53 protein-coding genes and 1 tRNA gene (2 of these 54 cut by a window edge) are annotated in these 54,868 nt (G+C 66.4%); 24 read left to right on the top strand and 30 right to left on the bottom strand.

The window, feature by feature from the left end; genetic code table 11:
- On the top strand, window positions 1-33 hold the 3' portion of the coding sequence (locus tag ACY34H_RS21395) for a uracil-DNA glycosylase (protein WP_464979474.1). The gene continues 630 nt to the left of window position 1, outside the view; 33 of the gene's 663 nt are visible here — the last part of the coding sequence; its start codon lies beyond the left edge, outside the window; the stop codon is at window positions 31-33.
- Window positions 34-39: 6 nt separating this feature from the next.
- Here ACY34H_RS21395 and ACY34H_RS21390 read toward each other — a convergent pair whose 3' ends face one another.
- Window positions 40-474, bottom strand: a complete 435-nt coding sequence (locus ACY34H_RS21390) for a lysozyme inhibitor LprI family protein (RefSeq protein WP_464979473.1) — start codon at window positions 472-474, stop codon at window positions 40-42.
- 89 nt (window positions 475-563) lie between these two features.
- Between ACY34H_RS21390 and ACY34H_RS21385 the strand changes: the two genes are divergently transcribed.
- On the top strand, window positions 564-1,091 hold the full coding sequence (locus ACY34H_RS21385) for a cytochrome P450 (RefSeq protein WP_464979472.1): 528 nt from the start codon (window positions 564-566) through the stop codon (window positions 1,089-1,091).
- Window positions 1,092-1,112: 21 nt separating this feature from the next.
- On the opposite strand, the gene ACY34H_RS21380 is transcribed toward ACY34H_RS21385, so the two are convergent.
- From ACY34H_RS21380 to ACY34H_RS21365, 4 genes are all read right to left on the bottom strand, one after another.
- On the bottom strand, window positions 1,113-1,595 hold the full coding sequence (locus ACY34H_RS21380) for a nucleoside deaminase (protein ID WP_464979471.1): 483 nt from the start codon (window positions 1,593-1,595) through the stop codon (window positions 1,113-1,115).
- Between the two features lie 53 nt (window positions 1,596-1,648).
- Window positions 1,649-2,731, bottom strand: coding sequence for a BMP family ABC transporter substrate-binding protein (locus tag ACY34H_RS21375; protein WP_464979470.1), 1,083 nt, complete (start codon window positions 2,729-2,731; stop codon window positions 1,649-1,651).
- A 21-nt stretch (window positions 2,732-2,752) separates the two neighbouring features.
- The gene (locus tag ACY34H_RS21370) at window positions 2,753-3,601 is read right to left on the bottom strand and encodes an outer envelope protein (RefSeq protein WP_464979469.1); all 849 of its coding nucleotides are present in this window, start codon (window positions 3,599-3,601) and stop codon (window positions 2,753-2,755) included.
- A 222-nt stretch (window positions 3,602-3,823) separates the two neighbouring features.
- Window positions 3,824-4,720, bottom strand: coding sequence for a GntR family transcriptional regulator (locus ACY34H_RS21365; RefSeq protein ID WP_464979468.1), 897 nt, complete (start codon window positions 4,718-4,720; stop codon window positions 3,824-3,826).
- 265 nt (window positions 4,721-4,985) lie between these two features.
- On the opposite strand from ACY34H_RS21365, the gene ACY34H_RS21360 reads away from it, so the two are divergent.
- From ACY34H_RS21360 to ACY34H_RS21335, 6 genes are all read left to right on the top strand, one after another.
- A complete protein-coding gene (locus ACY34H_RS21360; protein WP_464979467.1) occupies window positions 4,986-6,611 on the top strand; it encodes an ABC transporter ATP-binding protein in 1,626 nt (541 codons plus the stop codon).
- Window positions 6,598-7,698, top strand: a complete 1,101-nt coding sequence (locus ACY34H_RS21355; RefSeq protein WP_464979466.1) for an ABC transporter permease — start codon at window positions 6,598-6,600, stop codon at window positions 7,696-7,698. The genes ACY34H_RS21360 and ACY34H_RS21355 overlap by 14 nt, the downstream gene beginning before the upstream one ends.
- Window positions 7,695-8,618, top strand: coding sequence for an ABC transporter permease (locus ACY34H_RS21350; RefSeq protein WP_464979465.1), 924 nt, complete (start codon window positions 7,695-7,697; stop codon window positions 8,616-8,618). Before ACY34H_RS21355 ends, ACY34H_RS21350 begins: the two co-directional genes overlap by 4 nt.
- 75 nt (window positions 8,619-8,693) lie before the next feature.
- The gene (locus ACY34H_RS21345; protein ID WP_464979464.1) at window positions 8,694-9,116 is read left to right on the top strand and encodes a PaaI family thioesterase; all 423 of its coding nucleotides are present in this window, start codon (window positions 8,694-8,696) and stop codon (window positions 9,114-9,116) included.
- 1 nt (window position 9,117) lies between these two features.
- On the top strand, window positions 9,118-9,246 hold the full coding sequence (locus tag ACY34H_RS21340) for a hypothetical protein (protein ID WP_464979463.1): 129 nt from the start codon (window positions 9,118-9,120) through the stop codon (window positions 9,244-9,246).
- Between the two features lie 146 nt (window positions 9,247-9,392).
- Window positions 9,393-9,992 (top strand): LysE family translocator, encoded by a 600-nt coding sequence (locus ACY34H_RS21335; RefSeq protein WP_464979462.1) that lies wholly within the window; start codon window positions 9,393-9,395, stop codon window positions 9,990-9,992.
- 23 nt (window positions 9,993-10,015) lie between these two features.
- Here ACY34H_RS21335 and ACY34H_RS21330 read toward each other — a convergent pair whose 3' ends face one another.
- Window positions 10,016-12,100, bottom strand: coding sequence for a TonB-dependent receptor (locus ACY34H_RS21330; protein ID WP_464979461.1), 2,085 nt, complete (start codon window positions 12,098-12,100; stop codon window positions 10,016-10,018).
- Between the two features lie 260 nt (window positions 12,101-12,360).
- Between ACY34H_RS21330 and ACY34H_RS21325 the strand changes: the two genes are divergently transcribed.
- Window positions 12,361-13,029, top strand: coding sequence for a beta/gamma crystallin-related protein (locus tag ACY34H_RS21325; RefSeq protein ID WP_464979460.1), 669 nt, complete (start codon window positions 12,361-12,363; stop codon window positions 13,027-13,029).
- Window positions 13,030-13,060: 31 nt separating this feature from the next.
- Here ACY34H_RS21325 and ACY34H_RS21320 read toward each other — a convergent pair whose 3' ends face one another.
- The 5 genes from ACY34H_RS21320 to ACY34H_RS21300 form a co-directional block, all read right to left on the bottom strand.
- Window positions 13,061-13,573, bottom strand: coding sequence for a peroxiredoxin family protein (locus ACY34H_RS21320; protein WP_464979459.1), 513 nt, complete (start codon window positions 13,571-13,573; stop codon window positions 13,061-13,063).
- Between the two features lie 25 nt (window positions 13,574-13,598).
- Window positions 13,599-14,249: a BON domain-containing protein gene (locus ACY34H_RS21315; protein WP_464979458.1), complete on the bottom strand. Its 651-nt coding sequence runs from the start codon at window positions 14,247-14,249 to the stop codon at window positions 13,599-13,601.
- A complete protein-coding gene (locus ACY34H_RS21310) occupies window positions 14,242-14,838 on the bottom strand; it encodes a phosphoheptose isomerase (RefSeq protein WP_137315323.1) in 597 nt (198 codons plus the stop codon). The genes ACY34H_RS21315 and ACY34H_RS21310 overlap by 8 nt, the downstream gene beginning before the upstream one ends.
- Window positions 14,839-14,975: 137 nt before the next feature.
- Window positions 14,976-15,323 (bottom strand): YraN family protein, encoded by a 348-nt coding sequence (locus ACY34H_RS21305; RefSeq protein WP_464979457.1) that lies wholly within the window; start codon window positions 15,321-15,323, stop codon window positions 14,976-14,978.
- 7 nt (window positions 15,324-15,330) lie between these two features.
- Window positions 15,331-16,623, bottom strand: a complete 1,293-nt coding sequence (locus ACY34H_RS21300; RefSeq protein ID WP_464979456.1) for a penicillin-binding protein activator — start codon at window positions 16,621-16,623, stop codon at window positions 15,331-15,333.
- Between the two features lie 10 nt (window positions 16,624-16,633).
- Here ACY34H_RS21300 and rsmI point away from each other — a divergent pair, with 10 nt between their 5' ends.
- On the top strand, window positions 16,634-17,542 hold the full coding sequence (gene rsmI, locus ACY34H_RS21295; RefSeq protein WP_464979455.1) for a 16S rRNA (cytidine(1402)-2'-O)-methyltransferase: 909 nt from the start codon (window positions 16,634-16,636) through the stop codon (window positions 17,540-17,542).
- A gap of 123 nt (window positions 17,543-17,665) precedes the next feature.
- Here rsmI and ACY34H_RS21290 read toward each other — a convergent pair whose 3' ends face one another.
- The 3 genes from ACY34H_RS21290 to ACY34H_RS21280 are packed head-to-tail and all read right to left on the bottom strand — an operon-like array spanning window position 17,666 to window position 20,804.
- The gene (locus tag ACY34H_RS21290; RefSeq protein WP_464979454.1) at window positions 17,666-19,486 is read right to left on the bottom strand and encodes a putative bifunctional diguanylate cyclase/phosphodiesterase; all 1,821 of its coding nucleotides are present in this window, start codon (window positions 19,484-19,486) and stop codon (window positions 17,666-17,668) included.
- A gap of 57 nt (window positions 19,487-19,543) precedes the next feature.
- Window positions 19,544-20,155: a glutathione S-transferase family protein gene (locus ACY34H_RS21285; protein ID WP_464979453.1), complete on the bottom strand. Its 612-nt coding sequence runs from the start codon at window positions 20,153-20,155 to the stop codon at window positions 19,544-19,546.
- Between the two features lie 19 nt (window positions 20,156-20,174).
- Window positions 20,175-20,804 carry a hypothetical protein gene (locus ACY34H_RS21280; RefSeq protein WP_464979452.1) on the bottom strand — a complete coding sequence of 210 codons (630 nt, stop codon included), beginning with the start codon at window positions 20,802-20,804 and terminating at the stop codon, window positions 20,175-20,177.
- 125 nt (window positions 20,805-20,929) lie between these two features.
- On the opposite strand from ACY34H_RS21280, the gene ACY34H_RS21275 reads away from it, so the two are divergent.
- A tRNA-Pro gene (locus ACY34H_RS21275) sits at window positions 20,930-21,006 on the top strand.
- A 155-nt stretch (window positions 21,007-21,161) separates the two neighbouring features.
- Here the strand turns inward: ACY34H_RS21275 and ACY34H_RS21270 are convergent.
- The 12 genes from ACY34H_RS21270 to ACY34H_RS21215 form a co-directional block, all read right to left on the bottom strand.
- Window positions 21,162-22,070, bottom strand: a complete 909-nt coding sequence (locus ACY34H_RS21270; protein ID WP_464979451.1) for a hydroxymethylglutaryl-CoA lyase — start codon at window positions 22,068-22,070, stop codon at window positions 21,162-21,164.
- A gap of 14 nt (window positions 22,071-22,084) precedes the next feature.
- Window positions 22,085-23,017, bottom strand: a complete 933-nt coding sequence (locus tag ACY34H_RS21265; RefSeq protein WP_464979450.1) for a 2-hydroxyacid dehydrogenase — start codon at window positions 23,015-23,017, stop codon at window positions 22,085-22,087.
- 10 nt (window positions 23,018-23,027) lie between these two features.
- Window positions 23,028-25,049, bottom strand: coding sequence for an acetyl/propionyl/methylcrotonyl-CoA carboxylase subunit alpha (locus tag ACY34H_RS21260; RefSeq protein ID WP_464979449.1), 2,022 nt, complete (start codon window positions 25,047-25,049; stop codon window positions 23,028-23,030).
- Window positions 25,050-25,231: 182 nt separating this feature from the next.
- Window positions 25,232-26,272, bottom strand: coding sequence for a biotin synthase BioB (gene bioB, locus ACY34H_RS21255; RefSeq protein WP_464979448.1), 1,041 nt, complete (start codon window positions 26,270-26,272; stop codon window positions 25,232-25,234).
- 17 nt (window positions 26,273-26,289) lie between these two features.
- Window positions 26,290-27,102, bottom strand: a complete 813-nt coding sequence (gene bioD / locus ACY34H_RS21250) for a dethiobiotin synthase (RefSeq protein ID WP_464979447.1) — start codon at window positions 27,100-27,102, stop codon at window positions 26,290-26,292.
- Complete coding sequence (bioF, locus tag ACY34H_RS21245) at window positions 27,092-28,300, bottom strand: 8-amino-7-oxononanoate synthase (RefSeq protein ID WP_464979446.1); 1,209 nt, start codon at window positions 28,298-28,300, stop codon at window positions 27,092-27,094. The genes bioD and bioF overlap by 11 nt, the downstream gene beginning before the upstream one ends.
- Complete coding sequence (locus ACY34H_RS21240) at window positions 28,297-29,628, bottom strand: adenosylmethionine--8-amino-7-oxononanoate transaminase (protein WP_464979445.1); 1,332 nt, start codon at window positions 29,626-29,628, stop codon at window positions 28,297-28,299. Before ACY34H_RS21240 ends, bioF begins: the two co-directional genes overlap by 4 nt.
- Window positions 29,629-29,645: 17 nt before the next feature.
- Window positions 29,646-30,431, bottom strand: coding sequence for an enoyl-CoA hydratase/isomerase family protein (locus ACY34H_RS21235; protein ID WP_464979444.1), 786 nt, complete (start codon window positions 30,429-30,431; stop codon window positions 29,646-29,648).
- Window positions 30,432-30,441: 10 nt separating this feature from the next.
- A complete protein-coding gene (locus ACY34H_RS21230; protein WP_464979443.1) occupies window positions 30,442-32,046 on the bottom strand; it encodes a carboxyl transferase domain-containing protein in 1,605 nt (534 codons plus the stop codon).
- Between the two features lie 11 nt (window positions 32,047-32,057).
- Entirely contained in the window at window positions 32,058-32,516 is a 459-nt protein-coding gene (locus tag ACY34H_RS21225; protein WP_464979442.1) for a YchJ family protein, read from the bottom strand.
- 213 nt (window positions 32,517-32,729) lie between these two features.
- Window positions 32,730-33,986 (bottom strand): D-amino acid dehydrogenase, encoded by a 1,257-nt coding sequence (locus ACY34H_RS21220; protein ID WP_464979441.1) that lies wholly within the window; start codon window positions 33,984-33,986, stop codon window positions 32,730-32,732.
- Between the two features lie 148 nt (window positions 33,987-34,134).
- Window positions 34,135-34,629 (bottom strand): hypothetical protein, encoded by a 495-nt coding sequence (locus ACY34H_RS21215; protein ID WP_464979440.1) that lies wholly within the window; start codon window positions 34,627-34,629, stop codon window positions 34,135-34,137.
- Window positions 34,630-34,850: 221 nt separating this feature from the next.
- Between ACY34H_RS21215 and ACY34H_RS21210 the strand changes: the two genes are divergently transcribed.
- The 7 genes from ACY34H_RS21210 to ACY34H_RS21180 all read left to right on the top strand — a co-directional run bounded on the left by ACY34H_RS21210 (window position 34,851) and on the right by ACY34H_RS21180 (window position 41,985).
- Window positions 34,851-35,531, top strand: a complete 681-nt coding sequence (locus ACY34H_RS21210) for a GntR family transcriptional regulator (RefSeq protein ID WP_464979487.1) — start codon at window positions 34,851-34,853, stop codon at window positions 35,529-35,531.
- A 24-nt stretch (window positions 35,532-35,555) separates the two neighbouring features.
- Window positions 35,556-36,437, top strand: a complete 882-nt coding sequence (locus ACY34H_RS21205) for an N-acetylmuramic acid 6-phosphate etherase (RefSeq protein ID WP_464979439.1) — start codon at window positions 35,556-35,558, stop codon at window positions 36,435-36,437.
- A gap of 125 nt (window positions 36,438-36,562) precedes the next feature.
- Complete coding sequence (locus tag ACY34H_RS21200; RefSeq protein WP_464979438.1) at window positions 36,563-37,825, top strand: MFS transporter; 1,263 nt, start codon at window positions 36,563-36,565, stop codon at window positions 37,823-37,825.
- 57 nt (window positions 37,826-37,882) lie between these two features.
- On the top strand, window positions 37,883-39,523 hold the full coding sequence (locus ACY34H_RS21195) for a glycoside hydrolase family 10-like protein (RefSeq protein ID WP_464979437.1): 1,641 nt from the start codon (window positions 37,883-37,885) through the stop codon (window positions 39,521-39,523).
- Between the two features lie 8 nt (window positions 39,524-39,531).
- Window positions 39,532-40,455 (top strand): N-acetylglucosamine kinase, encoded by a 924-nt coding sequence (locus ACY34H_RS21190; RefSeq protein WP_464979436.1) that lies wholly within the window; start codon window positions 39,532-39,534, stop codon window positions 40,453-40,455.
- Window positions 40,456-40,459: 4 nt separating this feature from the next.
- Entirely contained in the window at window positions 40,460-41,317 is an 858-nt protein-coding gene (locus tag ACY34H_RS21185; RefSeq protein ID WP_464979486.1) for an N-acetylmuramoyl-L-alanine amidase, read from the top strand.
- Window positions 41,318-41,373: 56 nt separating this feature from the next.
- Entirely contained in the window at window positions 41,374-41,985 is a 612-nt protein-coding gene (locus ACY34H_RS21180) for a M15 family metallopeptidase (protein WP_464979435.1), read from the top strand.
- 191 nt (window positions 41,986-42,176) lie between these two features.
- On the opposite strand, the gene dacB is transcribed toward ACY34H_RS21180, so the two are convergent.
- Window positions 42,177-43,808: a D-alanyl-D-alanine carboxypeptidase/D-alanyl-D-alanine endopeptidase gene (gene dacB, locus ACY34H_RS21175; protein ID WP_464979434.1), complete on the bottom strand. Its 1,632-nt coding sequence runs from the start codon at window positions 43,806-43,808 to the stop codon at window positions 42,177-42,179.
- Between the two features lie 23 nt (window positions 43,809-43,831).
- Window positions 43,832-45,070, bottom strand: a complete 1,239-nt coding sequence (locus tag ACY34H_RS21170) for a nucleoside recognition domain-containing protein (RefSeq protein ID WP_464979433.1) — start codon at window positions 45,068-45,070, stop codon at window positions 43,832-43,834.
- A 128-nt stretch (window positions 45,071-45,198) separates the two neighbouring features.
- On the opposite strand from ACY34H_RS21170, the gene ACY34H_RS21165 reads away from it, so the two are divergent.
- The 4 genes from ACY34H_RS21165 (at window position 45,199) to ACY34H_RS21150 (ending at window position 51,926) form a co-directional block, all read left to right on the top strand.
- On the top strand, window positions 45,199-46,974 hold the full coding sequence (locus ACY34H_RS21165; protein ID WP_464979432.1) for an ABC transporter substrate-binding protein: 1,776 nt from the start codon (window positions 45,199-45,201) through the stop codon (window positions 46,972-46,974).
- Window positions 46,975-47,127: 153 nt separating this feature from the next.
- Window positions 47,128-49,884 (top strand): TonB-dependent receptor domain-containing protein, encoded by a 2,757-nt coding sequence (locus ACY34H_RS21160; protein ID WP_464979431.1) that lies wholly within the window; start codon window positions 47,128-47,130, stop codon window positions 49,882-49,884.
- 106 nt (window positions 49,885-49,990) lie between these two features.
- On the top strand, window positions 49,991-50,953 hold the full coding sequence (locus ACY34H_RS21155) for a S66 peptidase family protein (protein WP_464979430.1): 963 nt from the start codon (window positions 49,991-49,993) through the stop codon (window positions 50,951-50,953).
- A gap of 58 nt (window positions 50,954-51,011) precedes the next feature.
- A complete protein-coding gene (locus ACY34H_RS21150; protein ID WP_464979429.1) occupies window positions 51,012-51,926 on the top strand; it encodes a YihY/virulence factor BrkB family protein in 915 nt (304 codons plus the stop codon).
- Window positions 51,927-51,973: 47 nt separating this feature from the next.
- On the opposite strand, the gene ACY34H_RS21145 is transcribed toward ACY34H_RS21150, so the two are convergent.
- Together ACY34H_RS21145 and ACY34H_RS21140 are read right to left on the bottom strand one after the other, a co-directional pair.
- On the bottom strand, window positions 51,974-52,375 hold the full coding sequence (locus ACY34H_RS21145) for a hypothetical protein (protein ID WP_464979428.1): 402 nt from the start codon (window positions 52,373-52,375) through the stop codon (window positions 51,974-51,976).
- A 164-nt stretch (window positions 52,376-52,539) separates the two neighbouring features.
- A complete protein-coding gene (locus tag ACY34H_RS21140) occupies window positions 52,540-53,844 on the bottom strand; it encodes an ATP-binding protein (RefSeq protein ID WP_464979427.1) in 1,305 nt (434 codons plus the stop codon).
- A gap of 131 nt (window positions 53,845-53,975) precedes the next feature.
- Between ACY34H_RS21140 and ACY34H_RS21135 the strand changes: the two genes are divergently transcribed.
- Together ACY34H_RS21135 and ACY34H_RS21130 are read left to right on the top strand one after the other, a co-directional pair.
- The gene (locus ACY34H_RS21135; protein WP_464979426.1) at window positions 53,976-54,503 is read left to right on the top strand and encodes a hypothetical protein; all 528 of its coding nucleotides are present in this window, start codon (window positions 53,976-53,978) and stop codon (window positions 54,501-54,503) included.
- A gap of 64 nt (window positions 54,504-54,567) precedes the next feature.
- On the top strand, window positions 54,568-54,868 hold the 5' portion of the coding sequence (locus ACY34H_RS21130; RefSeq protein WP_464979425.1) for a MipA/OmpV family protein. Its footprint extends 677 nt past the window's final position; the window shows 301 of its 978 coding nt (coding positions 1-301); its start codon is at window positions 54,568-54,570; its stop codon lies off the right edge, out of view.

Here is a 54,868-nt window from a genome sequence, read left to right as displayed (position 1 = left end):
GCGGTGGGGAAGGAGCCGGTCGAGTGGGCGTAAATCGATCTACTTGCGTGGTATTCCCGCTGCAAGCCGCGTCAATGCCAACGTACGTTCGGTGTTGAGCGCATAAACGCACGCCAGCCGGCGCAGTTCGAGCGCCGCCCCTATTGCCCCTCCGCCGAGTGACGCGGCAAAGGCACATTGCGCATCGCGGTACTTCAGGAAAACGCTTGTCGACGTGCGCAGCCAGTCGCGCGAGCTTGCGATGAACCGCTCATCCTCGTCCCACTGGTCTATGGACGTCCCTGCCCTGGCTTCCGCTTGCGCAAGCGCTTTCGTGCTTTCGCGCACCTTGCCTTGCAGGCACTCGCGCAAGGCGGCCTGGGAAAATTCGCCGCATTGCTCAAGCACCTCTGTAGCAGCGTCCCGGTGTTGTGTGCCATGGGCAATCGTGAATGCCATCGCACAGGCAATCGCAAAGCTGGTCCTTATCCACATGTCCCCTCCTGCCACCAGATCCGATACGGCCGATAGATCATCCTTCTCAGCCAGCCGAAGGCGATCGCCATGGCCGATTCTAATGGCTGTTGTGGAAGAATCCGCAAGCGCTGGCGCGCGCGCAGCAGGAAGTCCGCCTGCATGCGCCCGTACCGACAGTGGAAAGCATCGGCGCGCTCGATTACCTGGAGGCCTGCGCGCTCGAAGCGATGCGGCTGAAACCGCCCGCGCCGTTCCTGCCGCTGCAGGCGCTGCGCGACACCACGGTGATGAACGTGCACCTGCCGAAAGGTACGCTGCTGTGGTGCTCGCTGCGGCATGACAGCGTGGACGAATCAGTATTCCCCGATCCGCAAGGCTTCGATCCGGGGCGCTGGCTGGCGGGTGGCGGGGGGAACCGGCAGGTAGCGCTGCCGTTCGGCGCCGGGCCGCGCACATGCCCGGGGCGTTACCTGTCGCTGATGGAAATGAAGGTGGCGATGGCCGTGCTGCTGGGGCGCTTCGATATCGCCGACGTGCGGGCGCGCGATCGGGTCGAGCCGGCGGAAGTGCTGGGCTTCGTGATGGCACCGACGCCGCTGACGATGCGGCTGCGGCAGCCGAAAACCGGTGTCTGACACCGCTATTGGCCGGGTTTGCTAATCCTTGCGCCAGAATCCGGCATGCGACAGTTTCGCTTCCTCTTCGCGCAGCGGCCCGATCACCTCGGTGGGCCGCTGCCCTGCGGCGAATACTTCCCGGCACGGCAGCGACAGGGTCGGGTTTTCCGGATCGCTGCCGGTCAGCGACAGCAGCGTCGCTTCGGACATCGCGTACACCACCCGCCCGACGCCGCTCCAGTAGGTGCCGCCGGCGCACATCGCGCAGGGCTCGGCGTTCGTGTACATCGTGGCGCCGGCCAGTTTTTCGGGCGGATGCTGCGACGACGCGATGCGCAGCGCGTTCATCTCGGCATGCGCGGTGCGGTCGCTGCTCGATGCGTTCATCGCCTGCGCGATCACGTTGCCGTCGGCGTCGGCGATGATGGCGGCGAATGGGTGATGGCCCTCGTCGCGCGAGCGCTGGGCCAGCGCGAGCACGTCCGTCAGGAACTGGTGGTCGCGCGCTGTTGGTTCGGTCATGGATTCTTCTCGAAAAACGCGGGACGGCAAGCGCCGTCCCGCGACATGGGGAATTACTTCGGAATCGTGCCTTCCACGCCCTGCACGTAGAAGTTCATCGACATCAGGTCCTTCCACGGCATCTGCACGCCGGCGGCCACCTTGACGGCGCCCGACTGGTCCTTGATCGGGCCGGTGAACGGCGCCGCCGTGCCGGCCGTGAAGGCGGCCTTCTTCGCTTCGAAGAGCTTGGCCGCGTCGGCCGGCACCGCCGCGTTCAGCGGCGACATCTTCACCATGCCTTCCTTCAGGCCGCCGTGCACATGGCCGGTTTTCCAGGTGCCCGCCAGCACGCCCTTTGCGACCTCGGTGTAGTAGTTGCCCCACTGGTTGGTGCTGGCCGTCAGGTGCGCCTTCGGTGCGAAGCGCTGCATGTCCGAGTCCCAGCCGAAGGCGTATTTTCCCTTTTCCTGGGCCGCCTGCAGCGTGGCCGGGGAGTCGGTGTTCTGCGTCAGCACGTCGGCGCCCTGGGCGATCAGGGTTTCCGCCGCCTGGCGTTCCTTGGCCGGGTCGTACCAGCTGTTGACCCAGATGATCCGGGTCTTGATCTTCGGGTTCACGCTTTGCGCGCCCAGCGTGAAGGCATTGATGTTGCGGATCACTTCCGGTACCGGGAACGAACCCACGAAGCCGAGGGTATTCGACTTCGTCATCTTGCCGGCGATGATGCCCTGCAGGTAGGAGCCTTCGAACAGGCGCGCCTCGTAGGCGCCCATGTTCTTCGTGGTCTTGAAGCCGGTGGCGTGCTGGAACACCACGTTGGGGAACGCCTTCGCCACTTTTTCCGTGGCGTTCATGTAGCCGAACGAGGTGGTGAAAATGAGCTTGTTGCCATCCGCCGCAAGCTTGCGGATCACGCGCTCGGAGTCCGCGCCTTCCGGCACGTTCTCGACGTAGGTGGACTTCACCTTGCCGCCCAGCGCCTTCTCCATTTCCAGGCGGCCTTGCTCATGCGCATAGGTCCAGCCGGCATCGCCAACGGGGCCGATGTAGACGAAACCGACCTTCAGAGGTTCCTGCGCCTGCGCCGGGGCGATGGCGGCCGCGCCCAGCGCGGCGGACAGGGAGGCAAAGGCGAGCAGCTTGCGACGATTCATGATGTTCCTCTTTCAGGTTGGTCAGAAGTGGTATTCGGCACGTACCATCGGGGTTCGTGCGGTGGCGCCCGGAACGGTCTTCGACGGATTGCCGAACTTGTTCTTCCAGTACTGGTAGGCCACGCCGATCTTGAAGGTCTTCGGGTTCGCGCCGAGCAGCGAACTGACGTCGTACATCAGCTTCATGTCGACATTGATCTCCACCGCCGTCGGCCTGCCGTATTCGTTGATGCCCTTGGTGCCGATGTAGTTCGCGTAGCCCTCGAATTCCAGCGGCGCGTTCGGGATCGGAATGCTCCAGGAGCTGAACAGCGCCGCATGGGTGTCGTAGCGGTAGCGGTCGGTCGCGGTCTGCGTGAAGCCGTTGTACGGCGCGTTGGATTCATGCAACGCCACCAGGCTCACGTTCAGGAAGCCCGGCACGTCGAACATCACCGTGGGACCGAGCACCAGCATGCGCTTCTTCGAGTTGTAGCCGGCATCGGACTTGCTGTTGATGTCGAAACCGGCCGTGATGCCCACGCCGCGCACCGGGCCGAAGGACATGTTCTTGCCGGTGACCTTGCCCAGGTCGACGGTATGGCGGTACAGCGCGTAGGCTTCATGGGCGCCGGACTTGGCGCCGACCGACGATGGGTCGTTCTCGTCCGACATCAGGTAATCGACACTGAAGAAATTGCTGCCGTACTTGTAGCCGCTGGCGTGGCTGAAGTTCACCACGTGCTTGACGATGTCCGCGCCGTTGTAGGGCTCCGAGAATTTCGAGCCGTAACGGTAGCTCAGCGACGTGTCGCTCCAGTCGGCGGCCTGGGCGGCGCAGGCGCAGGTGGCGGCGAGGGCGAAGGTAGCAGCAAAACGAATGGTGTTCATGCGGGGTCCTTGTAAGTGTTGTGTAACGGATTGCATCCAATGTGCCGATCGATTGCATGCAACACGACAGTACCTTTAGCAAGTACCGGGCCACCCCGCTGTCTCCTCTACGAAATGTCCGTCGCTGTGTAGGACCGCACCAAGACGGATCGCTCCAACGCTGCCGATGTGCTTTGCCGGTGCATTATGCACACAATTTTGGAGCGTTTTGTATACAATTTTTCAGCACCCGGCCAGTGCTTCGGCCAGGCTCAATTTGCGTTCCGGTGTGCCCAGATGCAGGCGTGCCTCGATCTCTTCGAGATGATGTTCGATCAGTGCCGTGGCGCCCTGCTCGTCGCCGTTCTCGATCAGCGCGAGCAGGTCGTGGTGTTCGTGGTTGCCGCACATCGGCACGCCCGGGTTTTCATAGACGGCGATGATCAGCGACGAGCGCGATACCAGTTCCACCATGAAGCGCTGCAGCACCGAGTTGCCGGCCAGTTCGGCCAGCAGCAGGTGGAATTCGCCGCCCAGGCGGATCCAAGCGGCACGGTCGCCGCTGCGGCGTGCCGCTTCTTCCGCATCCAGCGCGGCGCGGATGCGGCCGATCGACGCCGGCGTGACGTGGCGGATCACCAGCGGCACGATGGCGCGCTCGATGGCGCGGCGCGCGGTAAACACGTCGCGCGCTTCCTGGGGGGAGGGCGATGCCACCACCGCGCCGCGGTTCGGCCGCAGCACCACGATATGGTCGTGCGCCAGCCGCTGCAGCGCCTTGCGCACCGTGGTGCGGCTTACTTCATAGAGCTCGCAGAATTCCGCCTCGCCCAGCCGGGTCCCCGGCGGCAGCTTGTGGCTCATCACGGCATTCACGACGGCGCTGTAGATGCGCAGGTCGACGGCGGCGGCGCCGCGTTTTTTACCGGACGCATTGCCTGCTGCATTACCTGGTGCATTGCCTGCTGGATGACTTGCTGTACTACTTGCTGCATTGCTTGCTGCATTGCCTGCAGCCTTGTTCGCGGGCTTGGCTGCCATCTCGACGGCTCCTTCGATGATTCCTTCATTTGCCGCCGCCGGTTCGGCGGCGCGCGCGCGGCGGCCTGGTGGGCGCTCCGCTGGGGTGTGCTTGCTCATTGACAGTCTCCGCTTTCGGTTCGGGATCGGGCGGGATCGATCCGCACGCGATCGTAATGGCAAAGCAGGAACCGTGCACGGCAGTGGCCGGTATCGCCTGGAACACATGCACGGTATTGGCGCGATAGTGCACATTTGATGGTGCAATTTGTATACAAATTGGAGCGTCGCTTGTCCAGTGACGCGCCAGCTCGTCCGTCGTGCCTGCCAAAGTGATGGCATGCAACTTGCACAGGCTTTGCCGTTACCCATGATGGAGGCGCAGATGAGCGAACCACAGAGCAGCGAACCACGGGCCGCGCCGCCCGGGCGGCATAAGGCCGAACCGCGGCTGCGCTTGCTCGGCATTTCAAGGATCTATCCGTCCGTCGTCGCCAACGACAGCGTGGACCTCACGGTGATGCCGGGCGAGATCCACGCGGTGCTGGGCGAGAATGGTGCCGGCAAGAGCACGCTGATGAAGATGATCTACGGCGTGACGCGGCCCGATGCGGGCGAAATCCTGTGGGAAGGCAAACAGGTGACGATTCCATCGCCGGCCGCGGCGCGCCGCCTCGGCATCGGCATGGTGTTCCAGCATTTCGCGCTGTTCGAAACGCTGACCGTGGCCGAGAACATCGCGCTGGCGCTGGACGAGAAGATCACTCCGGCCAAACTGGCGCCGCGCATCCGCGAGGTCTCGGCCCGCTATGGGCTGCCGCTCGATCCGGAGCGCCGCGTGCACAGCATGTCCGTCGGCGAGCGCCAGCGCGTGGAAATCGTGCGCTGCCTGCTGCAGTCGCCGCGCCTGCTGATCATGGACGAACCGACCTCGGTGCTGACGCCGGACGCGGTGCAGAAACTGTTCGTGTCGCTGCGCCAGCTGGCGGCCGAAGGCGTCAGCATCCTCTATATCAGCCACAAGCTCGACGAGATCCAGGCGCTGTGCGACAAGGCCACCGTGCTGCGCGCCGGCCGCGTTTCCGGCACCGCCACGCCGCGCACGCAGACGGCGCACGAACTGGCCGAACTGATGATCGGCGGCGACCTGCCCACCTGCACGCTGGTGCCGCGCGAGCCGGGCGAAGTACGGCTGGCGCTGGACCGGCTGTCGCTGCCCAGCCCCGATCCGTTCGGCACCGACCTGCGCGACATCACGCTGGAACTTCATGCCGGCGAGATCGTCGGTCTGGCTGGCGTGTCCGGCAACGGCCAGCAGGAATTGATGAAGGCCATATCCGGCGAGGTACCGCTGCGCCAGGCAAAGGGTATCCGCCTGTTCGGCATCGACGCGGGACGGCTGAACGCGGCCGCGCGCCGCCGGCTCGGGCTGGGTTTCGTGCCGGAGGAGCGGCTGGGGCGGGGCGCGGTGCCCGGCATGTCGCTGGCCGACAACGCACTGCTGACGGGCTACCTGGCCGATGGCGCCGGCATGCTGCGCAACGGTCTGTTGGGTGGCCTGGTCCGCCGTGGTGCGATCCGTGCCTTCGCCGACAGCGTCATCGCCCGCTTCAAGGTGAAATGCGGCGGTGCCGGCGCGGCGGCTTCCAGCCTGTCCGGCGGCAACCTGCAGAAATTCATCGTCGGCCGTGAGATCGCGCTGGCGCCGAAGGTGATGGTGCTGGCGCAGCCCACGTGGGGCGTCGACATCGGCGCGGCGATGCTGATCCGCCAGGCGATCATCGATTTGCGCGACCAGGGCGTGGCCGTGCTGGTGATCTCCGAGGAACTCGACGAACTGTTCATGATGTGCGACCGCATTGCCGTGCTGGCCAAGGGCCGGCTGTCGCGCGCGGTTCCCGTCGCGCAAGCCACCGTCAACCAGGTCGGGGTATGGATGAGTGGCGACTTTTCCACAGCCGCGGAACCGGCCGATACGAACGAAAAAGGAAACCTCCATGTCCCGGCTTGAAGCCCGCCCCGCACCCTCGCGGGCGATGATGCTCGCATCGCCGCTGCTCGCCGCGCTGGCGATGCTCGTCACCGGTTCGATCCTGTTCCTGTTCCTGGGCCAGGAACCGCTGCACGCGTTCCATGTGTACTTCATCAAGCCGGCCACCACGCTGTACGGCGTGGGCGAACTGCTGCTGAAGGCCACGCCGCTGATCCTGTGCGGCGTGGGCCTGGCGATCGGTTTCCGGGCCGACGTGCATAACATCGGCGCCGATGGCCAGCTGACGGTGGGCGCCATCACCGCCGGCTGCGTGGCGCTGTATTTCGATGGCGTGGAAGCGCCGTGGGTGCTGCCGCTGATGCTCGTCGCCGGCGCGCTGGGCGGCATGGCATGGGCGGCGATTCCGGCCTTGCTGCGCACGCGCTTCAACACCAGCGAGATCCTGGTCAGCCTGATGCTGGTGTACGTTGCCTACCTGCTGCTGAGCTACCTCGTGCACGGCCCGCTGCGCGACCCGGACGGTTTCAATTTTCCCCAATCGAAGATGTTCGGCGACTCGGCCACGCTGCCGCTGCTGGTCGAGGGCTTGCGCGTCAATGCGGCGTTCCTGCTGTCGCTGGCGGGTGTCGTGGGGGCGTGGTTCTTCTGCCGCCACACGTTCGCCGGCTACCGGATGCAGGTCAGCGGCATGGCGCCGGCCGCCGCGCTGTACGCCGGCTTCTCGGCGCCGAAGAACGTGTGGCTGGCGTTCCTCGTCAGCGGCGCCATGGCCGGCCTGGCCGGAGTGGGCGAGGTGGCCGGCCCGATCGGGCAGCTGCAGCCTTCCGTATCGCCCGGCTACGGCTTCGCCGCGATCATCGTCGCCTATGTCGGCCGGCTGCATCCGGTGGGCGTGCTGCTGGCGGCGCTGCTGATGTCGCTGCTCTACATCGGCGGCGAGGCCGCCCAGATCGAACTGCAGCTGCCATCGGCCATCACCGGCCTGTTCCAGGGCCTGCTGCTGTTCTACCTGCTGGCCGCCGACCTGTTCATCCACTACCGCTTCAAGCCGCGCGTACGCGTGCCGGGCGCGGCCACAATTGTCAAACCGGAGATCGCCGCATGAATCCCGAATACGTGATCGCATTCCTGGCCAGCACCGCCGGTGCCGCCACGCCGCTGGTGCTGGCGTCGTCCGGCGAACTGGTGGCCGAACGTTCCGGGGTGCTGAACCTGGGCCTCGAAGGCATCATGCTGGTGGGCGCCGTGACGGGCTTCATGGCCACGCTGCACACCGGCTCGCTGACCATCGGCATGCTGGCCGCGCTGGTGGCCGGCATGGCGATGTCGCTGGTGTTCGGCTTCCTCGTGCTCACCCTGCAGACGAACCAGGTGGCGACGGGGCTCGCCCTGACGCTGTTCGGCATCGGCCTGTCCGCCTTCCTCGGCCGCGACCTGGTGGGCCAGACGGTGGCGCCGATCGCGGCGCTGTCGTTCCCGGTACTGTCGGACATACCGTTCATCGGACCGCTGCTGTTCCGCTTCGACCCCGTCATCTACCTGTCGCTGCTGCTGGTCGTGGCGGTGGGCTGGATGCTGGCGCGCACGCGCATCGGCCTGCAGATCCGTGCCGTCGGCGAAGCGCCCCACAGCGCCCACGCCATCGGCATGCCGGTAGTCGGGCTGCGCTACGCGGCCGTGCTGTTCGGCGGCGCGATGGCGGGCGTGGGCGGTGCCTACATGTCGCTGGCTTTGACGCCGATGTGGGTGGAAGGCATGACGGCCGGCCGCGGCTGGATCGCGCTGGCGCAGGTGGTGTTCGCCACGTGGAAGCCGCGCAACGTGGTGCTCGGCGCCTACCTGTTCGGCGGCGTCACCGTGCTGCAGTTCCATGGCCAGGGCATGGGGCTGGCGGTGCCGTCGCAGTTCCTGTCGATGCTGCCGTATCTCGCCACCATCGTGATCCTGGTGATCATCTGCCGCGATCCGAAAACCATCCTGCTGAACAAGCCGATGTCGCTGGGGCAGAACTTCAAGGCGGACTAACGCGTTAGAAGAGTCATTCGGCTGGCATGGCGTGATCCCGGGTTTATGATGCAGCATTCACACCGGGGACACACCATGGACGACATCCAGCAAAAACTCGAACGCTTCAACAGCCGCGCCAACGGCACGCTGCCGGACCACATGAACATCCGCTTCACCGCGGCGGCGCAGGGCGAACTCTCCGCCGAGATCGAGATTCAAAAGCACCACCTGGCGCCGAACGGTTTTCTCCATGCCGGCACCGTGGTCACGCTGGCCGATACGGCATGCGGCTACGGCTGCTTCGTCAGCCTGCCCGAAGGTGCCGAGAACTTCACCACGATCGAGCTGAAGTCCAACCACCTGGGCACCACGCGCGAAGGCACCATCGCCGTCACGGCCAGGGCGGTCCACATGGGCAAGACCACGCAGGTCTGGGATGCCACCGTCACCAACAAGGCGACCGGCAAGACGATCGCCCTGTTCCGCTGCACGCAGATGGTGCTGTACCCGAAATGACATGCTGTACGCCGGGATAGCGATCATCATCGCGGGAATCGGGGCGGCGCTGACGCCGATCTTGCGCGAGTGGCATGCGCACCGGATGCGCAAGGAGCGGGAGGAACGCGAAGGCCGGGACCGGCGTTAGCACCGGCGCCGGCATCGGCAATCGCTTGCGTCCGCGACTGTACTGGTACAACTGCCGTCACAATGACACGGGAAACGTGAAGAAGTGTACCGGTACTGTATCAGCCGCTTCGATTAGCATGGAGTACTCACCTGCGGAGCGAGTCCATGCACACCCTGATCCCCTACCTGCCGCTGATGATGTTCGCCTTCGTGTCCTCCATCACGCCGGGGCCGAACAACATCATGCTGACCTCTTCCGGCATCTGGTTCGGTTTTCGCCGCTCGATCCCGCACATGCTGGGCATTACGATCGGCTTCGGCGTGCTGCTGGCCATCTGCGCGGCCGGTATCGGTGCGCTGGTGATGGCGGTGCCGGCGGCACAGTTCGCGCTCCGGGTGGCCGGTTCGGGCTACCTGCTGTACCTGGCGTGGCAGTTGCGCGACATGCGGTTCGATGGCCAGGCAGAGCAGACGCGCAAGCCGATGGGTTTCATGGCGGCGGCCGTTTTCCAGTTCTGCAATCCCAAGGCCTGGGTGATGGCGATTACCGGCAGCTCGGCCTTCCTGCCGCAAGGCATGCCGGCATCGCTCGCGATCGCGGTGTTCTGCCTGGTCTTCTGCGCGGTCAACCTGCCCTGCATCTCCGTATGGACCGGCGCCGGCGCGCTGCTGCGGCGCTACCTGTCGCAACCGCTGTGGCGCAAGGTGTTCTGCGCGGTGATGGTGGCGTTGACGGTGTATTCGGCGCTGGCGATGTGGCTGTAGGCAAGCAAGACACGGCGTCCGCTTCACTCAAGCTTTTTCACGAAGCCCACATACACCCGCCGGGCGACGAAATGATCGAAGCCGGCCTGGCGGAACGTGCTGGTTTCGGTCCGCCAGGTGCGCTTGCTGCCATCGAAGATATCGCTGGCGTTGACGGTCAGGCTCAGCGTGCCGGTCAAGGCACGCTTCCAGGCGAGGTTGACGCTGCTGGTCGCGCCGCGCCGGCCGAGCGGAGCGATGGTGGCCGACTGGGCGTTCGCATCGAGCGACACGTCGTCGGCCCCTGCACGATAGGCGGCCCTGAGGTTCAGGTAGCCCGCGATGCCGTCCTGCCGCACCACGCTGGCGAGATCGGGCGTATCGAGCACGATGCGCCAGGCGCCGCCGTCCATGCCCAGGCGCAGCCGCGCATCGGGCGTCCAGTCGAGGGAGCCGGTCATGCCGGTGGAGCGGGCAAGCCCGCCATTGCGCTTCGACGTCACCAGCACGCCATCGGTGAAACTGCGCGCGTCGGTCACCGTGTCGCGGCTGACGCGGTAGAAGGCGCCCAGGCTGCCGCGCAGGTGCTCGCCGCTTGCGTCGGTGCCGATCTCCCACGAGGTCAGGCGCTGCGGCGCCAGCCCGGGATTGCCGCGGCTCAGGTTTTGCGCGTCGATGTAGGTGGTGAACGGGTTGAGGTCGCGCGGATCGGGGCGCTGCAGGCTGCGGCGATAGCCGAGCGTCAGGTCGGTCTTGCCGGTGGCGGCATATTTCAGGTGCAGGCTGGGATTGAACGCCTGCCAGTGCCCTGCCTGCCCGATGCCCTGCGCCGGCCCGACCCGGAGCGCCATGCGTTCGAACCGGCCGCCCAGCAGCGCTTCCCATTTCCCGTGCCTGGCCTGGCCCGTCAGCCAGGCGGCGGCCAGCCTCGTCGTCACGGCGTAGGCATTGGTCGTATCGGCATCAGGCGCCTCGGCACCCGTCAAGGGGTCGACGGCGGCCTGGTAGTTGGCGAGGTCGTTGACTTCGTCCTGGATATCCATGCCCATGCCCCACTGGCCGGGTCCGGTCCTGCGGCTCCAGTCGAGCGTGGCCTGGTCGAGGCGGCGTGCCGACCTGGTGGCGCCATGGCTGTAGCCGGTGGCGCGTAACGGTTCGACGAATACGTCGCGATAGGACTTGTCGACCAGCCCGACCGTCCTGCTGCGCTGGACGGTTGCCTTGAGTGCCGTGCCGCGGCCCTGGTGGGTGTAGGCCAAACTGGCGCTGTGGTCGGACTGCTCGTTGGGGCCGTAGGAGAAGCGATGGTAGATCGTCTCGCCGGTGCGGGTGCCAGTTCCTGTACTGGCGACGTTGAGCGTGTCCAGCAGGGGACGCGAGCGGCGTTCGTTATGCCGCGCCGACAGGCTGACGCTGTCCGTGTCGTTCACCATGTAGTCGAGCCACAGCGCCGCGCTGCGGACGATGCGGCGAACGAACACCTCCGAGGTCTGCTGGGTCGATCCGGCCTGGCCGCCGGCCGGATCGACCCAGTCGACCGCCGAGCGGCGCGATTTCCGCGTGCCGTCCCGCCGGTATGCCAGGCTGCCATGTACGCTGAGGTGTTTCCTGGTCACGTCGCCGGACATCCCCGCATTCCAAAGCCCCTGGTCCGCGGCGCTGCCCCGCAGTTGCGCATGCGCGCCAGGCTTGCGGTTGCGCTTCAACACGATATTGACGATCGCGCCCCCGTTGGCGTTATAGGCCGCGGAGGGATTGGTGATGACCTCGACGCTGGCAATGTCCGCGCCGCTCATGGTCTGCAGCGCCACGGCACGTTCATCACCCGACAGCATCGCCGTCGGCTTGCCGTCGACCAGGACCGTGACCTGCGAATTGCCCTTGACGGCGATCTGTCCGTCGGCGCTGACCGATACCTCGGGCGTCGATTGCAGCACATCCTGCGCGGTGCCGTTTGCCGCCCTCGGCAAGGTGGAGACGTCATGGACGGTCTTGTCGAGCTTCCGGACGGTGGGCTCCTTCCTGGCCGTCACGGTCACCGTCGCGATCGGCGGATCCCCGGCGCGCGCCGCCACCGGCAGCGCGGCCAGTCCGCACAGGATCGTACAAAGGGTCGTCGCAGGTCTCATGGCTCGGATGCGGCGGCGGGCCGCCATGTGAAGGAGCCCGAGTATAGGCAGGCGTGCCGCCGGCGAAATCGCCGTTGTGATCAAGGCCGGGCGGCATGGGACGAGCGATCGGGCCATGACGCATTGCCGGGTTTTGCCGGCGCTGACAGGCCGTAGGAATTTGTTACAGATGGCGCGTGCACCGGCAGCGCTGCCGTTGCGTTATGGAACAACAGTCCGTGCGCGCGTCGCGCCGGATAACGCATCAGATGGAGAAAAACATGAAACGCCTGTTCGCCGCCGCCGCCATGCTGGCAACCACGCTCCACATCGGCCACGCCGCTGCCGGCGAGATAACCCTGTACACGGATGCCGATTTTCGCGGTACCCAGGTGACCGTGCGCAGCACCGATCCCAACTTTGTCCATCGCGGCTTCAACGACCGTGCGTCGTCGATCGTCGTTCATTCGGGCGCCTGGGAGGTGTGCGAGCACAAGGACTTCGGCGGCCATTGCACGGTGCTGGAGCGGGGCGAGTACCCGGTGCTGAGCCGCTTCAACGACCTGATCTCGTCGGTGCGCGAAGTGGAACGCCAGGGTGGGCGCTGGGGCGAAAACAGGGACGAAAACAGGGACGGTATTCGCCGCGACCGCGACGACCGCAGGGACGACTGGCGCGAACGGCGCAGCGAGGACCGGCGCGGCCCCCCGGTCGAGCTGTACTCCGCCCGCAATTTCGGCGGTGACCGCGTCGTCCTGGGCGGCGACGTGGGTTCGCTGCGCTCGAAGGACTTCAACGACCGCGCAGGATCGATGGTCGTGCGCGAAGGCGAGTGGGAGGTCTGCGAGCACGACAATTACCGGGGGCGCTGCAGGGTGTACGGGCCGGGCCGCTATCCGGCCCTGGAAGGCCTGAACAACCTGGCATCGTCCGTGCGCCGGATGCGCTGATGAAAAAAAAGACGCCGCGGCGTCTTTTCGATTATCCCTTCAGCGCCTTCGCCAGCAGCTCGTGCAAGGCCGCGAACTCCGGCTTGCCCACGTAGCGCTTGATGATCCTGCCATCCTTGTCGATGACGAAGGTGGTCGGCGTCAGCGCCACGTCGCCGTAGGCCTTGGCGGCTTCGCCGGTGATGTCCAGCGCGACCTTGAACGGCAGCTGCCGCGTTTCGGTGAACTTCACCACGTAGTTCGGCGGGTCGTACTTCATTGCCACGGCGATGAATTCCAGGCCCTGGCCCTTGAACTTGTTGTACGTGTCGACCATCTCCGGCATCTCGGCCACGCAGGTGACGCACGAGGTGGCCCAGAAGTTCACCATCACCACCTTGCCGCGCAGGTCGGCCGGCGTGATGCGCTCGCCCTTGATGCCGGTGAACGTGACCTGCGGCGCGGCCGGCGCGCTGGTCAGCGACGTATAGGCGGCGAAGCCCAGGACGGCGATCGCGGCGGCCGCGAGCGCCGGCTTGACCCAGGCTTTGGAAGAGCTGCTCATGATGAATGGCCGCTGGCTGGCGCCGTCAGTTCGACACTTGCGCCGGGGCCGGCGTGGTCTGGTACTGCTTGTACTCTTCTTCCGAGATGTACTCGAACACGCGCACCACCTTCGTGACGCCGCCGACGCCGCGGGCGATCTCGGTCGCGCGGTTGGCTTCGAACTGCGTCACGCGGCCCATCAGGTAGACCTCGCCGCGCTCCGTGATGACCTTGAACGAATTGGCGGAAATATCCTTCGCGTCGACCAGGCTGGCCTTCACCTTGGTGGTCAGCAGCGTGTCGTTCGAGCGCGACGTGTAGCTGGCCGGGCCGGCGATCGCCAGCTCGTTGGTGACCGACTGCACGCCCTCGATGGCCTTCACTTCGCGCTCGACGGCATCCTTCTTGGCCTGGTCGGGCACTTCACCCGTGATCAGCACCTTGCGGTTGAACGAATTGACGTTCACGTGGCCGGTATCGTCGAGGATGTTGCGCAGCCGCACGTCCGCCTTGACGGCGATGGCCTTGTCCTCGGTCTGCGCGCCGAACGTGCGGCGGTCGGACGCCGCCATCGTGCCGGCGACGGCGCCGCCAACCACCAGGCCGACGCAGCCCGAAAGGCTGCTCAACAACGCGCCACCCAGCAGGGCGATCGCGACAGGACGCTGCAGACGGCTCAGCAAGGCATTACTCATGCACATCTCCTCCGAACAGGGCGACATCGATACCGTCGCAAATGCAATGGATACACGTCAGGTGTACTTCCTGGATGCGGGCGGTGCGTTCGGCGGGCACGCAGATGTGCACGTCGGCGTCCGTCAGCATCTTGCCGATCGCGCCGCCGCCCTTGCCGGTCAGCGCCACCACGCGCATCTCGCGCTCCAGCGCCGCTTCGATCGCGGCCATCACGTTGGCCGAATTGCCGGACGTGGAAATGGCCAGCAGGATATCGCCGGCCTGGCCGAACGCCTGCACCTGCTTGCTGAAGATTTCGCGGTAGCTGTAATCGTTCGCCACCGCCGTCAGCAGCGACGTGTCGGTGGTCAGTGCCAGCGCGGGCAGCGGAAAGCGCTCGCGCTCGAATCGGCCCACCAGCTCCGCCGCGAAATGCTGGGAGTCGGCTGCCGAGCCGCCGTTGCCGCAGGCAAGAATCTTGTTGCCGTTGGAAAGGGCTGAGAACATCAGTTCGATTGCCTGCGCCAGCGGTTGGGCGAGCACGGTGGCGGACTGGATCTTGGTTTCGGCACTTTCGTGAAAGTGCGAGAGGATGCGTTGGTTCGTCATAGTCTTGAAATTATATAGTGCTGCGCACCGTCGCGACCGGCAACGCCTGTTAATAATGCTTACAAAAGCAGCTTATAAAAAGGTTAACGGCGAGCTTAACGGTGCAGTCGGGCGGGAAATCCGCGTGCCCGGCTTTCTCAGTCCAGCACGTTCTTCAGCCAGCCGATGGTATCGCCGTCGATCGCCACCACGTCGAAGCGGCACGGCGGCATGTTCCGGTAGCGCAGCAGGAAAACTTGCGCGGCGATCGTCATGCGGCGCTGCTTGGCGGGGGTGATGCTGGCGGCGGCACCGCCGAACGCGCGGCTGCGGCGGCGCCGCACCTCGACGAACACGAGGTGGGCGCCGTCGCGCATGATCAGGTCGAGCTCACCGCCCTTGCAGCGGAAGTTGCGTTCGACCAGCTGCAGTCCGTGCAGCCGCAGGTGATCGAGGGCGGCATCCTCGCCCAGCTGGCCCTTGCGCTGCAGGTCGGTCTGGGCCATGGATGCATCATGGCGTGGTAAGCGGGGCGGTGACGGGAACCGGCACGCCGTTGCGGTAGATGGCTGCCGGTTCCACGCGCTTCATGCGCGCCGGGCCATTGCCGAAGTCGATCGACAGCTGGCCCGTCACGCCATCGAGCGTGATCGGCTGGCCGGGGCGCAGCGCGATTTCGCGCGCCACGCGGAAGGCGTCGATGCCCAGCGCGTACAGGCGCTCCATGTCGGCGGTGAGGCGTTCCTCGTCGCGCGGCGCCGGTTGCGGGTAGCTCGCCACGGTGGGGCTGTCGCGCTGGATCTGCCATGGCAGGTCGAGCAGCTTCACGCCATCGAGCTCGGCGCCCTGGTACAGCGACACGCGGCCCGGATTCAGCGACGACGTGCCGTACAGCGGAATCTCTCCCAGCGGCGGCGCGGAGAGCGCCACGCGGAGCTGGCGGGCCTGGCCGGCGTCGAGCGCGGCAAACAGCAGGTCCACCGGCTGCTCGGCGAGGCGGGCGCGCAGCGCCACCATTTCGCCGTCGCTCAGGTAGCCGTTCAGCGCGGTGAGTTCCAGCGTCTTCGTGGTCATGCCCACTTGCGGCGCATGCGCGGCGAACGCATCGGCGATGCGGCGCTGCCACGCGGCGCTGCCGGACAGGATCATCACGTTGGCACCAGGGTGTTCGCGCGCGGCCCATTCCGCCACCTGGCGCGCCTCGTCCTCGATCGACAGGCCGATCGACAGCATCTGCGGCGGCAGCACGGTGCCTTCGCGGTCGTCGGGATGGTTCAGCGCGATGGTGGGCTTGTTCACCGCCGGGCTGGCGGCCAGCGCCGTGACGGCGGAGCGGGCCAGCGGGCCGACGATGATGTCCTGCTGTGCCAGCGTGGACTGGTAGGTGGAGAGGATCTCGTCGGCGGCATCGCCCGTTTCCACGACGGTGACCTCGAAACCGGCGCGGTCGCGTTCCCAGGCCGCCATGAAGCCGGCGCGCACCGCGTCCGCGGCGCGGCCCAGAACCTCGGAGCGCAGCGGCAGCATGAGTCCGATGCGCACGGTCTGCCCCGGTACCGCGGCCTCGGCCTGGCCTTCGGGCACGGTGCCGGGCATCGCCACGGCGAACGTTTCGACCTGCGCCGATTCCTCGGGCGTCGGTGCCGGCTTGCTCTCGGGCGGCGCGGTCACGCGCGGCGGCGCACTTGTCACGCTTTCGATTGGCGCGCACAATGCCCCCGGGCTGCCGCAGGGTGTGCTGCACGCGGACACGGAAAGCGCGGCCACCACGCACAACAGCAGTGTTTTGATCTTTTCAGCGAGCATCCTACCCCCAATGACAGTTCACGAATCCAGCCCGATCGCCGCCTTGCCGGTGCTTGGCGAGACCGCACTCCAGACGTATCCTACGGCAACATTGTATGTAGTGGCCACTCCCATCGGCAATGTTACCGACATTGGTCTGCGCGCGTTGCACGTTCTCGGGCTGGTCGACGCGGTCGCCTGCGAAGACACGCGCAACACCGCGCACCTGATGGGGCGCTTCGGTATCAGCAAGCCCTTGCTGGCCGCGCACATGCATAACGAAAGGGAAGCGGGCGAGACGATCGTGCGGCGCCTGCAGGCCGGCGAGCGCATCGCGCTGGTGTCGGATGCCGGCACGCCGGCCGTTTCCGACCCGGGCGCGAAGATCGTCGACGCGGTGCGCGCGGCGGGCTTGCGCGTGGTGCCGCTGCCCGGCGCGTCGGCCGCCGTGACGGCGCTGTCGGCCAGCGGCCTGGTCAACGACCAGTTCCACTTCGTCGGCTTCCTGCCGGCGAAACCGAAGCAGCGTGAAACCGCGCTGGGCACGCTGCGCAACGTGACCGCCACGATGGTGTTCTACGAAGCGCCGCACCGCATCGCCGAGTTCGCGCAATCGCTCGTGGCCGTGTTCGAACCCACGCGGCAGGTGGTGTTCGCACGCGAACTCACCAAGCTGTTCGAGGAAATCCACCGCTGCCCGCTGTCCGAAGCGGTGGCCTGGCTGGCCGCCGATGCGCACCGGGAGAAGGGCGAATTCGTCGTGCTGCTGGAAGGCGCCGCCGCGCAATCGGATGCGCAGGAGGCCGAAGCCGAGCGGGTGCTGAAGATCCTGCTGGCCGAACTGCCCGTCAAGCAGGCCGCCAGCCTCGCCGCACAGATCACCGGCGCCAAAAAGAACGCCCTCTACGACCGCGCGCTGGCGCTGAAGAACGAAGCCTGAGGCAAAACTGGGGACGTACCCCTGTTTTCAGGAAATTCGCCATCCGGAGGTGCCCGATCGGGCTGTTCCAGAAAATGGTTGCCTCAAAACCAGGGTACGTCCCCGGTTTGGAAAATGGTTGCCTCAAAACCAGGGTACGTCCCCAGTTTGTTTGCGCAGTAATGCTTCGATGTCGGCGGGCGGCACGGGCTTGCTGAAGTAATAGCCCTGCATCTGGTCGCAGCCGTGCTCGCGCAGGAATTGCAGCTGGCGGGCGTCCTCGACGCCTTCGGCCACCACCTTCAGCTTCATGCTGTGCGCCAGCGCGATCACGGAGTGGACGATGGCCGCGTCGTCGGCATCGCGCGTGATGTCGCGCACGAACGAGCGGTCGATCTTCAGGCTGTCGATCGGGAAGCGCTTCAGGTACGCCAAGCTCGAATAGCCGGTGCCGAAATCGTCGATCGCCAGGCGCACGCCCATCTCGTTCAGCTGGCGGAGGATCGCCACCGCGGCTTGCGGGTTTTCCATCACGGCCGTCTCCGTGATCTCCAGTGCCAGGGACGATGCATCGCAACCGGTTTCACGTACCAGCCGGCCCACCAGTTCCACCAGGTCGCGATGCTGGAACTGCCGGGCGGACAGGTTTACGCTCACCGTCAGCGGCGCCAGCCCGGCGTCGCGCCATGCCTTTTGCTGGGCGCAGGCGGTGGCCAGCACCCAGTCGCCGATCGGCACGATCAGCCCGGTCTGTTCGGCGATCGGGATGAAGTCGTCGGGCGCGATCATCGGTCCGAGTTGCGGCTGCCAGCGCAGCAGTGCCTCCACGCCCACCACGGCGCCGCTGGCGATGTCCACCTGGGGCTGGTAGTGCAGCCGGAATTCGTCCCGTTCGAGCGCGCGGCGCAGCGCGCCTTCGAGGCGCAGGCTGTCCAGGGCGTCCATGCTCATGCTGTCCGCATAGAACTGGTACTTGTTGCCGCCGTCGCCCTTGGCGCGGTACATCGCCGTATCGGCGTTCTTCAGCAGGGTCGGCGTATCGCTGCCATCGCGCGGGTACAGGCCGATGCCGATGCTGCCGGTCGGGAAGATCTCCTGGCCGCGCAGCAGCATCGGCTGGCACAGCGTGTCGAGGATCTTCTGTGCGACGGTGCAGGCGGCGGCTTCATGGGCCAGGCCGCCCAGCACCACGACGAATTCGTCGCCGCCCTGCCGCGCCGCCGTGTCGGTGTCGCGCAGGTTGCGCGCGATGCGCTGGCCGATCTCGACGATCACCTCGTCGCCGGCATCGTGCCCCAGGCTGTCGTTGATGTTCTTGAAGCGGTCGAGGTCGACGAACATCACCGCCACCAGCGACTGCGTGCGCTGCGCGTGCGCGATCGCGTGCGACAGCCGATCCTCCAGCAGCAGCCGGTTCGGCAGACCCGTCAGCGCATCGTGGCTGGCCATCCGCAACAGAGTTTCCTCGGCGCCCTTGCGGCGCGAAATGTCTTCCACCACGGTGATGTAGCGCCGTTCGCCATTTGCATCGAGCAGCGACGACACGGTGACGTTGATCCACACCGCATGGCCGCCCTTGTGCAGGTAGCGTTTTTCACGCGAATACTCGGCGATCTCGCCGCAGCGCAGCCGCTGCTGCTGCGCTTCGTCCTGCGCGCGGTCGTCCGGGTGGGTCAGCTCCCACGTGGTCATCCGCTGCAGCTCCGCCTCGGTGTACCCGGTGATGGCGCAATACTTGCGGTTGACACGCAACGGCCGCCCACTGGCGTCCACGTGGGCAATGCCGACGGCGGCCTGGTTGAAGGTAAGCCGGTACAGTTCCTCGCGCTCGCGCAGCAGGCTGACGTCGAACTCGTCGATCGCGGCCGGGCAGGTACCGCCGCAAACCGGAACCGGCCTGCGGAACTTCAGGTTGGCGGCTATCGCGTCGGCCGCTTCGAACAATTCGCAAATCATGCCCGGCATTAAAACAAGCCGGGCGTCAAAGTTTATTGAGCTAGATCAATTATTTATAAATGAACTTCATGGCGTTTCCTTACCGCAGTTCTCGGCATAGCCGGGCACTTGCGCCAGGCGCTCCATATAGGCGGCCACTGCCGGCAAGTCGACCCGGTCGATCGGCGTGGCGCGCCAGCGGTGCACCGAAACGCCGATGACCACGTCGGCCAGCGAGAAGGTATCGCCGGCCACGAAGGCGCCGGTGCGGGCCAGGTGACGGTCCAGCAGTGTCATTTTCGCGTTCCAGTCGCGTACCCCGGCTGCCACCGCTTCGGGGCTGAACTGGGTGCTGCCGCGCAGCAGCGTCATGAACGGCGCCCGCCACGCGGTATTCAGTTCGGTGGCCTGCCAGTCCATCCATTGCTCGATGCGGGCGCGCTGCAGGCGGTCCGCTGGCAGCAGGAAGCTGTCGTGCGCGAGGTAGCGGCAGATCGTGTTCGATTCCCACAGCACCGTATCGCCGTCGCGCAGCACCGGCACCTGGGCGTTCGGATTGAGCGCCAGGAATTCCGGCACGTCGGGATCGCGCTCGCCCTTGCCCCACGGGTCGAGTTCGTACGCCAGTTCCAGCAGGCGGCAAGTCCACAGTACCTTGCGCACGTTGATCGAAGGAAGCTTCCCGAGGATTGTCAGCATGTCTTCACCTTTTCTGTTTTCACCATTTGCAGCCACTGTCCTTCTTGTCCATCAGCATGATCAAAGGTGCGAGCAGGCCGGCACCGGCATAGGCGGTCTTGCAGTCCGCGCGCGCCGAGTTCGCGATATTGCGGCCAAGCTGCGCATCGCGGGTTTCCTGCAGCTCCCGTTCCTTCTTCAGTTTTTCTCCTACCCAGTTACCGGAGGGCACATCCAGGTCCTTTGCCATTGCCCTGGCGGCAGCGCGCGCCGCGTCCGGATCGAAGGTCGGCGCGCTGTCGGCCGGCGACGGGACCACGGTCATCGCCGGCGGTTCGGCGTTGTCGGGCTCAATACGTTCGGCGAGCCTGGATTCGGCACGTGCCGGCGCCGGACGGGCTGCGGGCTTGTCCGCCTTGTCCCGCTTTGCCGGTGGTGCCGGCGGCTCGGCGCGCACGACCGGTTCAGGCCGCGGCGGTGGCGGCACGATCCGTACCGATAATGGCGGGGTGATGGGCTGGGCCCAGCGCCGTTCGTCGAGCTGGGCTGGCGGCAACGAGGGCGTGCGCCACAGCGCCAGCAGCAGCATGTGCAGCAAGATCGAGACGGCGAGGCCTGCTATCAGCCTGCTGCGGCGCGGGCCGTTGGGGTAAGTCAGGGTCTGTTGCATGGCTCCAAGTCCTGGAACAGGGATGCTTATATTCGCATATTGCTCATTTGCTATGTGAGCACCGCAACGAATATTTTAAGAGACCCTTGACGCAATCGAGTTCGGGCGGTATTATCTTGCTTCTTCGGAGTGTAGCGCAGCCCGGTAGCGCATCTGGTTTGGGACCAGAGGGTCCAAGGTTCGAATCCTTGTACTCCGACCAAGATTCATCAGGAACCCCTGCAAGTTTAGGCTTGCGGGGGTTTTTGTTTGTGCGGACGGTTTTGAGGACGGTTACGGCTGAGCTCATGTTGTCGAGCCCGTTTCCGCATGGCTGGTCGTCGGGCCATGGCCCGGCGACGCAAGCCCGGTCATGTTTCAGCCGTGGCGCTTGGCCAATAACGCATTGCCGGCGCGGCTGGAACTCTTGCGCCCGAGGAACTTCGAGATGTAATCGCCAGCGTCCACCACGGCATCCAGGTCCACGCCCGTGTCGATGCCCAGGCCGTTCATCATGTAGAGAACGTCTTCGGTGGCGACATTGCCGGTCGCGCCTTTCGCGTAGGGGCAGCCGCCCAGCCCGGCCACGGACGAGTGGAAGATCGAAATCCCCAGCTCCAGCGACGCATAGATGTTGGCCAGCGCCTGCCCGTACGTGTCGTGGAAGTGGCCGGACAGCGCATCGACGCGAAATTCCCGGATTGCCGTCGCCATCACCGCCTGCGCGTGCCGCGGGGTGGCGACGCCGATCGTGTCGGCGATGTCGATCTCGTCGCAGCCCAGGTCGCGCATGCGGGCCACCACGTCGGCCACCGCCTCGAGCGGTACCTCGCCCTGGTACGGGCAGCCGAACGCGGTACTGATGCTGCCGCGCAGCCGCACGCCGTGATCCTTCGCGGCCTGCGCCACCGGTGCAAAGCGGGCGATCGATTCGGCGATCGAACAGTTGATGTTGCGCTGCGAGAAGGCTTCCGAGGCCGAGCCGAAGATCACCACCTCGTCGGCCCTTGCCGCCAGCGCCGCCTCGAAGCCCTGCATGTTCGGCGTCAGCGCCGAGTAGATCACGCCGCTCCTGCGCGCGATGCCATCCATGACCGCGCGGCTGGTGGCCATCTGCGGCACCCATTTCGGCGACACGAACGCCGCCGCCTCCACATTCGGGAAGCCGGCGGCGGACAGGCGGTCGACCAGGGCGATCTTCACCTCGGCCGGCACGTTTTCCTTTTCGTTCTGCAGGCCGTCGCGCGGGCCCACCTCGACGATCTTCACTTTTTTCGGCAGGTTCATGTCGAATACCCCAATCAATATCCCAGTTCGCGGTTGATGACGTCGGCGATGGCTTCGCCCCGTTCCAGCTGGCCGATCTTGCCGGCGATCTGCCGCACGCTTTCGCCGCGCAGCGTGAGGGCGGAAATATGCGGCGTGATCGTGATGCGCGGTTCGTCCCAGAACGGATGCTGCCGTGGCAGCGGTTCGTTGCGGAATACGTCCAGCGTGGCGCCGGCGATGTGGCCCGACTGGATGAAGGCCAGCAGGTCCGGCTCCGACACGTGCGCGCCGCGCGCCACGTTGATCACATACGCGCCCTGCGGCAGCTTGCCCAGGTTGGCGCGGTTCAGGATATTGGCCGTGGCCTCCGTCAGCGGCAGCATGCACACCACCACGCGCGTGCTGCGCAGGAAGGCGTCGAGCCCGTCGTCGCCGGCAAAACTGCGCACGCCATCGATATCCTTCGCGCTGCGTGACCAGACCTGCAACGGGAAACCGAACGGGCGCAGGCAATCGAGCACACGCTGCCCCAGGGCGCCGGCGCCCATCACGCCGATGCTGAACGACTCGCGCTCGTGCGTGGCCAGCGGCCGCCATTCACCGACCGCGGCCTGGTCTTCATACTGGTCGAAGCGGCGGAAGTGGCGCAGCACCGCGTGCACTACATACTCTCCCATCTGCACGCCCATGCCCGCGTCGCCCAGGCGCACGATGGGCACGTGGGCGGGCAGGGCGCCGGCATGCTTCAGGACCGCATCGGCGCCGGCGCCCATCAGGAAGACCGCCTTCACCTCGGCCAGTTCGCGCAGCATCGCCTCGGGCGGCCCCCATACCACTGCGTAGTCGCAGGGCTGCAGCTTTTCGCCCTCGCTCCACGTCACGCACTGCGCCTCCGGCAGGTGGCGCGCGAAATCGTCGGCCCAGGGGGCGATGTTGCCATCGGAGCGGTACAGCAGGATACGCATCGTCATTTCCTCAGGCGGCGGCGCGGAAGGCCAGCAGCGGCGCGCCGTCCGCCACCTGGTCGCCGACGGCATACAGGATCTCGTCCACCGTGCCGTCGTGCGGCGCGGCAATCGTATGTTCCATTTTCATCGCTTCCATGATCACCAGCGGTTCGCCCTTCTTCACGTCCTGCCCCCGGGATGCCAGCACGGCGACGACCTTGCCCGGCATCGGCGCGGTCAGCCGGCCGCCATCGGCCTCGCTTTCACCGGCATGCGCCAGCGGGTCGCCGTAGTGCAGCACATGGTGGCCGCCGCCGGTAAACACGTGGAACGTGTTGCCATCGCGGCGCACGGTGCCGTGCACCGACGCATCGCCCAGCCGTACCGACAGGTCGACGCCGTCGCGCGCCAGCAGCGCCACGTCGACGGACAAGCCCATGATCGAAAATTCCCAGCCGTGCGGCAGGTACGTGAACTGCGGCGCGTAGTCCTTGCCGCCCTCGTCGCGGAACGCCAGCGTGCGGGCGTAGCGGGAGTTCAGGCGCCAGCCCAGCGCCTGGCCCCATGGATCGCCCGCATTCGTGCCGCGCGCCTGCGCTTTCTCATGTTCGATCAGCGCCACGGCGGCCAGCGCCAGCGCGGCCACGGGTACCGAGCGCGCCGGAGGGAACAGCGTTTCGGCATTGCGTTCGATCAGGCCCGTATCCAGGTCGGCATCGGCAAAGGCCGTGCTTTCCACCAGGCGCTTGAGGAAGGCCACGTTGCCGGCGAGGCCGACGATCTGGTATTGCGACAGCGCCTGCGCCATGCGCGCCAGCGCCTGCTTGCGGTCTGCGCCCCAGACGATCAGCTTGGCGATCATCGGATCGTAGAACGGCGAAATCGCATCGCCCTCGCGCACGCCCGAATCGACGCGCACCGCGGCCGGCTGGTACGGCGTGCCGCCCACTTCGAACTGCACCGCATCGGGCGTGTCGAGGTGGCGCAGCGTGCCGATCGACGGCAGGAAGCCCTTGTCGGGGTTCTCGGCATAGATGCGTGCTTCCAGCGCATGGCCATGGATCTTCAGCTCGTCCTGCCGTTTCGGCAGCGGCTCGCCGGCCGCCACGCGCAACTGCCATTCGACAAGGTCCGTGCCGGTGATCATTTCCGTCACCGGATGCTCGACCTGCAGCCGCGTGTTCATCTCCATGAAATAAAAGCTGCCGTCCTGGTTGGCGATGAACTCCACGGTGCCGGCGCCGACGTAGCCGACGGCCTGCGCGGCCGCCACCGCCGCATCGCCCATCGCCGCGCGGCGCTCGTCGGTCATGCCCGGTGCCGGCGCTTCTTCCAGCACCTTCTGGTGGCGGCGCTGGACCGAGCAGTCGCGCTCGAACAGGTAGATGCAGTTGCCGTGCGTGTCGGCGAACACCTGGATCTCGATATGGCGCGGCCGCTGCAGGTATTTTTCGGCCAGCACCTTGTCGTCGCCGAAGGAGCTGATCGCCTCGCGTTTGCACGAAGCCAGCGCCTCGGTGAATGCAGCGGCGCTGTCGACCACGCGCATGCCCTTGCCGCCGCCGCCGGCCGAGGCCTTCAGCAGCACCGGGTAGCCGATGCGGTCCGCTTCGCGCTGCAGGAAGGAGGCATCCTGCTCGTCGCCATGGTAGCCGGGCACCAGCGGCACGCCGGCCTTTTCCATCAGCGATTTCGCCGCGGACTTGGAACCCATCGCACGCATCGCCGCAGGGGGCGGGCCGATGAATACCAGGCCCGCGTCGGCACAGGCTTCCGCGAATTCCGCGTTTTCGGACAGGAAGCCATAGCCGGGATGGATCGCCTGCGCGCCGGTGGCCAGCGCGATGGCGATGATCTTGTCGCCGCACAGGTAGCTTTCCTTGGCAGGCGCGGGGCCCAGCAGCACGGCTTCGTCGCAGACCGCCACGTGCTTTGCATTGGCGTCGGCTTCCGAGTACACGGCAACGGTGCGGATGCCCATCTTGCGGGCGGTGGCAGCTACGCGGCAGGCGATCTCGCCGCGGTTGGCAATCAGGATTTTCTTGAACATCGAGTGTCTCCCTGTTCTTATGGGCTCCAGGAGCAGATCACGGGTCCGGACACGCAGGTCCGGCCGCGCTCATGCAACGGGGTGCTGCTTGCTCTCGTGGAGCGTTTGACGGAGGCTTGTGGCCTGTACCGATGATGGCAACCCGGGGGCCGCGCCCTCTGCCGGGGCGCTGGCGGTTTTACTCAGCAGCCGCAGGCTTCCTTCTGCACCGACTCCAGCATGGCGGCGCGCGTGGGCAGGCCCAGCTTGGCCAGCAGCGCGCGGTCGTCGTTCGCTTCCGGGTTGTCGGTGGTCAGCAGCTTGTCGCCGTAGAAGATCGAATTGGCGCCGGCCATGAAGCACATGGCCTGCACGGCTTCGCCCAGTTCGCGGCGGCCGGCGGACAGGCGCACGCGCGCTTTCGGCATCGTGATGCGGGCCACGGCGATGGTACGCACGAATTCCAGCGGATCGAGGCGGTCCAGGCCGTGCAGCGGCGTGCCTTCCACCTGCACCAGGTGGTTGATCGGCACCGATTCCGGATACGGGTTCAGGTTCGCCAGCTGGGCGATCAGGCCGGCGCGCTGGTCGCGCGTTTCGCCCATGCCCACGATGCCGCCGCAGCACACTTTCAGGCCGGCGTCGCGCACGTGGCCCAGCGTGTCCAGGCGGTCCTGGTACTGGCGGGTGGAGATCACGTTGTCGTAGAACTCGGGGGCCGTGTCGAGGTTGTGGTTGTAGTAATCGAGGCCGGCGGCCTTCAGGCGTTCGGCCTGGTCCGCTTCCAGCATGCCCAGCGTGGCGCAGGTCTCCAGGCCCAGCGCCTTCACTTCGCGCACCATGGTTTCGACTTTTTCCATGTCGCGTTCTTTCGGGCTGCGCCATGCGGCACCCATGCAGAAGCGGGTGGCGCCGTTTTCCTTGGCCTGCCTGGCCGCTTCCAGCACCGTCTCGGTATCGAGGATCTTCTTGGCCTCGACGCCGGTATCGTAGCGTGCGGCCTGCGGGCAGTAGCCGCAATCCTCTTCGCAGCCGCCGGTCTTGATCGACAGCAGCGTGGCCAGTTCCACGTCGCCGTCCGGGAAGTTGGCGCGGTGCGCTTCCTGCGCGCGGAACATCAGGTCGTTGAACGGCAGTTCGAACAGGGCCAGCACTTCCTCGCGCGGCCACGTGGCCGATTCCGGCAGCTTGATGGCGGCGGTCGGGCGGTGCAGGGCGACGGTTTTCGGTTCATGCAGGGACATCGTGTTTTCCTTAATATTTACTTCGTGTTGCGGTGAGCCGGCCAGTTCGGCAGGCTCGTGAAATCGAGGTATTCGGCGGCGGCGGCGGCACTCGCATCGGTCAGGCGCGGCACGCGGCCCAGCAGCGGCGCGCCGATGCGCTCTGCCAGCGCGTCGATGTTTTCATCGGCAAACGCCATCTCGGGCTCCAGCGCATTGGCTACCCAGCCGACCAGCTTCAGGCCGCGCGCGGCAATCGCCTCCACGGTCAGCAGCGCGTGGTTGATGCAGCCCAGGCGCATGCCCACCACCAGCACCATCGGCAGATCGAGCTGCTGCGCCAGGTCGGCGGTGTCGTAGGTATCGGTCAGCGGCACGCGGAAGCCGCCCACGCCTTCGACCACGGTGGCATCGCTGGCGGCGGCGATCTCGAGATACGACGCCAGGATCGGCACCGGATCGATGGCGACGCCTTCCAGCGCGGCGGCGATATGCGGCGCGGCCGGTTCCTTCAGCAGGAACGGCGTGGTGATCGATTGCGGCAGGCGCACGTTGCCGGCGGCTTCCAGCTGGTCGCAATCGTCGTTGTGCAGCGCGCCGCCGCGCAATACCGCGCCGGCCGCCACGGGTTTCATGCCGCACGCTTTCACGCCCCGTTGCACCAGCGCGTGGAGCATGGCCGACGAGATCAGCGTCTTGCCGATTTCCGTATCGGTGCCGGTCACGAAGCAGGCGAAGCGGGGCGGGATGCCGCTGGCGGCCACCGCGGCGGCGGGTTTCGGCTCTTCGACGACGACGTCCGCAATGGCGGTGTCCTGTACTGGAGCGATCACCGGGTCTTCAAGCGCCATCTCGGTTCCTTTCCATGTGGGCGTTGACTTCGTTAATATTGTCGAGCAGCCGCGCTACCTCCGCTGCCGAATGGCCGGCGGACAGCGTAACGCGCAGCCGTGCCGAATCGGCCGGCACCGTGGGGGGACGGATGCCGCCGACCCAGATGCCGCGCTCGTACAGCGCCGCGGCGGCCGCCATCGTGGCATCATTGGCGCCGATGATGACGGGCTGGATCGCGGTCTTCGATGGCAGCGCCGTCCAGCGTGCCAGCCGCAGGCCATCGTGCCATTGTGCCACCAAACCGGCCAGGTGCGAACGGCGCTCGCGGCCCTCGGCGCCGGCAATGATGTCCAGGCTTGTCAGCAGCGCGTGAGCCAGCGCCGGCGGCGCCGCCGTCGTGAAGATGTAGGGCCGGGCGCGCTGGACCAGCGTCTCGATCACGGTGGCATGGGCGGCAACGAAGGCGCCGCCCACGCCGGCGGCCTTGCCCAGCGTACCCATGTAGACGAGGTAGGGCGAGCGCAGGGCGAAGTGCTCGAGGGCGCCCCGGCCATTGTCGCCCAGCGTGCCGAAGCCGTGCGCATCGTCGACCACCAGCCAGGCGCCATGCTTCTCGCACAGCGCCAGCAATGCCGGCAGCGGAGCCAGGTTGCCATCCATTGAAAAAACGGAATCGGTGACGACGATCTTGTTGCTCGCCTGGCTGGTGCCCAGCAGCTCGTCCAGCGCCTCGACGTTCGCGTGCGGATACACCTTGACCGTCTTGCGGGACAGGCGCGCGCCATCGATCAGCGACGCATGGTTCAGCGCCTCGCTGAAGATTTCCGTGTCCTTGTCGCCCACCGCGAGCGCCGTCAGCACCGCCAGGTTGGCCATGTAGCCGGTGCTGAAGTACAGCGCGCGCGCATCGACGAGGTGCGGGCCGGCGAAGTCGGCCAGCCGCTCTTCCAGTGCGGTGTGGGCGCGGCCATGGCCGCTGATCAGGTGCGAGGCGCCGCTGCCGGCGCCATACAGTTCGGTGCCTTCGCGCAGCGCGGCCGTCACGGCCGGATGCGCGGCCAGGCCCAGGTAGTCATTGCTGCAGAAGGCCAGCAGTTCGCGGCCGTCCACCGTCACGCGCGGGCCGCATGGCGTATCGACCGTGCGGCGCGTGCGGATCAGGCTTTGTTCGCGCAGCGCATCCAGGTTGGCCGCGAGCTGGTCCAGTAACTTCATGATGCTTCCGCCAGTGTTTGTTCGAAGACGGCCCGGGTGCGCGCGGCCAGGCCGGCGATTTCCTCGTCGTCGAGGATGTACGGCGGCATCAGGTACACGGTCGAGCCGATCGGGCGCAGCAGCAGTTCGTTGCGCGTGGCGTTGGCGAAGAAGCGGCGCGAGAACGTCTTGTCCACATCTGTCGCATCGAATGCCAGGATCATGCCGCGCTGGCGCAGGTTTTTTACGCGCGCGTGATCGGCAAGAGGGGCCATCGCCGTGCCCAGCGTGGCGGCACGGGCGCGGTTCGTTTCCAGCACATTGTCTTCTTCGAAAATGTCGAGCGTGGCCAGCGCCGCGCGGCATGCCAGCGGGTTGCCGGTGTACGAGTGCGAGTGCAGGAAGCCGCGCGTGATGTCCGCGCTGTAGAAGGCCTGGTAGACCTGGTCCTTCGTCAGCACCAGCGACAGCGGCAGGTAGCCGCCGCTGATGCCCTTCGACAGCGTGATGAAGTCCGGCCAGATGCCGGCCTGTTCGCAGGCGAAGAAGGTGCCGGTGCGGCCGCAGCCGACCGCGATTTCATCGAGGATCAGGTGTACTTCATGCTTGTCGCACAGCTCCCGCACCAGTTGCAGGTACAGGGGATCGTGCATCGCCATGCCGGCCGCGCACTGCACCAGCGGCTCGATGATGATGGCGGCGATCCTGTCCGCTTTCTCTTCGAACAGGCGCTGCACGTCCGCCGCGGCGCGGCGTGCCACGTCCTGCGCCGTTTCGCCATCGCGGGCCTGGCGCGCGTCCGGCGACATCACGGTTTGCGTGGCGCGCAGCAGCGGGCCGTAGGCATCCTTGAACAGCGCCACGTCGGTGACCGCCAGCGCGCCGATCGTTTCGCCGTGGTAGCTGCCCTGCAGGCAGACGAATTCCTGCTTTGCTGGCCGGCCGGCGTTGCGCCAGGAATGAAAACTCATCTTCAGCGCGATCTCGACGGCCGAGGCGCCGTCCGACGCGTAGAACGCGTGCCCCAGCACGCCGCCGGTCAGCGCGGACAGACGTTCCGACAGGCGGATCACCGGCTCATGGGTAAAGCCGGCCAGCATCGCGTGCTCCAGCTTGTCCAGCTGGTCGCGCAGCGCCGCGTTGATGCGCGGGTTGGCGTGGCCGAACAGGTTGACCCACCACGAACTGATCGCGTCGAGGTAGCGCCGGCCGTCATGGTCGTACAGCCAGGCGCCGCGGCCATGGCTGACGGGAATCAGCGGTACAGTCTCGTGGTGCTGCATCTGGGTACATGGGTGCCATACGCTGTTCAGGCTGCGCGACACCCAGTCGCTGGTTTGATCTGTCAAAACTGAAACTCCAAAAATCAGGTGAGCCAGGAAGGCTTGCGCTTCTCGAGGAAGGCGGCCACGCCTTCACGGCCTTCGCTCGATGCGCGGACGTGCGCGATGCGGTGCGCGGTATCGGCCACCAGCGCATCCGTGACGGGCTGGCCGGCGATCTCGCGCACCAGCCCCTTGGCTTCGCGCACGGCGTTCGGGCTGTTGGCGGCCAGCGCGCTGGCCACGGCGGCCACCTGGCCATCGAGCGACGCGGCGGTGGCCAGTTCGTGCACGAAGCCGATGCGCAGCGCTTCCCTGGCATTGAAACGTTCGGCGGTGAGGAAGTAGCGCCGCGCGGCATTCTCCCCCATCGCCTTGATGACATACGGCGAGATGGTGGCCGGGATCAGGCCCAGCTTCACCTCGCTGAGGCAGAAACGCGCATCCTCGGCGGCGATCGCGATATCGCAGGCGGCCACCAGGCCCACGCCGCCGCCGAAGCAGTCGCCGTGCACTTTCGCCACCACCGGTTTCGGGCACGCATGAATGGTGCGCAGCATGGTCGCCAGCTGCATGGCGTCGGCGCGGTTTTCGTCTTCCGAGTAGCCCGCCATCTTCTTCATCCAGTTCAGGTCCGCGCCGGCGCAGTAGGCCGTGCCGCTCGCGGCCAGCACGATGGCGCGGATGCCGTCGACCTGGCCTAGCGCCGCGAAGGCGGCCGTCAGCTCGGCGATCGACTGTTCGTTGAACGCATTGCGTACTTCGGGACGGTTCAGCGTGACCGTGGCGATGGCGCCGGCCGTGTCGAGGGTGAGGGTGTCGTAGTTCATGCTTGGTTCCTTACATGCGGAAGACACCGAACTTCGTGTCGGGAATCGGGGCGTTCAGCGCCGCCGACAGGCCCAGGCCGAGCACCATGCGGGTATCGGCCGGGTCGATGACGCCATCGTCCCACAGCCGCGCGCTGGCATAGTACGGGTGGCCCTGGTGTTCATACTGTTCCTTGATCGGCTGCTTGAACGCGGCTTCCTCGTCCTGCGACCATTGTCCGCCCCTTGCCTCGATGCCGTCGCGCTTCACGGTGGCCAGCACGGACGCGGCCTGCTCGCCGCCCATCACCGAGATCCTGGCGTTCGGCCACATCCACAGGAAGCGCGGCGAGTAGGCGCGGCCGCACATGCCGTAATTGCCGGCGCCGAAACTGCCGCCGATAATCACGGTGAATTTCGGCACGGCGGCGGTGGCCACCGCCGTCACCATCTTGGCGCCATTGCGGGCGATGCCTTCGTTCTCGTACTTGCGGCCGACCATGAAACCGGTGATGTTCTGCAGGAAGACCAGCGGGATCTTGCGTTGGCAGCACAGCTCGATGAAGTGGGTACCCTTCAGCGCCGATTCCGAGAACAGGATGCCGTTGTTGGCGATGATGCCCACCTGCATGCCATGGATGTGGGCGAAGCCGCACACCAGCGTGGTGCCGTAGCGGGCCTTGAACTCGTCGAACTCGCTGCCGTCGACGATGCGGGCGATGACTTCGCGGATGTCGAACGGCTTGCGGGTGTCGACGGGGATCACGCCGTACAGTTCTTCCGGCGCATATCGTGGTTCGACGGCCTCGCGCATGGCGGTTGGCGGTTTCTGCCGGTTCAGGTGCGAGACGATGTTGCGGGCCAGCGCCAGGGCGTGGGTGTCGTTCTGTGCCAGGTGATCGGCCACGCCCGAGAGGCGGGTGTGCACGTCGCCGCCGCCCAGGTCTTCGCTGGTGACCACTTCGCCGGTGGCCGCCTTCACCAGCGGCGGGCCGCCCAGGAAGATCGTGCCCTGCTCCTTGACGATGATCGATTCGTCGCTCATCGCCGGCACGTAGGCGCCGCCGGCCGTGCAGGAACCCATGACGACGGCGATCTGCGGGATGCCCTGCGCGGACAGGTTGGCCTGGTTGTAGAAGATGCGGCCGAAGTGGTCGCGGTCGGGAAAGACCTCGTCCTGGTTCGGCAGGTTGGCGCCGCCGGAATCGACGAGGTAGATGCACGGCAGCCGGTTCTGTTCGGCGATTTCCTGGGCGCGCAGGTGCTTCTTCACCGTGATCGGGTAATAGGTGCCGCCTTTTACCGTGGCGTCGTTGCAGACGATGACGCATTCCTGGCCCGACACACGGCCGATGCCGGTGATGATGCCGGCCGACGGCGCGGCGCCGTCGTACATGTCATACGCGGCCAGTTGCGAGAATTCGAGGAAGGGCGTGCCGGGATCGAGCAGCAGGCGCACGCGCTCGCGCGGCAGCAGCTTGCCGCGCGCGGTGTGCTTCGCGCTGGCCACCGCGCCACCGCCCTCGGCCACTTTCGCGACACGGGCGCGCAGGTCGTCCACCAGCGCCTCCATGGCGGCGGCGTTGGCGCGGAAGTCTTCGCTGCGCGGATTGAGTTTGCTGTCGATGTGCGGCATGCGGTGTCCCTTTATTCTTTGGTCGGAAAATCTCCGTCGACGTAGAACCAGCGCGGCGTGCCGCCGAGGCTCGGGTCGGGCTCGCGCAGGAAGCGGCTGATCTCGTGCAGCCGCTGGCCCTTGCCGTGCTGGCGGAAGCGGGCCACGAATTCCACATAGTCCTGGTCCGGATGATCCTGGCCGGCGAAATCTGCTTTACGTTGACGTAAACGTAAAGTCGATTTTACCTCAAGTCCCAGCCATTGCAACGGCTCGTCCGGATCGACGATGCGTTCGGTCGGACGGGTGCTGGGATGCCAGGTCGCCAGCAGGTAGGGCTCATTCTTCAGCGTGTAGGCGGTGTAGCGGGAGCGCATCAGCAGCTCGGCCGTGGCCGGCAGCGCGCTGCCGTCAATGTACGGGCCGCAGCACGCCGCCAGCGACGGCCCGCCGCCGCAAGGGCACCCCGCCGGGATCTTCGTCTTGGACATGGCAGGTCGGACAATGGAAAGGCGACATTATCCGCCATATCGCCCCGGCCCCGCTCGCACCACAAAAAGTTGCTCCAAAACTGGGGACGTACCCCTGTTTATAGGCAATAGCAATGCGGCAAGTGGCCGCACTGCGGTATGGCGGCAGAGGTTTCCGTAAAACAGGGGTACGTCCCCAGTTTTCCTGGAAACAAGGGTACGTCCCCAGTTTTATCATCGGGGCCAGGCGAGGAAGCCGAGGGGGAACGGGGTGGGGCGGCCGGTCATCAGGTCGGCGAGCAGGGCGGCGGTGCCGCAGGCGAAGGTGAAGCCGAGGGGGCCGTGGCCGACGTTCAGCCACAGGTTGCCGTGCCGGGTGGGGCCGAGCAGCGGGGCGCTGTTCGGGGTGGCGGGGCGCAGGCCGGCCCATGGTTCGAGGCGCGCGTAGTCGGCGGCGGCGGGCATCGTTTCACGCACCAGGCGCGCCAGGCCGGCCACGCGGCGCGCGTCCAGCGAGGAGTCTTCGCCAACCATGTCGACCATTGCCGCCACGCGCAGCCGGTCGCCGATGCGGGCGTACAGCGTCTTGCGTTCGAAGTCCGTCACGCTGATCTCGGGAGCCGTGTGCTGCGCGCCGATCGGCGCGGTCAGGCTGTAGCCCTTCAGCGGATACAGCGGCAGGTCGATGCCGGCGGTGGCGGCCAGGCCGCGGCTCTGGATGCCGGCCGCCAGCACGAAATGTTCGCCTGTCACCCAGCCGGTATCCGTCTGCACCGCCGAGACCCTGCCGTTTTCCGTGAACAGGCAAGTCGCCTCGGCGTGGATGACGCCATCGAAGCGGGGATGCGCCTGCAGGCGCCGTTCCAGCGCCACGCAGAAGGCATGGCAATCGGCCACCGCCTCGCCGGCATTGAAGATGCCGCCGGCGAGCCGGGGCGCCAGCGCGGCCAGCGCAGGCTCCAGTGCGGCGGCTTCGGCGCCGCTCAGCACGCGGCGGCTGTTTTCCGGGCCGGCCCTGGCCACGGCCGCATCGAACGATGCCCGCGAGCGGTAGACGACAAGCTTGCCCGCATCGCGCCAGCCGAATTCCGCCAGCGGCACCGCCGCCGCCAGCTGCGCCATCATGCGCCGGCTGTGCTCTCCCAGCTCCAGCAGCGTGGCGGTGGTGCGCCGGTTGCTGGCGGCGTTGCAGTTGGCCAGGAAGCGCCAGAGCCAGCGCCACTGGCGCAGGTCCGCTTCCGGCTTGAAGCGCAGCGGGCCCGCTTCCTGGAACATCCATTGCAGCGCCTTCCAGGGCACGCCGGCATCGGCCAGCGGCGCCACGTAGCGATAGCTCAGCTGCCCGCCATTGCGGTAGCTGGCGCCGTTGCCGACCGCGGCGGCCCGCTCGAGCAGGGCGACGCGAAAGCCCGCTTCCAGCAGCCACCAGGCCGAAGCAAGGCCGACGACCCCGCCGCCGATGACCACCACCTGGTGTTCTTTGCTCTGCATGCTGCCGTAATCCGTTCTGGGTGAGGGATATCCCGGCAGGATACGATGTGCCGCGCCCCGCTGCCCACCCCGTTGCCGATCCCGTCACATTAGCTGCGGCGGCCGCCGGTCCTCGCCGACACCTTGCCCGCCACGCAATCCCTGCGGATTACTTCTTTTTCTCGAGATTCATGGCCCGCACGAAAGCCACGTTGGCGCGCTGTTCCCTGGTGAACCTGGCCAGCATGTCGGCGGCGCCTTTCCTGTCCATCGATTCCTCGAACATCACGTAGAAGCCAGCGTGCAGCATCGCGAACGAAGTCAGCGCATAGTCGCGGCTCGTCAGGCCGTGGCGGTGCAATGCGGCCATCGCCACCTTGTCCTGTTCGATCTCGCGCACCAGTTCCTCGGGAGTCGGGTTGTCGTCCTTGCCCTTATCCCTGCCCTTGTTCCCGCGCCTGCCGGGACTATCGTCGTCGTCGTCGTCGCCGCTGTCCGACTGATGACCGGATTTTTCCAGTTCGACCTCGATGGCCTTCATCTTCTTCATGACCTCCTTCGACAGCAGGTAATGGTCGGGATCGAGACTGGCCGCGCCGGCCGTGCCTGAGCAGGCAATGCCGGCAGCGAGAAACACGGCGGCGATGATTGGGAACAGCTTCATTTGTAACCTCTTGTCGGGGCGGCACGGGCTGCCATTTCGGAAGCAGAAAAACGTCCTGTGCCGATCCGCACGGGACGAAAGAAGCGGGCATTGTCCTTCGCCGTTAAACTAGAAGGTATAGGAGAATTGTCATGATTTTGCAGCAAGCCCAGGAACCCGCCGTCCAGCAGCGCGAGGGTTCGAAGCCTGAAGGCTCCAAGCCCGATACATCGCCGCTGTACATGCAGATCGCGCGCAAGCTGACCGACGACGTGCGCGCGGGCCGCTACCAGGTGGACCAGGCGCTGCCGTCCGAACGCACGCTGTCCGAGCAGCTGAATGTCTCGCGCGTCACGGCGCGCAAGGCCATCGACCAGTTGGTGGATCAGGGCCTCGTCGTGCGCAAGCGGGGCTCCGGCAACTACATCGCGCCGCGCATCGAGCAGCCGCTGTCGAACCTGTCCAGTTTTTCCGAACAGTTGCAGCAGCGCGGCTACAAGCCGGGCTCGCGCTGGCTGCGGCGCGAACTCGTCATCGCCGGCGCGGACGAGCAGATGAGCCTTGCCCTGTCGCCGAACACGCGCGTGGCGCGGCTGGAACGGCTGCGTCTCGCGGACGACGTGGCGATGGCCTATGAAGTCAGCGTGCTGCCGGCCACCGTGGTGCCCGACCCGGCCGCGGTGGGCGATTCGCTGTACCAGTACCTCGAGAGCGTCGGCAAGCCGCCGGTGCGCGCGCTGCAGCACATCCGTGCGATGAACGCGCCGGCCGAGCTGGCACGGCAGCTCGACGTGCCGGAAGGCCACGCCGTGCTGTTCATCACCCGTATCGCCTACCTGGAGAACGGCGAAGCGGTCGAGCTGACCCACTCTTATTGCCGCAGCGATCACTACGATTTCGTGGCCGAGATGCGGCGCGGTTGAGCGGTTTCGCATTACACTGGGTGCATGCTGAAAACCGAAACCCCGAGCAGCGAACACCCGCAGCTGGACCAGTATCCGGTTTCCGAACTGGTGGCGGCGTTCGTCGACGACCAGTTCGGTGCCGTGCAGGCGGTGCGTGCGGCGGCACCCCAGCTGGCCGCGGCAATCGATGCCGCGGTGCCGCGCATCGCGGCGGGCGGGCGCCTGATCTACGTGGGAGCCGGCACGTCCGGCCGGCTCGGTGTGCTCGACAGCGTGGAGCTGTATCCCACCTTTTCCTGGCCGCGCGAGCGCGCGGTGGCGCTGCTGGCGGGCGGAGAAGGCGCGATGTTCGTTGCCGCCGAAGGGGCCGAGGATGACCGCGCGCAGGGAGCGCGCGATCTCCTGTCGGTGGCGCCCACCGCGAACGACGTGGTGCTGCTGCTTGCCGCGTCGGGCGGCACGCCGTACGTGCTGGGCGCCCTGCACGCTGCCCGCGAGGCCGGCGCGCTGACGGTCGGCATCGCCAACAACACGCATTCGCCGGTGGCCGACGAAGCGCATGTCGGCATCGTTCTCGATACCGGCCCCGAAGTCATTTCGGGCAGCACGCGCCTGAAAGCCGGCACGTCGCAGAAGATCGCGCTGAACACGATTTCCAGTGCCATCATGGTCCGGCTGCACAAGGTGTACCGGAACTTGATGGTAGACTTGAAGCCCACCAACGCCAAGCTGTTCGCGCGCACGGTGCGCCTCACGGTGCATGCGACCGGGGCGGACGAAGCCGCCGCGCGGGCCGTGCTGGAGGCGTGCGGCTTCCACGTCAAGGTGGCCATCGTGGCACTGCTGAAACAGGTGCCGGTGCCGCAGGCCGAAAGCCTGCTGGCACGAGCGGCAGGCAGCGTGCGCGGGGCGCTCAATGGCTGATCCAGCACCATGTTTGCCGGCCGGCCCGATGCCTCCCTGCCCGGTGCCGCGCTGCCTCGTGCCGCGCCGCCTCGTGCCGCTTGTCTCGAACTAATTCGCCACGCCGTAACGATCGCAAGGATGTAATGAAAGCTGTGCAGCGCAGTCCCTGGTGGTGGGTGCCCACCCTCTACTTCGGCCAGGGCATTCCCTATTTCGCCGTCATGTCCCTGTCGCTGGTGATGTACAAGAACACCGGCTTCTCCAATACCGACATCGCGTTCTATACATCGTGGCTGTACCTGCCGTGGGTGATCAAGCCGCTGTGGGCGCCGGTCGTCGAGATGTTCGGCACCAAGCGGCAGTGGACCGTTGTGCTGCAAGGCGTGGTCGGCGTGGCGCTGGCACTGGTGGCCTTCACCACCCACATGCCCGCGTTCTTCCAGGTGAGCCTTGCGGTGCTGTGGCTGATGGCCTTTTCGTCCGCCACGCACGACATCGCGGCGGACGGCTTCTACATGCTCGCCCTGCAGCAGAAGGAGCAGGCCGCCTATGTGGGCGTGCGCAGCACGTTCTACCGGCTGGCCAACATCACCGGGCAGGGTGCGCTGGTGGCGCTGGCCGGCATCCTGATCACCCGCACCGGCGATCCGCGCACCGCGTGGTCCGTGGTGTTCGGCCTGCTCGGGGGCGTGTTCGCGCTGCTGTGCGCCTGGCATTTCTTCATGCTGCCGCGCCCCGCCGCGGATGCGCCGGCGCGCCTGAAAGGCAATCCCTTCGCCGAATTCTTCCTCACCTTCGCCGCCTTCTTCCGCAAGGAGGGGATCCTCAGGATCCTCGGCTTCCTGCTGCTGTTCCGCCTGGGCGAGTCGCAGCTGCTGAAGATGGCGGTGCCGTTCCTGCTCGATCCGGTCGCCGAGGGCGGCCTGGGGCTGGACAACACGGAAGTCGGTTTTGTCTATGGCACCGTCGGCATCATCGCGCTGACGGTGGGCGGCCTGCTGGGCGGCCTGGCCATCGCGCGCTTCGGCCTGAAGCGCTGCCTGTGGCCGATGGCGTTCATCCTGCACCTGCCGGGCCTCGTGTTCGTCTACCTGTCGCAGGCGCAGCCCGACAATATCGGCCTGATCACGGTGGCGATGGCGGTCGAGCAGTTCGGCTACGGCTTCGGCTTTGCTTCCTACCTGATGTACATGATCATGGTGTGCGAGGGCGAGCACAAGACGGCGCATTACGCGATCTGCACCGGCTTCATGGCGCTCGGCATGATGGTGCCGCAGATGGCCAGCGGCTACCTGCAGGAGATCATGGGCTACCCGCACTTCTTCATCTGGGCATGCCTGGCGACGATCCCGGCGTTCGCGATGACGGCGCTGGTGAAGATCGATCCGCAATTCGGGCGGAACTGATCAGGGCGCGGCTCCCGCGCCGGCTGGGATTACAATATCGCCGCTATTTTGACAGGAGTGGCCTTGGCTTTCGATCGTAACAAGCGGCTTTTGCTTTCCGCCGGCAGCGCCGGCGTGCTGGCGGCAATCATGAGCGCATGCTCGACATCCCCGACGCGCCCCGAGGCGCCCGCCGCCGGTCCCGATGCGGCCGGCCCGGTGCCGCATCCCGAACCGCCGCGCTACACGGGGAACGAGCCGCCCGCCGCGCCGCGCGAGTTCCGTGCCGCGTGGGTATCGACCGTCGCCAACATCGACTGGCCCAGCCGCAGCAACGCGCCGCCCGCCAAGCAGCAGGCGGAAGCGATCGCCATCCTGGACCGGGCCAAGGCGCTGAACCTGAACGCGATCGTGCTGCAGGTGCGCCCCAGCGCGGATGCGATCTATCCGTCGAAACTGGAACCCTGGTCCGAATTCATGACCGGCCGTTCGGGCAAGGAGCCGTCGCCGATGTGGGATCCGCTGCAGTTCTGGATCGCCCAGGCGCATGCCCGCGGCATGGAACTGCATGCCTGGTTCAATCCCTACCGCGCGCGCCATGCGGCCGCCCGCACGCCGCTGGCGAAAGACCATTTCGCCAACACCAATCCGCAGGCCGTGAAGACGTACGGCAAGCTGCTGTGGATGGACCCGGGCGAGGAAGCGGCCGCGCAGCGCACGCTGGACGTGATCCTCGACGTGGTGCGCCGCTACGACATCGACGGCGTGCACATCGACGATTATTTCTATCCCTACCCGATCGAGGCGCCGGCCAATTCGGGCGGCGAGGCCGCGGCGCTCGATGCGCCATCGTGGCAGAAGCCGGAGCTGCCGTTCCCGGACGAGCCGTCGTGGCAGCGCTACGTGCGCGGCGGCGGCACGCTCGACCGTTCATCGTGGCGGCGCCAGAACGTCGACCGGCTGATTGAACGGATCTACCTGGGCATCCGCCGCGAAAAAGCATGGGTCAAGTTCGGCATCAGTCCGTTCGGCATCGGCCGCCCGGACCGCCGGCCGCGCGGCATTGCCGGTTTTTCGCAGTACGACAAGCTGTATGCCGATGCCGAACTGTGGTTGCAGAAGGGCTGGCTCGATTACCTGGCGCCGCAGCTGTACTGGCCGATCGCGCAGGCGCCGCAAGCCTATCCGGTGCTGCTCGACTACTGGCTGGCGCAGAATACGCATGGCCGCCATGTGTGGCCGGGCCTGTTCACCAGCCGCACCGCCGACGGTTCCGCGAAACCGTTCGGCCCGGACGAGATCGTGCAGCAGATCGACGTCACGCGCAGCCGCCCGGCGGCGCAGGGCCACGTGCACTTCTCGATCGCGCCGCTGATGCAGAACCGCGGCGGGCTGTACGACCGGCTGAAGACGCAGAGCTACCAGAGCGCCGCGCTGGTACCGGCGTCGCCGTGGCTGGGCGACCGGGCGCCAGAGGCGCCGACGGTGGCAGTGAAGCGGGGCGAGAACGGCCTGGCGGTGGCACTGGGGACCGCGAAGAATGCCGTGACCTATGCGATCTGGGCCCGTTACGGCGACGAGTGGCGCTTTACCGTCATGCCGGCAACGAAAAACGAGGTGCTGCTGCGCGACCTGGCCGGCGTGCCGGCGCGCGCGGTGGTCGTCACGGCCGTCGACCGCGTCGGCAACGAGAGCGCGCGCGCCAGCGCGAAAGTGTAGGAGACGCGATGGGCACCGGTCTCGGCATCGACGCGGGCGGCACGCAGACCCGCTGGGCCCTGGCCGATGCCGCCGGCACCATCGTGGCCGAGGGGCAGGTGGCCGGATTGTCCGCGCTGCAAATGGCCAGCGCGGACGGCAGGGCGCGGCTGCGCGCCACCTTCGAAGCGCTGGCGCGCGACGTCCTGGATGCGGCGCCGGCGCATGGCCGGCCGCGCCGCGTCAACGCCGGGCTGACGGGCTTTGGCGGCGATGCGCCAGTGCTGACCGGCTGGCTGGCCGAACTGCTCGGCGTGGCGCCGCAGGACATCAGCCTGTGCAACGATATCGAGATCGCCTGCCGCGACGCGTTCGAACCGGGCGGCGGCTACCTGGTCTACGCGGGCACCGGCTCGATCGCCGCGTTCATCGACGAGGAAGGCATGCTGCACCGCGCCGGCGGCCGCGGCGTGGTGCTCGACGATGGCGGCGGCGGATTCTGGATCGCGCGCGAAGCGATGCGCCGCATCTGGCGCCGCGAGGACGAGCAGCCGGGCGCGTGGCGCGATTCGCCGCTGGCGCACGCCGTGTTCGATCATGTGGGCGGCAGCGACTGGTCGTTTTCGCGGCAGTTCATCTACACGCGCGAACGGGGCGAGATCGGGCAGCTGGCGCTGGCCGTGGCGCGCAGCGCGGACGACGATGCCGAGGCACGCGAGATCCTGCGCCAGGCCGGCATCGAACTGGCCCGGCTGGGGCAGGCGCTGGCGGCGCGCTTCGGCGTGCGGCCCATCGTGCTGTCGGGCCGGGCGGCGGCGCTGCATCCGTCGATCGCGCAGGCGATGCGCGCGGCGTTACCGGCGACGTTGTCGCTCGAACAAAGAACAGTGCGGCCGCACGAGGCAGCCGCGCGCCTGGCCATCCGGCCCGAACCAACGAATGCTCAACCCTGACACGATGAAGAAAATCCTCCTTGCCACCCTGTTCGCCGCCGCGCTGGCCGGCTGCGCCACCACGCCCCCGGCACCGCCGTACAAGGTCGATCATTCGCTGACGTCGAAGGGCCAGGCGAGCCGCGTGCGCTTCATCGTGCTGCACTACACCGTGTCGGACCTGCAGCGCTCGATCATGATCTTGACGGAGCGGGAAGTCAGTGCGCACTACCTGCTGACCGATGAGCCGCAGCCGAAGTTCTATGCGCTGGTGGACGAGAAGAACGCGGCCTGGCATGCCGGCCTGTCGAGCTGGAAGAACTTCACGAGCCTGAACAACAGCTCGATCGGCATCGAGATCGTCAACCCGGGATTCACGCTGACGCCCGATGGCCGCCGCCAGTACCACCCGTTCCCGCAGGCGCAGATCGACCAGCTGATCCCGCTGCTGAAAGACCTGGCCAAGCGCCACAACGTGGCCCCGGAAAACATCCTGGCCCACTCGGACATCGCCCCGCAGCGCAAGCAGGACCCCGGCCCGCTGTTCCCGTGGAAGCAGCTGGCCGACGCGGGCCTGATCCTGTGGCCGGACGCGAACGCCGTGGCGCAGCACAAGGCGCGCTTCGAGGCGGCCATGCCGGATATCGCGTGGTTCCAGAAAAAGCTGGCGCAGCACGGCTACGAGGTACCGAACACCGGCGTGCTGGACCAGGCCACGCACAACGTGCTGGTGGCATTCCAGACCAAGTACCGGCAGGCCAACTGGGATGGCTGGCCGGATGCGGAAAGCGCGGCGATCCTGGAAGTGCTGACGGCGCCGAAGCCGGCACCGAAGCCGGTATCGCCAGCGGCGCCGGCCGCCGCCAGGGCTGCCACGTCCTGAGGCACCGGGCCGTGGCGGCGCATCTCCCATCCTGACCGTCCCACGGAAGGGGCACCATGACGCGTACGATCACCAGCGAGCAGGTACCGGCTCACCCGGACTACCGGCACCTGTCGACGATCGCCGGCATCGGCATCGACCTGCGCTATGCGACGCCGCATAACTTCATCGGCCGCGACCTCTACTCGCCGCTCGATTGCGCCTGGCTGCACCGCGAGGCGGCGCAGGCGGTCGAGCGTGCCGCGGCATGGCTTGCGGCGCGCCAGCCCGGCCGCACGCTGCGGATCCTCGACGCGCTGCGGCCGCATCGCGTGCAGGAACTGCTATGGGAAGCGCTGGCCGGCACCGGGCTGCGCATGTACCTGGCCGATCCGGCGCGCGGCTCGATCCATTCGTATGGCATGGCGGTCGACGTGACGATCGTCGACGAGGATGGCCGGGAGCTCGACATGGGTACCGGTTTCGATGACATGACCGACTTGTCGCACCCGGCGCTGGAACCGGCAATGCTCGCCGCGGGCCGCTTGACCGCGCAGCAGGCCGCCAACCGGCAACTGCTGCGCGACACCATGTTCGGCGCCGGCTTCGTGGGCATCAACAGCGAATGGTGGCATTTCGACTGCGGCGACCGCGAGGCCGTACGCGCCAGCTACCTCCGGGTGCTATAACCCGAAAAACTGGGGACGTACCCCTGTTTAGAGGAAACTTCACCTGAAGCCCGGCTTTCGCGCATGTGTGCCATCCTCAATTAATTGCCTAAAAACAAGGGTACGTCCCTAGTTTTTCAATTAATGCCTAAAAACAAGGGTACGTCCCTAGTTTTTCCTCTAAACAAGGGTACGTCCCCGGTTTTGGCTTGTTACATCGGCGCGGCGGCGCTGCTGTTGGCGGTCCAGTCGATCAGCGCGTCGACGATGCCGCGGGCGGCGGCGCGGTCGACGTTGTCGTGGTTGATGATGGCGACGACGATGCACTGCTCGCCATTGGCGTCCGGCACGTAGCCGGCAACTGCCACGCCATTGTTCAGGGTGCCGGTCTTGATGCGGGCGCGCGATGCGGCCTCGCTGTTTTTCAGGCGCCGTTTCATCGTGCCGTCGATGCCGACGATCGGCAGGCTGGCCTGGAATTCCGGCGCCCACGGCGATTCCTCGGCGGCTGCCAGTACGGCGGCCAGCTGCACGGGGCGCAGCCGCTCGATGCGCGACAGGCCGGAACCGTTTTCCACCACCATGCCGCTGGTGTCGATGCCATGCCGCTTGAACCAGTCGCGCACTACCGCCTCGGCGCGTGCCTGCGTGGTGGTCGGCATCGAGGTATCGCCATGGTTTGCCGCCAGCAGCATCGCCAGCCGCTGGCCCGCCGGCAGCGGGCGGCTGCCCAGCGTTTCGTCGCCCTGCAGGCTGCCCAGCGACAGGAACAGGGTCCTGGCCCACGCGTTGTCCGACACCTTCATCGTGTCGCGCACCAGCTCCGGCAGCGCCCGGGAAACGTGCTGCGCCAGCAGGCGCGTGCCGTCGGCGTCGACGTCGGACGACGATGCGACCGGCGATGCGGCCGGCAAGGTGCCGTCGGTGCTGCCGATCGCGCCCTGCGCCGCGGCGGCGGCGGCCAGCGTGGACGTGTGCTCGGCCAGGCCCACCGTGCGCGTCCTGCCGGCAATGGTGCCGCCCAGCCGCTTCCACGTGGCGCGGAACAGGCGGTCCGCGTAATCGTCGCGATCGAGCACGTTGATGCGGTAGCTCTGCCTGCAGTTGCGGGGGAAGGTACCGTGCAGGGTGACGGTCAGCCGTTCGCCTTCCCTGGCCACGGTGGGCGGCTTCCAGCCGTCTTCCCAGGCGCCGCAATCGGCATTCACCAGCGCCTGGCTGGAACGCACGTCGACGCGCTCCAGCTCCGGCAGGATCGCCGCCTTCACGGCGCCATTGCCGTGCGAATCCATGTCCACCGTCAGCAGGTTCATGTTCAGCAGCAGCGCGTCGGGAATCACGTTGTAATACGCTTCCGGAGCCTCGTCGAACTGCGGCCTGCCCACGTCGGCACGGGGCGGCTGGAACAGCTGGCGGTCCAGCACCAGGTCGCCCGCGATCCTGTGCACGCCTTGGGCGCGCAGGCGCTCCAGCAGGTGGACCAGCGCATCCTCGTCGAAGTCCAGGTCGGCGCCGCCGCGCACCAGCAGGTCGCCTTTCAGCGTGCCCTGCACGATGTCGCCCTTGCTGCGCAGTTCGGTGCGGGCGCGGAACGCGGGGCCGAGTTCGTCCAGCGCGACGATGGCGGTGACCACTTTCATCGTCGACGCGGGCAGCATCGGCCGCTCGGCCTCGTTCGAGACGAGGATGGTGTCGCCGCGCAGCACGATCGCGCCGATCGCTTCCTCGGGAATGCCGGCCGCGGAGGCCAGCCGGGCCACCGGTTCCGGCAGGTCGGCGTACGCGCCGCCGCAGATGAACAAACCGACCAGGGCCAGGCGGCGCAGCCGCATCGTCACTCGCATTTCTTATCCTTCAAGCGGAATCCTCAACCAAAGAACACGTAGGCCACGCAGATCGCGGTGATCACGCCGGCCAGGTCGGCAATCAGGCCGCACGAGATCGCGTAGCGCGTCTTGCGGATGCCCACCGAACCAAAATACAGCGCCACGATGTAGAACGTGGTATCCGCCGAGCCCTGGAAGATGCAGGCCAGGCGGCCGACGAAGGAATCGGGGCCGTAGGTCTGCATCGCGTCGATCATCATCGCCTTCGAGCCGCTGCCGGACAGGGGCTTCATCAGCGCGGTCGGCAGCGCCGGCACGAAGTCGGTGTTCATGCCGAGCGCCGAGAAGAACCATTCGAAACCGCTGACGAGGAAGCCGAACACGCCGGCGTTGCGGAACACGCCGATCGCCACCAGCATGCCGACCAGGTAGGGAATCACGGTGATCGACGTCTGGATGCCGCCTTTAGCGCCTTCGATGAAGGCCTCGTAGACATTGACCTTCTTGCGCATCGCGCCGACCAGGAACACGGTAATCACGCCCATCAGGATCAGGTTGCTGGCCACCTTCGACACCGTTTCGATTTCCGCTTTCGTCAGGAAGTTCGTGAAGTACCAGATCATGGCCAGGATCGCCGCCGTGATGCCGCCGATCCACGACAGCAGCACGGAATCGAACAGGTTGATCTTCTGGCGGATCGACACGGCGATGATGCCGGCGATGGTGGCCACATAGGTGGCGATCATGCAGGGGATGAAGATGTCCGACGGGTCGGCCGCGCCGAGGATCGAGCGCTGCGCCATGATCGCCAGCGGGATCAGCGTGAGGCCGGAGGTGTGCAGCACCAGGAACATGATTTGCGCGTTGCTGGCGGTATCCTTGTTCGGGTTCAGCGACTGCAGGCTTTCCATCGCCTTCAGGCCGAACGGCGTGGCGGCGTTGTCCAGGCCGAGCAGGTTGGCCGAAAAATTCATGACCATGTGGCCGGTGGCGGGGTGGTCCTTCGGCACCTCGGGGAAGATGCGCGAGAAGAACGGCGCGATCATCTTTGCGAACCAGCCGATGGCGCCGGCCTTTTCGCCGATGTTCATGATGCCCAGCCACAGCGTCATCACGCCGGCCAGCGGCAGCGCGATATCCATCACGCCGCTGCGCGCCGATTCGAACGTGCCGTCGATGATCTTCTTGAAGATCTCCGTGTCGCCAAGGAAGATCCACTGCGCCAGCGCGGCCGCGAAGCCGACGAGGAAGAAACCGGCCCAGATATAGTTAAGAGACATAAGCGAAAAAGAGTGAAACGCGACTTTGCAGGCAAAGTATAGAGTGCGCGATGGCCGAGTGCCGGTCGCGCATGCGAAAAAGTTGTCGCGGCAGCCGTATTTCATGCCGCTGGTTTATGCTGCGCCACATGAACCGATTCCGCCAGATCGCTGCCGCCATCCTGCTTGCCGCCGCATTTGCCCCGGTATCCGCGGGCGCCTTCGCCGCGCAGCCGAAAGTACTGCGCACGCTGCTGTCCACCGGTGAAACCGGCCTCGATCCGGCGGTCGCCTCGGACCTGGCCAGCCTGTCGCTGCTGGAAAACCTGTTCGATCCGATGCTGCGCTACGACTACCTGGCACGCCCCGTGAAGCTGCGCGCCAACGCGCTGGAGGAGATGCCGTCGGTCGATGCCGCCGGCACGACATGGACATTCAGGCTCAAGCCCGGCATGCATTTCTCGCCCGACCCCGCGTTCGGCGGCAAGCCGCGCGAGGTGACGGCGGCCGATTACGCCTACGCGATCAGGCGATTGTACGACCCGGCGCTGAAGTCGCCGTGGCTGTTCCTGTTCGAGGGCAAGCTGCTGGGCGACGAGGCGCTACGGCGGAAATTCGATCATGCGACCGAAATCGCCGGCCTGCAGGCCGTGGACCGCTACACGCTGCGGCTGCGGCTGCGGACGCCCGATCCGGGCCTGCCGTTCTATCTCGCGCTGCCGGCCACCGGCGCCGTGGCCCGCGAAGTGGCGGAAAAGTACGGCAGCCAGGTGGGCAACCACCCGGTCGGCAGCGGGCCGTTCCGCATCGGCGAGTGGAAGCGCAGCGACAGGATCACGCTGCTGGCCAACCCCGATTACCACCAGCGCTGGCAGGGTAAAAGGCTGCCGCTGGTCGACCGCGTCGAGGTGAAGGTCATGGAGGAATACCAGTCGCGCGTGCTCGGCTACCTGAATGGCGAATTCGACTACATCGAGCAGGTGCCCGAATCGATGCGCGACCTGGTGCTCGACCCGGGCTCGCAGGCACCGGTGCTGAAAGCGGAACTGGCGCGCCGCGGCATGGTGCTCGATCCCTTCCCCGTGCTGCAGACGTACTACATGTGGATGAACATGGAGCACCCGGTCATCGGCGGCTACACGCCGGACAAGGTGGCGCTGCGCCGTGCCATCGCACTGGCCTACGACGGCGCGCAGGACGTGGCGCTGCTGAAGAAAGGCCTGGCCATCCCGGCGCAGTCGCCACTGCCGCCGAACGTGCTAGGCTACGATCCGGCCTACCGCAGCCCGGTCGCCCACGACTTGCCGCTGGCGCGGGCGCTGCTGGACCGGTATGGCTACAAGCGGGATGTCAGCAAGGGCGGCGACGGTTACCGCACGCTGCCGGACGGCCGGCCATTGCTGCTGACGATGCACAGTGAACCGACGATGGTCGGCCGCCTGCGCGACGAGATGTGGCGCAAGACGTTCGAATCGATCCACCTGCGCGTGGCCTTCGTGACCGACAAGAAGACCGAGATCATCAAGGCTTCGCGGCTGGGCAAGGTGATGATGTTCGAGACCAACTGGGTGGCCGATTTCCCCGACGGCGATAATTTCTACCAGCTGCTGTATGGCGGCAATGTCGGCCGCGCCAACTATGCGCGCTTCAAGCTGCCGGCCTACGACGTGCGCTACGAACAGGCGCGGCGCATGCCGGACAGCCCGGCGCGCACGAAGCTCTATGGCGACATGGCCGACCTGCTGCATGCCTACAACCCGTGGGTGCTGCTGACGCACCCGATCTCGGCCGATATCCGCCAACCGTGGCTAAAAAACTACAAGCGTCACCCGGTGGAATTCACCAACTGGCGATATCTGGACGTCGATCGCAGTGCGCACCCTTCCAGCAGGGATCAGGCCGCTAAAATGTCCCCGAAGGAATAACATAAAGCCATGCATTGCAAGCAATCGTGGCCGGGTTGGCAATCGCCGGCCCGCGGGACAGGTCGCCGCCACGACGGCGCCGCCCGGCAGCAGACCTTGAGCGAACCGGAAGGCGAGGGCCGGCCAGCACCACTTGAACATCGGGAGAAGCTTGTGAAAGTAAAAAAACTGGCGCACATGATCGCGCTGATGGGTGTCGTGGGTCCGGCCATCGCGCAGCAAGCGGCGCAGCCGATGCAGCGCGTGGAAATCACCGGTTCGAGCATCAAGCGCGTGGCGAAGGAAGGCGCGCTGCCGGTGCAGACGATCACGCTCGACACGATCCAGAAGGCCGGTGTGACCAGTGCCGAGCAGTTGCTGCGGCTGGTGTCGGCCAACGGCACGGGCGCCGACAACATGACGTCGGGGAACAACGTGTTCGGCGCGGACGCCGACCGCACGTCCGGCGGCGCTTCGTTCGCGTCGCTGCGCGGCCTGGGGCCGAACGCCACGCTGGTGCTGCTGAACGGCCGCCGCATGGGCAACAACGGCGGCAGCGGCAAGGCCGTCGATCTGAATTCGATCCCGCTGGCGGCGATCGCGCGCGTGGAGATCCTCAAGGACGGCGCCTCGGCGATCTACGGCACCGATGCGATCGGCGGCGTGGTCAACTTCATCCTGAAGACGGATTACGAGGGCCTGGAAGCATCGACCACGCTGAACGGCACCGAGGCCGGCGGCGGCATGGAACGCCGCTACTCGCTGCTGGGCGGCGTGGGCAACCTGGAAACGGATGGCTGGAACGTGATGGCCAGCGTGACGCGCGACGTGAACGACCAGCTGGCATCGAGCCAGCGCGACTTCGCCAACGGCTACCAGCCCTGGCGCGGCCTGTCGCCGGACACTACCGGCACGCCGTATGCCAACCTGCTGAGCGGCGCCGGCAGTGCACTGGGCACCGGTTTCCGCATGCCGGGCGACAGCACCACGTATTTGCAGGCCAATCTCCTGAGCCTGCAGGGCAATTGCGATTCCGTGCCTGGCATGTCGCAGTATGCGAGCGAACTGTGGACCAATGTCACGCCGATCACGCGCACGAAGTATTCCTGTGCCTACGACTACGGCGGCGACTACGTGATGACCTTCCCGGTCGAGCGCACCACCGGCGTCTCGCGCGGCACGTTCAGGCTCAATGCCGACCACCGCGCCTACGTCGAGCTGCTCGGCTCGCGCACGGAAACCACGGCCCAGCTGACGCCGCTGCAGATTTCCACCACGCTGGCCGCCGGCAACGCCTATCCGGTGGGCGGTCCGTACTACCAGGACCTGTCGCCGTACATCGCCAGCTACGACCGCAGCAAACCGATCCTGTACAAATGGCGCGCCACGCCGGTCGGCAACCGCACGCAGGACGTGGTGATGGACAACTACCGCGCGCTGGTGGCGCTGGAAGGCACACTGGGCGGCAAGTACGACTACAAGCTTGGCCTGTCGAAGTCCGGCAGCAAGGCCACGGTGGACCTGGTCGACGGCTACGCGTGGACGGACAAGCTGTACGCCGCGCTGGGCACCGGCATCATCAACCCGTGGGCGGGCGCCGGCCAGTCGCAGACGCAGGCGGCGATGGACCTGATCGAATCGACCAGGTTCCGCGGGCGCCTGCAGCAAGGCCGCACCACGATGACGCAGTTCGATGGCGCGATCTCCGGCGAAGTGTTCGACCTGCCGGCCGGTGCCGTGTCGATGGCGGCCGGCTTCGACCTGCGCAAGGAAACGTACTCGTTCGGGCAGGCCGTGGATGCGACGAAGATCCTGCTGGCGCCGGGCAACGCGAACCTGGACCAGGCCACGCGCTACATCCGCGCCGTGTATGCCGAAGCGCTGGTGCCTGTGCTGAAGGACCTGGAAGTGCAGCTGGCGATCCGCAAGGACAACTACAGCGTGATCGGCGCCACCACCAACCCCAAGGTGGCGTTCCGCTACCAGCCGACCGAACGGCTGCTGTTCCGCGGTTCGGCCAGCAAGGGCTTCCTGGCGCCCAGCTTCACCCAGCTGTACGCGGGCCGGCTGTCGCAGGAACTGCCGAACGGCGTGATCGACCAGGAAGGCTGCGCGCGGAACCCCGGTAACCCGGACTTCTGCGCCATTCCCCGCCTCGACTACAACACCGGCGGCAACCCGGGCCTGCGGCCGGAAACGTCGAAGCAGGGTACGCTGGGCATCGTGGCGGAACCGTTCAGGAATTTCTCGGTGTCGCTGGACTGGTGGGCGATCAACATCAAGGACCGCATCCTGAACCGCACGCCGCAGGTGGTGCTGCAGAACTGGCAGTACCTGCAGCAGTACATCGTGCGTGATCCGGCCACCGGCGTGATCGACCACGTGGAAGCGGGCTGGATCAACGCAGCAGGGCTGAAGACGCGCGGCGTCGACGTGGGCCTGCGCTATGACGGCGCAGTCAGCGGCTACAAGTACGCGGCGGTGCTGGACGGCACCTATATGGACAGCTTCAAGTTCGCCGAGTTCGAAGGCCAGGAGTACAAGGAGCAGGTTAGCCAGTTCAACACGCGCGACGTCTACCTGCGCTGGAAGCACAGCGCCAGCGTGACGGTCTCGAAAGGCAACTGGAGCGGGCTGCTGCTGCAGCGTTATGCCACCGGCTACAACGACCAGGTGCCGAACGGCGGCAAGAGCGGCTTCCCGGCCGGCTTCGACCCACGCGTGCACCACTACACGAAATACGATGTATCGGCCACCTACACCGGCTTCAAAAACACCACGCTGACGGTCGGCATCCAGAACCTGTTCGACGAAGATCCGCCGTTCACCGCGCACAACGTCGACGAAGTGGTGGGCGCCGGCTGGGACCCGCGCGTGGCCGATCCGCGCGGCCGGGCACTGTCGTTCAACCTGAAGTACAAGTTCTTCTGAACGTGTGATGGACCGGCGCGGCTTCGGCCGCTTCCTGGCTGTTTCCTGCGCCGCCGCCGCCTTTCCGGTGGCGGCGGCCACACATTCGTCTCCGCCGGGAAAATCCATGCAGCTCATCAAACCGCCACGGCTGCTGCCCGGCGACACCATCGGCCTCGTCACGCCCGCCGGGCAGGTATCGCGCGCGGCGATCGACAAGGCCATCGCCAACACCGAAGCGCTCGGCTTCCGGGTAAAACTGGGCCGCTACCTGGAAGAAGTCAACGGCAACTATGCCGGCCCGTGGCAGCACCGCGTGGAAGACCTGCACGGCATGTTCGCCGACCCTGGCGTGAAGGCGATCTGGGCGATCCGCGGCGGCTCCGGCGCCATGCAACTGCTGCCGCACCTGGACTACGGCCTGATGCGGCGTCATCCGAAAATCCTGGTCGGCTATTCCGACATCACGGCGCTGCACCTGGCCATCCACCGGCATGCCGGGCTGGTGACGTTCCACGGTCCGGTGGGCATGTCCACGCTGTCGGCGTACTCGACCGAACACCTGCTGAACGTGCTGATGCGGCCCGAGGACAACTATGTGATCCCGATGGCGCTGGAAAACAGCCGCAAGGCATTCCACGAACCGGACAACGCGCATTTCGCGCTGCGCACCGTGGTACCCGGCACCGGCACCGGGCGGCTGATGGGCGGCAACCTGGCGCTGGTCAGCGCGCTGGCCGGCACGCCGTACGCGGCCGATATCCGCGACGCGCTGCTGTTCCTCGAAGAAGTCAACGAAGAACCCTACCGCGTCGACCGCATGCTGATGCAGCTGAACCTGAACCAGCCGTTCCGCAGCGCCGCCGGCATCATGCTCGGCATCTTCGAAGGCTGCGGCCCGGCCGACGATGGCCCGGCGCTGACGCTGGACGACACCACCGGCCAGCACCTGCGGCCGCTGGCGATCCCGGCCGTCACGGGCTGGTCGTTCGGGCACATCCGGCACCAGTTCACCTTGCCGATGGGGATCCGGGCGCGCATGGATACGGCGCGGCAGACCTTGACCCTGCTGGAGCCGGCGGTACGGTAGCGGGGCGGTACGGCCCAGCAGGGCGTCGCGTCCGCCGGTGGCTCGCTAGAATCGGCACATGCCTATCCTCAACCGCCACGCCGTCGCCATCGTGCTCGGCCATCCCCTGCGCTTCACGCTGCGCTGCCTGAAGGGCTTCCGCGCGAACCAGGGCCTGCTGCTGGCCGGTGCCGTGGCCTATTATTCCCTGCTGTCGATCGTGCCGCTGCTGATGCTGGTGGTGGTGGCGCTGTCGCACGTGATCGATCCGGCCGACCTGCTGGACACCATCGGCCATTACCTGGAATGGCTCGTGCCGGGGCAGTCCCGTGCCATCGTGAGCGAGGTGGCGCATTTCCTCGAGCACCGCGACCTGGTCGGCTGGCTGCTGGTGCTGACGATGCTGTTTTTCAGCTCGCTGGCATTCACCGTGCTGGAAAACGCGATGAAGGTGATCTTCATCCACCGCGTGGGATTGCGGCGCCGGCATTACCTGACCTCGGCCATCCTGCCCTACTGCTACATCCTGTGCCTGGGCATCGGTGCGCTGGTTGTCACGCTGGTGGCCGGCAGCCTGCAGGTGATCGGTGCCGAGAGCGTGCGGCTGTTCGGTGTCGAGTGGTCGCTGAAGGGCCTGTCCGGCGCGCTGCTGTACCTGCTGGGGCTGGGCGGCGAAGTGCTGCTGCTGTCGTCGATCTACATGGTGATGCCGGTGGGCCGGCTGAGCTGGCAGCACGCGCTGATCGGCGGCGTGACCGCCACCGTGCTGTGGGAGATCGCCCGGCATGTGCTGGTGTGGTATTTCTCGACGCTGTCGCAGGTAAACGTGGTGTATGGCTCGATGACGACGGCGATCGTGGTGATGTTCAGCCTGGAGATCGGCGCCACCCTGCTGCTGTTCGGCGCGCAGGTGATCGCCGAGTACGAGAAGGTGGTGCACGGGTCGCCGGATGTGGTGACGCAGTTGACGGCGCCGCAGCAGGAGGCGGGCTGATCGCGGCTGCCGTTGCCGGGGGATCGCAGGCGATGCCTGCCATTCTTTCAGCCAATTCCATAAATTGCCTCGAGCTCCGCTTGCTCGCCATTGCCCTGGCTCAATGCCTCCAGGGCATCGATGAACGCATCGAGCAGGGCTGGTTCCGATACCAGCCAGAATTTCGCCTCGCTGGCGATTTCCTTGTCCTCGAAGGGCTCGAACCCGGACTGCACGGCGACCTGCACGAGGATTTTCGCCTGTTTGCGGAACTGGAAACGGGCATGGATCGCACCCGATGCGTACTCCGGGCCGAATTCGCCGAAGCGAAGATCGAAAAGTCCGCCGTGGATCTGATCCTTGAAGGCCTGCAGGCCCTCGACAGTGGCACGCAGCTGCCGATGCCCGACATAGATGCGATTGACGAAGGTGGAATTGCCATCGGCAATGGCGATATGCAGCGCGACCATGTCGATGTCCGACCACTCCCTGGTAAATCTGATACCTGGTTTCATGCTGTTCTCCAAAGTAGACCGATGCCGAGGAAATGCCGGCGCCGGCCAGCTGAAAAGGCGGATCGCCGACATGGCTCAGGCGTAATTGTCGCGAAAACATCCAGCCGATTCGGGCGCGCCTAGGCCGGCGGCAAACTGATCGTAAACCGCGCCCCGCCCAGCGGCGAGGTTTCGATCGTCAGCGCCCCGCCATGCAGCGAAATGGCCTTGCCGGCAATGGACAGCCCGAGCCCAAAGCCGCCGGTATTGCGGTCGCGCGAACGGTCGAGCCTGTAGAACGGTTCGAACACCTTTTCCCGCTCTTCTTCCGGAATGCCGGGGCCATCGTCGTCGACGGTGATCGTCACGCCGCCCAGCTTGCGCAGTGCCGACAGCGCTACCTTGCCGTTGGCATATTTCTGCGCATTGCGCAGCAGGTTGCCGGTGGCGCGCATCAGCAGGCGGCAGTCGCCGTAGTAGGTGCCCATGCCGTCCGGGACGGAAACATCGAGCGACACGGTGGCGGGCGGTAGCGTGTTGGCGCAACTGCGCAGCGCATCCGTCAGGTCGAAGGTTTCGTAGCGCAGCGGCTGGTCGCTGTCGAGCCGGGCCATGCCCAGCAGTTCGTTGACCAGCGACTTCAATTCCGTCAGGTCGCCCTGCATGCTGCCGATGCGCTTTTGCAGCAGCATGTCCTCGGCCGTATCGTGCAGCAGCTCGAAGGCGAATTCCAGCCGCGCGATCGGCGTGCGGATCTCGTGCGAGACCGAGTGCAGCAGGCCGCGCTGCGATTCGAGCAGCGTTTCGATGCGGCCCGCCATGTGGTTGATCCGTTCCGCCAGCGGATAGATGCTGTCGCCCGGCTTCATCTCCGCCCGCGCCTTCAACTGGCCGGCGCCGAAGCTGTCGGCCATTTTCATCAGTTGCTGCAGGCCGCGCCAGTGCGAACGCGACCAGAACCCGATCGGTACCAGCAGCGCCAGCGCCACGATCAGGTAGCGCACCGCTTCCATCTGCAGCGCCACCTTGACGTCGATCGGCAGGTTCTGCGCGTGGATCGCTTCCTCGTCGCTGCCGATGTACTTGTCGCCGTTCAGGTCGACCCGGCGGTACAGCGACCGGTCGGCCAGGTCGATCACCACCTCGCCGCGGTCGAATGCCGCACGGTCGGCGCTGGAGAGGTGCTCGCGCACAGTGGCGAGCGGCACCAGGTCGAAGCGCACTTCGGACACTTCGCGCACCTTGTTCAGGCGGTCGAGCCAGCCATCGGCCGGGGCCTGGTCCACGTATTGTTCGAGCAGGAAGATCTGCGCCGCCGCCTGGTTGCGGGCGATGTTTTCCAGCGGGTCGCCGAACAGGCGGTCGATGGTGAAGTACACGATGAAGGCCGCCACGCTGATCGACAGCATCACCAGGATGAAGAAGCGTAGGAACAGGCGGTTCATGTTGCAATTGTATAAGAATCAATGCCGCCGGAATCCGGGTCGACAAATTTAAGACAAAAAGCCGACATGTGCGTGCGGACAGGGAATGCGCCGCTGGATAGGATGGCAAGACTTGTTTCCAGGAGCTAGCGATGCGTCCCTACCAATCCGCAGTCCAGGCTGCCATGTGCCTGCTGACGGCCCTGTCCCTTGCCGCTTGCGGCGGTGGCGGTTCTTCTTCCTCTCCCCCTGCGCCGGCCACCGCCGGCGGCCAGGGCATTGCCATCGGCGAGCCGGCGCCGGGCGAACCGGTGCGCGAGGCATTCATCGCCCAGGCGCGCCAGGCCGTCTGCACGGAAAACCGCAACCGGCTGTTCGTCATCGACAACGAACTGGTGCTGTGGGACCGCGCCGGCAATTGCCCGGACATGTCGTGGAACGTGACCCTGTACCGCACCACGCCGGAGACACTGCTGTGCAGTGCCGGCGACACCATCGCCGGCCCGCGCACCACCTGCACGGATGAACGCTACCGTCCGCTGCTGGAAACCGCCGTGGCCAACCTGGAGAAGGCCGACCTGGGGCTCGGCGCTGCGCACAAGGTCGAGGCTGTGCCGTTCGTGATCATGGTCGAGCGCAGCGACCTGCCGGTAGTAGTGTCGTCACACACTGTTACTTGACAGCGCTCAACCTCGGGCCGCGAGCCATATAAAATGGGAGGCATTGCTCTTTCAGAATGCACACATGTACAAGCTCTGCGTACTTGCCCTGGCGGGCGCGTGCGGTGCGGCCCACGCGCAAACCCCCGCCATCAATCCCATGCCCGACGGTAGCCGCGATATGTACGTAGGCCTCGGCGCCCAATACGCGCCGCGCTACGAGGGAGCGAAAGACCGCCGAACCACCGCCATGCCGATGCTGCAGGTGCAGTGGAGTAATGGCGTCTTCATTTCGGGAGTGAGCATGGGCATGCATCTGTCGGCTTCTCCGTCCGTCGAGTATGGCCCCCTCGTCGCCCTGGCACCGGGGCGCGATGCATCGGGCA

This window comes from Pseudoduganella sp. jia 9 (genome assembly GCF_055502615.1).
The sequence above is the reverse complement of the archived record's forward strand: the minus strand, read 5'-3'. Positions and strand labels throughout refer to the sequence as shown.

What these genes read in the sequence shown, in the direction of transcription:
- ACY34H_RS21390 (WP_464979473.1), bottom strand. Translation starts at nt 474, where the DNA reads ATGTGGATAAGGACCAGCTTTGCGATTGCCTGTGCGATGGCATTCACG.
- ACY34H_RS21380 (WP_464979471.1), bottom strand. Translation starts at nt 1,595, where the DNA reads ATGACCGAACCAACAGCGCGCGACCACCAGTTCCTGACGGACGTGCTC.
- ACY34H_RS21375 (WP_464979470.1), bottom strand. Translation starts at nt 2,731, where the DNA reads ATGAATCGTCGCAAGCTGCTCGCCTTTGCCTCCCTGTCCGCCGCGCTG.
- ACY34H_RS21370 (WP_464979469.1), bottom strand. Translation starts at nt 3,601, where the DNA reads ATGAACACCATTCGTTTTGCTGCTACCTTCGCCCTCGCCGCCACCTGC.
- ACY34H_RS21365 (WP_464979468.1), bottom strand. Translation starts at nt 4,720, where the DNA reads ATGAGCAAGCACACCCCAGCGGAGCGCCCACCAGGCCGCCGCGCGCGC.
- ACY34H_RS21360 (WP_464979467.1), top strand. Translation starts at nt 4,986, where the DNA reads ATGAGCGAACCACAGAGCAGCGAACCACGGGCCGCGCCGCCCGGGCGG.
- ACY34H_RS21355 (WP_464979466.1), top strand. Translation starts at nt 6,598, where the DNA reads ATGTCCCGGCTTGAAGCCCGCCCCGCACCCTCGCGGGCGATGATGCTC.
- ACY34H_RS21350 (WP_464979465.1), top strand. Translation starts at nt 7,695, where the DNA reads ATGAATCCCGAATACGTGATCGCATTCCTGGCCAGCACCGCCGGTGCC.
- ACY34H_RS21345 (WP_464979464.1), top strand. Translation starts at nt 8,694, where the DNA reads ATGGACGACATCCAGCAAAAACTCGAACGCTTCAACAGCCGCGCCAAC.
- ACY34H_RS21340 (WP_464979463.1), top strand. Translation starts at nt 9,118, where the DNA reads ATGCTGTACGCCGGGATAGCGATCATCATCGCGGGAATCGGGGCGGCG.
- ACY34H_RS21335 (WP_464979462.1), top strand. Translation starts at nt 9,393, where the DNA reads ATGCACACCCTGATCCCCTACCTGCCGCTGATGATGTTCGCCTTCGTG.
- ACY34H_RS21330 (WP_464979461.1), bottom strand. Translation starts at nt 12,100, where the DNA reads ATGAGACCTGCGACGACCCTTTGTACGATCCTGTGCGGACTGGCCGCG.
- ACY34H_RS21325 (WP_464979460.1), top strand. Translation starts at nt 12,361, where the DNA reads ATGAAACGCCTGTTCGCCGCCGCCGCCATGCTGGCAACCACGCTCCAC.
- ACY34H_RS21320 (WP_464979459.1), bottom strand. Translation starts at nt 13,573, where the DNA reads ATGAGCAGCTCTTCCAAAGCCTGGGTCAAGCCGGCGCTCGCGGCCGCC.
- ACY34H_RS21315 (WP_464979458.1), bottom strand. Translation starts at nt 14,249, where the DNA reads ATGAGTAATGCCTTGCTGAGCCGTCTGCAGCGTCCTGTCGCGATCGCC.
- ACY34H_RS21310 (WP_137315323.1), bottom strand. Translation starts at nt 14,838, where the DNA reads ATGACGAACCAACGCATCCTCTCGCACTTTCACGAAAGTGCCGAAACC.
- ACY34H_RS21305 (WP_464979457.1), bottom strand. Translation starts at nt 15,323, where the DNA reads ATGGCCCAGACCGACCTGCAGCGCAAGGGCCAGCTGGGCGAGGATGCC.
- ACY34H_RS21300 (WP_464979456.1), bottom strand. Translation starts at nt 16,623, where the DNA reads ATGCTCGCTGAAAAGATCAAAACACTGCTGTTGTGCGTGGTGGCCGCG.
- rsmI (WP_464979455.1), top strand. Translation starts at nt 16,634, where the DNA reads ATGACAGTTCACGAATCCAGCCCGATCGCCGCCTTGCCGGTGCTTGGC.
- ACY34H_RS21290 (WP_464979454.1), bottom strand. Translation starts at nt 19,486, where the DNA reads ATGCCGGGCATGATTTGCGAATTGTTCGAAGCGGCCGACGCGATAGCC.
- ACY34H_RS21285 (WP_464979453.1), bottom strand. Translation starts at nt 20,155, where the DNA reads ATGCTGACAATCCTCGGGAAGCTTCCTTCGATCAACGTGCGCAAGGTA.
- ACY34H_RS21280 (WP_464979452.1), bottom strand. Translation starts at nt 20,804, where the DNA reads ATGCAACAGACCCTGACTTACCCCAACGGCCCGCGCCGCAGCAGGCTG.
- ACY34H_RS21270 (WP_464979451.1), bottom strand. Translation starts at nt 22,070, where the DNA reads ATGAACCTGCCGAAAAAAGTGAAGATCGTCGAGGTGGGCCCGCGCGAC.
- ACY34H_RS21265 (WP_464979450.1), bottom strand. Translation starts at nt 23,017, where the DNA reads ATGCGTATCCTGCTGTACCGCTCCGATGGCAACATCGCCCCCTGGGCC.
- ACY34H_RS21260 (WP_464979449.1), bottom strand. Translation starts at nt 25,049, where the DNA reads ATGTTCAAGAAAATCCTGATTGCCAACCGCGGCGAGATCGCCTGCCGC.
- bioB (WP_464979448.1), bottom strand. Translation starts at nt 26,272, where the DNA reads ATGTCCCTGCATGAACCGAAAACCGTCGCCCTGCACCGCCCGACCGCC.
- bioD (WP_464979447.1), bottom strand. Translation starts at nt 27,102, where the DNA reads ATGGCGCTTGAAGACCCGGTGATCGCTCCAGTACAGGACACCGCCATT.
- bioF (WP_464979446.1), bottom strand. Translation starts at nt 28,300, where the DNA reads ATGAAGTTACTGGACCAGCTCGCGGCCAACCTGGATGCGCTGCGCGAA.
- ACY34H_RS21235 (WP_464979444.1), bottom strand. Translation starts at nt 30,431, where the DNA reads ATGAACTACGACACCCTCACCCTCGACACGGCCGGCGCCATCGCCACG.
- ACY34H_RS21230 (WP_464979443.1), bottom strand. Translation starts at nt 32,046, where the DNA reads ATGCCGCACATCGACAGCAAACTCAATCCGCGCAGCGAAGACTTCCGC.
- ACY34H_RS21225 (WP_464979442.1), bottom strand. Translation starts at nt 32,516, where the DNA reads ATGTCCAAGACGAAGATCCCGGCGGGGTGCCCTTGCGGCGGCGGGCCG.
- ACY34H_RS21220 (WP_464979441.1), bottom strand. Translation starts at nt 33,986, where the DNA reads ATGCAGAGCAAAGAACACCAGGTGGTGGTCATCGGCGGCGGGGTCGTC.
- ACY34H_RS21215 (WP_464979440.1), bottom strand. Translation starts at nt 34,629, where the DNA reads ATGAAGCTGTTCCCAATCATCGCCGCCGTGTTTCTCGCTGCCGGCATT.
- ACY34H_RS21210 (WP_464979487.1), top strand. Translation starts at nt 34,851, where the DNA reads ATGCAGATCGCGCGCAAGCTGACCGACGACGTGCGCGCGGGCCGCTAC.
- ACY34H_RS21205 (WP_464979439.1), top strand. Translation starts at nt 35,556, where the DNA reads ATGCTGAAAACCGAAACCCCGAGCAGCGAACACCCGCAGCTGGACCAG.
- ACY34H_RS21200 (WP_464979438.1), top strand. Translation starts at nt 36,563, where the DNA reads ATGAAAGCTGTGCAGCGCAGTCCCTGGTGGTGGGTGCCCACCCTCTAC.
- ACY34H_RS21190 (WP_464979436.1), top strand. Translation starts at nt 39,532, where the DNA reads ATGGGCACCGGTCTCGGCATCGACGCGGGCGGCACGCAGACCCGCTGG.
- ACY34H_RS21185 (WP_464979486.1), top strand. Translation starts at nt 40,460, where the DNA reads ATGAAGAAAATCCTCCTTGCCACCCTGTTCGCCGCCGCGCTGGCCGGC.
- ACY34H_RS21180 (WP_464979435.1), top strand. Translation starts at nt 41,374, where the DNA reads ATGACGCGTACGATCACCAGCGAGCAGGTACCGGCTCACCCGGACTAC.
- dacB (WP_464979434.1), bottom strand. Translation starts at nt 43,808, where the DNA reads ATGCGAGTGACGATGCGGCTGCGCCGCCTGGCCCTGGTCGGTTTGTTC.
- ACY34H_RS21170 (WP_464979433.1), bottom strand. Translation starts at nt 45,070, where the DNA reads ATGTCTCTTAACTATATCTGGGCCGGTTTCTTCCTCGTCGGCTTCGCG.
- ACY34H_RS21165 (WP_464979432.1), top strand. Translation starts at nt 45,199, where the DNA reads ATGAACCGATTCCGCCAGATCGCTGCCGCCATCCTGCTTGCCGCCGCA.
- ACY34H_RS21155 (WP_464979430.1), top strand. Translation starts at nt 49,991, where the DNA reads ATGCAGCTCATCAAACCGCCACGGCTGCTGCCCGGCGACACCATCGGC.
- ACY34H_RS21150 (WP_464979429.1), top strand. Translation starts at nt 51,012, where the DNA reads ATGCCTATCCTCAACCGCCACGCCGTCGCCATCGTGCTCGGCCATCCC.
- ACY34H_RS21145 (WP_464979428.1), bottom strand. Translation starts at nt 52,375, where the DNA reads ATGGTCGCGCTGCATATCGCCATTGCCGATGGCAATTCCACCTTCGTC.
- ACY34H_RS21140 (WP_464979427.1), bottom strand. Translation starts at nt 53,844, where the DNA reads ATGAACCGCCTGTTCCTACGCTTCTTCATCCTGGTGATGCTGTCGATC.
- ACY34H_RS21135 (WP_464979426.1), top strand. Translation starts at nt 53,976, where the DNA reads ATGCGTCCCTACCAATCCGCAGTCCAGGCTGCCATGTGCCTGCTGACG.